This window comes from Kribbella sp. NPDC002412 (assembly GCF_053592935.1).
Genome location: NZ_JBSFBL010000016.1, coordinates 1 through 57,671 on the forward strand (window position 1 = coordinate 1; position 57,671 = coordinate 57,671).

Sequence of the window (57,671 nt, forward strand, 5' to 3'; positions counted from 1 at the left end):
TCGACCCGCCGTACTTGACGAGCGTCGACGTGACCGCGATCCCGGACTTCATCCCGAGCAGTTGGGTGACCGCCGCCGGCGACACCTTGCCGCTACGGTCCTTCACCCAAGCCGCAAAGGTGTACGTCGTGTTCTGCGCGAGCCCGGTGTTCTTCACCGCGGACGCCGTACCCGCGTACACCAGCGTCCCCGTCGTCAGCGTCGGCGCCTTGCTGCCGACGTTGCGCCGCACGATGATCTGGTCCAGGTCCGAAATCGGCGCGACCTTCCACACCAGGTTCGCCGCCAGGTAGGCGCCACTCGCGTCGAAGGCCGGCTTCTCGGGCGCCCAGTCGACCGTGGTGAACACGCTGCTGAACGGCGCCAGCGGCGCCCCACCGGCCTCCTGCACGCCGGCCACGACGATCCGGTACGTCGTGTTGTCGAGCAGGTTCGGCGGGATGATCGTGGCCCGCTTCGTGGTCTGGTCGTAGTCGATGGCCACCGGGACCGAGGCGCCGGTCTTGCCGTTGACCAGCTTGACGGTGCTCGCGGTCACGGTGGCGGCATCGACCGGCCGGGCGAACGTGACCGTCGGCTGCACGCCGGTGATCACTCCGGTCGACAGGTCACCCGGTACGGCGTCGAACACCGGGTACGGCGTCGTCGTGCCGGTGTTGACCGGGGTGCCGCGGTTCACGCTGATGCTGTACTGGCGGCTGTCGCGCGACCCGTTGTAGTTGCGGACCGCGATGTACGTCGTGCCGACCGGCAGCGCGACGTTGACCTCCGTGGTCAGCGGCTGCGGGACCTCCCAGCCGTCGCCGTCGACCGGCGGACGCGGCTTCTGGTTGAACCCGAGGACGTTGAGCGACTCGTCGTACACCGACACCACAGGCCCGAAGTTCTGCGCGTACCCGCTGGAGTCGTACAGCGGTCCGGTGACGATGGCTCGCAACGTGTCCGGCGTCGTGGAGCTGATCTTGTACCAGTCGACCTCGCCCTCGACGCCGATGTTGCCGAACGCCATGCCCCCCAGGCTGAGTGCGGTCGCGCGAGACGGCTGGTCGTTGGTGTCGCGGGCTCCGGCCGCGAAGTCCGTGGTCCACTTGCCGCCGAGGGCGTAGTACGCGTCGAGGATGCCGGCGCCGTAGTACGGGTCGGTGCCGCGCGGACCCGCGTCCCGGGCGGTGGCCTTCAGCCGCGACATCACCTGCGCCGGCGTGTACGACGGCCACTTGTTCCGCACCAGCGCCGCGACACCGGCGACGATCGGGGACGAGAACGACGTTCCCGACAGGCCGATCCAGTACGGCTCGTAGCCGGACGGGGTCTGCGCCCGGGGCGCCGTGCTGGTGATGTCGTAGCCCGGGGCGGCGATGTCGACGGTGTCGCCGTACGTGCTGAAGCCGGTCAGGTCGCCGTTCCGGTTCGTGGCGCCGACCGACAGCACCTCCGGGTACGCGGCCGGGTAGTTCAGCGCGTACGAGCCGCTGTTGCCGGCCGCGGCGACCAGGACGACGCCCTTCGCGACCGCGTTCTTGATCGCGGTGTGCAAGACCGGGTTGTCACCCTCGCCGCCGAGCGACATGTTGATCACCCGGGCGCCGTTCTTGACCGCCCAGTTGATGCCGTTGATCAGGTTCGAGTCGTTGCCGCTGCCCTGGTCGCTGAGCACCTTCACCGGCCGGACCTTCGCGTTCCAGGCCACGCCGGCGATCCCGATGCCGTTGCCGGTCCCGGCCGCGATGATGCCGGTCACCGCCGTACCGTGGCCTTCGCCGTCGTTGGGCGGCAGCGCCGTGTTGAACGTGTTGTACCCCGGCAGCAGGTGGCCGGCCAGATCCGGGTGACCGGCGTCGACCCCGGTGTCCAGCACGGCGACGACCTGGTTGCCGGCCGACTTGCTCAGATCCCAGCCCTGGTTGACCCGAACGGTCGGCAGGTACTTCTGGTAGTTCGTGTACAGCCAGTCGTTCGGGGTGGCGGACTTCCGCCGGATGTAGTTGAGCGAGGCAACTTCCACCGCGGGGTCGGCCTTGACCTTCTTCAGCAGGTCGGCCGCCGGCAGGTCGCCGGTCACGGTGACCACCTCGGAGGTCACGGACACGTCGGGCCTGCCCTTGACCTTGGCCAGGGCGGCCTTGCGGGCCGAAGTGGTTGCCTTCGGCTTGAACTTCAGCACCACGGACTTGGCGTCGTACTCGGGGCCGGTCGCGGCGTCGGGACGGAACTTGGCCTGGATCGGGCGGGGCTCGGCGGACACGTCGGCAGTGCCGGACGACCCGGTCACCGCCACCAGCGTCGCGGCGACCATCGCCGCCGGAAGGCCCAGGCGCACCAGCTGGGCAGGACGGACGGACAAGAGGACCCCCCCAGGGTCAAAGTGATAGTCGAGCGGAGTATGCCAGAGGTCTGGTCCAGAATGCGCCCGTCCGCAATGCCAAGAGCATCGCGCGGATGTGTGTGTGGCGAACGAGTTCCGGGCGTTCGCCGTCAGCGGGCGGCTGCGGCGGGATCCGGGGCTGTCCCGGCAGGAGCTCGAGGTCGTCAGGGAACGGACGCAGACGGGCGGTCTGTGCGGCCTGGGGCTGCGCTTCAGCCACGACCGGATGTCACCGGCCGAGCGGTTCACGACGTTGCGCGAGCAGCTCGGCGACGAGTTCGAGGTGATCGAGCTGGACAGCCGGCCGGGCGACCCGGACGGCTATCGCCGGATGGCGCACTCGGTGCTCACCAGCGACCCGCGCGAGGACCCGCCGAACTCGGCGCTGCAGGCCCGCGCCCGGACGGTCGAGTTCCTCCGGCGGCACCTGACTGCTACCGCGCGGTGACCGTAAGTGCGGAAATGTTAGAGCGGCGTTGAGGAATGCTCAGCGTGTGACTATGCGAACGCTGAGTGGGGAAGCTGCCCGGAGTCTGGGGCGGAATGTTGCGGTGTGCGAGGGAGGGGGCGCAGTGGGTGACGCTGGGTGATTTCCTCTGGTCGTGGGCACTGGAGACATGGCACGATCGGCCACCGGAGGCACATCAGGGGGCGCGCATGGCGAAGGCCAGGCACTTGACGAGTGAGGCTGTATGAACGGGCGGACAGCGCAGGAGAGCCGGCTCCCGGTGAACGGGACCGCGGCCGCGAACGGGACCAATGGTCACGGTCCGCAACCAGAGCCTCACGAAGGTCAGGCTGCACCGGCCGACCCGGGCGAGGAAAAGGCTCAGGAGGAGCCGACCGGCCAGCCGGCGAACGAGGCTCCGAAGACGCCCGCGTGGGTCGAGGAGTACGCCGCCCGCCGGGCCGGCCGGGTCGCCAACGGCACGGTCCGCGCCGAGTTCGAGACGCCCGTCCGGGTCGACGAGATCGCGCTGGCTGCCAAGACGCTGTCGGAGAACCTCCAGGCGGCCACCCGAGGTATGCCCGAATCGCCCGAGCTGCGGGCTTTGCGCCGTGACCTCGACCACGCCGCCAGCACGCTGGGCTCGGTTGCCGGCGCATTGGAGGCGACAGCCGGCAACCTGATCCGCTTGGCCGCGAACGAAGGCCAGGCGTGTGGCGTCGGCTGGGGTGTCTGTCCCGAGCACGGCCTCACGCTGATGAACGTCGGCGAGACGGTCACCTGCCACGTGCTCGGCTGCCACCGCGAGAACGAGGGCGCTGTCGAGCGCTGCGAGCACCCGGTCGCCTACCGCGTCGTCGACGCGGCCGGTCCGGCCCTGCTCACCTGCGCCGGCCACGCGATCGCTTGCCGCCTGTACCTCGACGACGCCGTCATCACCCTCGCCTCGGACAGCCTGGAACTGTTCTAGGTTCTAAACGATCCGGCAGGACGTCAGCTGATCGTTGGCGTTCGGGGACAGCGCGATGAAGTTCGGGGTGTCCGCGGTGCGGGTCCACGACTGCCCGCCGAAGTTGTCCTCGGCGAACATCGTCACCGACCACCCGGGCGGCACCCGCACCGACGACGCCCAGTTGTCCCGCACCCCCGCCGCCTGGAGCTGCGCTCGCGTGTAGTGACCCTTCCCGAGCGCCGCGCCGGCGGCGCCGCCGTAGTCGACGTGCTCGAAGAACACCACGCCGCCCGGGCCCTGCACCGGCATCGGCACGGTCGGCCGCACGGACGTGAGTGGCGCCTGGCCTTTGAACATCCGGCCGCCGTCGTTGGTCAACCGCAGGTAGTAGTCCGAGGAGCACGCCGTACCGTCCTCGTCCAGGGCGCGGATGCCCGAACCCGACGGCACCCAGCCCGCGGACTCGGCGGTCTTGGCGATCTGGTTGCCTTCGTTGTACTCGTCGAACATCGAGATGTACAGGCCCTGCACGCCGACCCGGGTGAGGTTGTAGAACTGGCGCCACATCAGGTCGCCGTGCCGCCGATGCCCGGACTGCAGGTCGCCCGGGATGACGCACGGCTGGTAGTCGATGCCATGGGAGTTGCAGTCGGCCTGATCCTGCTGGTTCACGTTGTTGTAGTAGTGGTCCGCGCCGGCGATGTCGCTGATCCGGCCGACCATCCACGGCGACAGCATGTTGAACGCGTGGTACACGTCCAGGTAGCCGGCCCGCGAGTCCTCCACCCCGCGCCGCCAGTGTGTCGGCACCCCGCCGATCACGTAGCACCCCTGGCCCTTGAACCAGTTCACGACGTCCAGGCACGCCGAGGCCGGCCAGGCCTTGTTGGCCTCGTCGAACCCGAACCCCCAGATGCACACCACCGGCTTCCCGTTCTGCCGCGCGTACGCCGGTGAGGCCGTGTAGGCGCTCATCTTCGACGTCCAGTCCGCCTTCATCTCCGACTGCATCGAGGCCCAGCCGGTCGCGTCGTACATGATGTAGAACTTGCGACCGTACTGTTCCGCGGCCTGCCGGACCTTCACGGCCATCGCGTCCCGGGTCGGTCCCTCGCCGCCGGTCGGGTTGAACCGCTGCAGCGCCGCGGTGTCGCAGCCGTTCTGCTGCATCCACTGGAAGTGCGTGTTCACGGTCTGCTGGTCGTACGACGAGAACAGCTTGGCCGGCTGCCCGTTGTTCAGGTTCGGGTACGCCGTCTGGTACGTCGAGGTGTAGTCGCGGACGTCCGGCCAGCTCACGATCGCGGTGTTGGTCGGCGACGGCGGCTGGCTCCAGTTGTGGCTCCAGTGCCACCAGCCGTTGATCGGGGCGCCGTCGCCGGTGCAGGCGAACCAGCCCTGGTACCCGACGGTGACCTTGCCGACGACGTCACCGGGCGGGCCGGCCGCGAACGCGGACGTGAGTTGAGTGCCGCCGACAGCGGTGGCGGCGGTGGCAGCGAGGAACGTACGACGGCTGAGAGTCATGGCAGCGGCTCCTGGTGGGGGCGAGCAGGAGAAGTGCCGCGAGAGTACAAACGCTTCAGTTTGCTCGCAAGAGTTGAACGAGCGGCGCGCAAGTTCCGGAACTAACCCGACCTCTGGCCAAAGAGAGCGTTTGCCCGCTAGCGTCGGCGAAAATCCTGACCGGGGTGGTCGGGTGGGGCCGAAATTACGCAGTGACAACGTCTTGACGGGGGTTCAGAATCGTACTTAGTTTGTTGGTTCAACAGACTAAGTCTGTGACTGGGCTCACAACGACCAAGGGGTGGGGTCGCATGACGTTGACCGGGGGCAGCCGTCCGGGCAGTCGCGTGGTCGCCGCCGACCACGTCTCGCTCCGGCGCAACAACCTCTCGGTCGTGCTGCGTCACGTCCGCGACAACGGCCCCCGGTCCCGGGCCCGGATCGCCGCCGACACCGGTCTCAACAAGGCGACCGTGAGCAGCCTGGTCGCCGAGCTGGTCGAGCGCGGCCTGCTCCGCGAGGGCCCGGCCGACTCCACCCGCGCCCTCGGCCGCCCCGGACAGCTCGTCGAGCTCGACGGCACCGGAGTCTGCGGCGTCGGCGCCGAGATCAACGTCGACTACCTCGCCGTCACCGCCCTCGACCTGGCCGGCGACACGGTCAGCGAACGCCGCGTCCCGCTGGACGTCGCCCACCTCGGCCCCGGTACGACGCTCAGCCGCCTGGCCGACCTGATTCGCGAGGCCGTGGCAGCTGTGGACGCTCGAAGTGGTCAGGTCGCCGGGGTGACCCTCGCCGTACCGGGTCTGGTGCAGGGCGACACCGGTGAGCTCAAGCTCGCGCCGAACCTGGGCTGGGGCGAGGTTCCTGTCGTTCGCGAGATGCACCAGCGGCTGGGCGAGCCGTCGTACCCGCTGCACGTGGACAACGAGGCGAACCTGGCGGCGCTGGCGGCGTACTCGGAGCTGCGCAAGACCGAGCCGGTGCAGGATCTCGTGCTGCTGACCGGTGCGGTCGGGGTCGGCGGTGGCGTGGTGTCGAACGGGCACCTGCTGCGCGGCGGGCACGGGTACAGCGGGGAGGTCGGGCACATGCCGGTCGCGCCGGCCGGCCGGACCTGCGGCTGCGGCCGGACCGGTTGCTGGGAGACCGTCGTCGGCCTGACCGCACTGTTGCATAAGGCAACGGACGCGGACGACCCGGTCCGCGACCCGGCGCTGGACGTGGACCGGCGGCTGGCCGAGATCACCGCGCGGGCCGAGGCGGGGGATCCGCGGACGCTGTCCGCGTTGACGGACGTCGGAACCTGGCTGGGGATTGGGGGAGCGATCCTGGTGAACATCCTGAATCCGGACGTGCTCGTGCTCGGCGGCTACTTCGCTGTGCTCGGGCCGTGGCTGGAACAACCACTGGAGACGGCGATCCGCGACCGCGTGATCGCCCCGGACGGCGGCGGCTGCCGGGTGGTCCGGTCGGACCTCGGCTTCACCGCCGCGGTGCGCGGCGGCGCCCAGATCTCGCTCGACCAGGTCTTCGTCGACCCGACCGTGATCGGCCGTTCGGAGACAGGGGTGGCGCAATGAGTGAACTGCTCACGATGACCGGCATCGTCAAGGAGTTCCCCGGGGTGCGGGCGCTCGACGGTGTCGACCTGGACGTCCGCGAGGGCGAGGTGCACTGCCTGCTCGGCCAGAACGGCGCGGGCAAGTCCACGCTGATCCGCGTGCTGACCGGCGCCCACCAGCCCGATGCCGGCACGATCCACATCCACGACGAACAGGTCCAGCTGAACACCCCGACCGCCGCGATCCAGCGCGGGATCGCCGCGATCTACCAGGAGCTCGACCTGGTGCCCGAGCTGACCGTTGCCGAGAACATCTTTCTCGGCCACGAGCCGGCCCGGTTCGGCTTCAGCCGGCGGCACGAGGCGACCACCCGGGCGCGCGAGATCCTGCGCGGACTCGGCCACGGCGAGATCCCGACGCACCGCACGGTCGGCTCACTGCCGGCGGCCGGGCAGCAGGTGGTCAGCATGGCCCGCGCGTTGTCGCGGGACGCCCGGCTGATCGTGATGGACGAGCCGTCCGCCGTACTCGACCCCGAAGAGGTCGCGAACCTGTTCCGGGTCATCCGCGGGCTCACCGCCCGCGGTGTCGCCGTGGTCTACATCTCGCACCGGCTCGAGGAGATCCGCCAGATCGGCGACCGGGTCACCGTGCTGAAGGACGGCGCCACCGTGGCCACCGGTCTGGACGCGCGCGCGACGCCGACCAAGGAACTGATCCGGCTGATGACCGGCCGCTCGATCGAGTACGTCTTCCCGCCCCGCCGCGAGATCCTCAGCACGGCGCCCGTCGTCCTGGAGGTGAACGACCTGACCCGGCCGGGTGAGTTCGCCGGAATCGGGTTCGAGGTCAGGGCCGGCGAGATCTTCGGCCTGGCCGGACTCGTCGGCTCCGGCCGTTCCGAAGTACTGGAGACCGTGTACGGCGCCCGCCGCGCGGCCACCGGGTCGGTACGGGTCGACGGCGTGACGCTGCGGCCCGGCCGGGTGCAGTCCGCGGTGAAGGCGGGTGTCGGGCTGGCGCCGGAGGAGCGGAAGAGCCAGGCGTTGCTGCTCGACGAGGCCGTCTACAAGAACATCACGGTCTCGACGATGCAGCGGTTCGCCAGCGGGGGATTCCTGAACGGCCGTGCCGAGCGGGACGCGGCGGCCGAACTGACCAAGGCGCTGGACGTCCGCCCGGCCGGCGTGGACCATCCGGTGCGCAACCTGTCCGGCGGCAACCAGCAGAAGGTCGTGCTGGCCCGCTGGCTGCTCCGGGACTGCCGCGTGCTGCTGCTGGACGAGCCGACGCGCGGTGTCGACGTGGGCGCGCGGTCCGAGATCTACGCGCTGATCCACAAGCTGGCCGCCAACGGGGTCGCGATCGTGCTGGTCTCCAGCGAGGTCGAGGAAGTGCTCGGTCTCGCCGACCGGGTCGTCGTACTGCGGGAGGGACGGGCCGTCTACAACGGGCCCGCGCAAGACATCGACGAGCACCAGGTCCTGGACCTGGTGATGGAAGGAAGTGCTGTCTCGTGAGTGACGACATCGCACGCCCCTCTGATCAGACCGCGTCGACGCAGGCGACGGTCACGCCGCCGACGGCGCCGAGGTCGACCGGCAACGTGCTGATGACAGGGATGGGACGCAACGTCGGCCTGGTGGTGGCGCTCGTCCTGCTCTGTCTGGTCGGCATCATCACCGCCGGCGACACGTTCGCGACCGGTGCCAACGTGCTGACCATCCTGCGCCTGGCCGCCGTCGTCGGTGTGGTCAGCATCGGCATGACGTTCGTCATCACCGGTGGCGGCATCGACCTGTCCGTCGGGGCGATGGTCGCACTGTCCTCGGTCTGGGCGACCACGCTGGCGACCCAGCAGCTGGCCGAGGACTTCCACTGGATCTTCATGGTCAGCACGGCGCTGCTGGTCGGCGCCGCGTGCGGCCTGGTCAACGGCCTGCTGGTCGCCTACGGCAAGATCGTGCCGTTCATCGCGACGCTGGCGATGCTGGCCGCCGCCCGCGGCCTGGCCGAGATCATCTCCGACCGCAAGACCCAGATCATCTCGGTGAACGGTTTCGTCGACTTCTTCGGCGGCTCGCTGATCGGCGTGCCGGTGCTGGTCTGGATCTTCCTGCTGGTCGCCGCGGCCGGCTGGGTGGTGCTGAACCGGACCACGTTCGGCCGCCGCACCTTCGCGGTCGGCGGCAACGCCGAGGCCGCCCGGCTGGCCGGTATCAAGGTGCAGCGGCACACCGTCGCCCTCTACGTGCTGGCCGGGCTGTGCTGCGGGATCGCCGCGGTCATGCTGATGGCCCGTACGACGACCGGCAGCTCGACCCACGGTCAGTTGTACGAGCTGGACGCGATCGCGGCCGTGGTGATCGGCGGCACGCTGCTGTCGGGTGGCCGCGGGACGATCGTCGGCACGGTGTTCGGCGTACTGATCTTCACCACCCTGAACAACGTCTTCACCCTGAACAACCTGAGCATCTCCGCCCAGTCGGTGGCGAAGGGCCTGATCATCGTGATCGCCGTCCTTCTCCAGCAGCGCCTCGCCGGAGGCGGTCGCTTCACCGCGACCGGCACCACCCGCCAATAGAAGGAGGACAATGATGTCCGCACGTTCCGTCCGCACTCTCATCGTCGCCGGCCTGAGCGTGGTTGCGCTGGCCGCCTGTACCAGCAACACCCCGGAGGCCGAGGAGAACACCAGCAACGCGCCCGCGAACGCCGGAGCCGCGGCCGGGAAGAACGACGAGCCGGGCCAGAAGGTCCGGATCGGGTTTTCCGCGCCGGCCGCCGACCACGGCTGGATGGGCGCCATCACCAAGGCCACCCAGGCGGAGGCGAAGAAGTACTCCGACGTCGAGCTGATCGTTGCCGAGGGCACCAACGATGTGAACCTGCAGATCAGCCAGGTGGAGACGTTCATCAACCAGAAGGTGGACGCGATCGTGCTGCTGCCGTTCGACGGCGCCGCGCTCACCCCGGTCGCGATCAAGGCGATGGAGGCCGGGATCACCGTGGTGAACGTGGACCGCGAGTTCGACAGCCCGTTCGCGGCCCGGACCACCATCCTCGGCGACAACTACGGGATGGGCCGCTCGGCCGGCACCTACGTCTGCCAGCAGCTGAAGGACAAGAAGGACTCGGTGGTCGCCGAGATCGCCGGGATCGACTCGCTGCCGCTGACCCAGGACCGCAGCCGCGGCTTCAAGGAGGCGCTGACCGACTGCGGCCTGAAGGTGAGCAACCGGGTGGCCGCCGAGTTCACCGTCGAGTCCGGTGAGAAGGCCGCCGCCAACCTTCTGCAGGCGGCGCCGAAGATCGACGCGATCTGGAACCACGACGACGACCAGGGCGTCGGCGTGATGGCGGCGATCAAGAACTCCGGCCGCAAGGAGTTCTTCGTGGTCGGCGGGGCCGGCTCGGCGAACGTGATGCGCGACATCAAGTCCGGCAACAGCCTGCTGAAGGCCACCGTCATCTACCCGTCCACCCAGGGCGCGGACGGCGTCCGGCTGGCCCGGCTGCTGGTGCAGAAGAAGGCCCTCACCGACCTGGTGGAGGTCGAGGTGCCGCGCACCATCCAGCTGTACGCGCCGGTGGTGACCAAGGACAACGTGGACCAGTACCTGCCCACAGCATTCGAAAGCTGACAGAGGAGAGTTATGACGAACCTGGGCATCGGCCTGATCGGCTACGCGTTCATGGGCGCGGCCCACTCGCAGGCCTGGCGGAGCGCCCCGCGCTTCTTCGACCTGCCGCTGAACCCCGCGATGAACGTGCTCTGCGGCCGCAACCCGGACGCGGTCGCGGCCGCGGCGACGAAGCTCGGCTGGAAGGAGACCGAGACCGACTGGCGCAAGCTGCTCGGCCGCGACGACATCCAGCTGGTCGACGTCTGCACGCCGGGGGACAGCCACGCCGAGATCGCGATCGCCGCACTGGAGGCCGGCAAGCACGTGCTGTGCGAGAAGCCGCTGGCCAACACGGTCGAGGAGGCCGAGGCGATGACGGCCGCGGCCGAGGCGGCGGCGGCCAAGGGGATCAGGTCGATGGTCGGGTTCACCTACCGCCGGGTGCCGGCGATCGGGCTGGCCCGCCAACTCGTCGCCGAGGGCAAGCTCGGGACGATCCGCCACGTCCGGGCGCAGTACCTGCAGGACTGGATCGCCGACCCCGAGGCGCCGTTGTCGTGGCGGCTGGACAAGGAGAAGGCGGGGTCCGGCGCGCTGGGTGACATCGGGGCGCACATCATCGACCTGACGCAGTACATCACCGGCGACAACATCGCCGAGGTGAGCGGTCAGCTGGAGACGTTCGTGAAGGAGCGCCCGGTCGCGGCCGAGCACTCCGGCCTGGCCGGTACGGCGGGCAGCGAACGCGGACCGGTGACGGTCGACGACGCGGCCGTGTTCCTGGCCCGGTTCGGGTCCGGCGCGCTCGGCGTCTTCGAGGCGACCCGGTTCGCCACCGGCCGGAAGAACGCGATCCGGATCGAGATCAACGGCAGCCTGGGCAGCCTGGCGTTCGACTTCGAGGACATGAACCTCCTGCACTTCTACGACGCGACCGAGGACGCGCGTACCGCCGGCTTCCGGCGGATCCTCGCCACCGAGTCCGCCCACCCGTACGTCGGAGCGTGGTGGCCGCCCGGCCACCTGCTCGGTTACGAGCACGGGTTCACCCATCAAGTCGTCGACCTGGTCACCGCGATCGCCGATGGAGCCGATCCGACACCGTCGTTCGCCGACGGGCTGCGGATCCAGCGTGTGCTGGCCGCGGTCGAGGCCAGTTCGAACTCCCGACAATGGCAGGAGATTCCTGAATGAACAGCTTTACCCCGACGAAGGACGACAAGTTCTCGTTCGGTCTCTGGACGGTCGGCTGGCAGGGCGTCGACGTCTTCGGCACCGCGGTCCGTCCGGCGATGGACCCGATTCACGCGGTGGAGAAGCTCGCCGAGCTCGGCGCGGCCGCGATCTCGTTCCATGACGACGACCTGGTGCCCGACGACGGCACCCGGCAGCAGGTGCTCGACCGCTTCACCAAGGCGCTGGCCGACACCGGCATCGTGGTCGAGATGGCCACCACCAACCTGTTCGCCCACCCGGTGTTCAAGGACGGCGGCCTGACCGCCAACGATCGTTCGGTCCGCCGGTACGCGCTGTCGAAGCTGCTGCGCAACCTCGACCTCGCGGCCGAGCTGGGCGCGTCGACGTACGTGCTCTGGGGCGGTCGCGAAGGTGCGGAGTCGGGCGGCTCGAAGGATGTCCGCGCGGCCCTGGACCGGTACAAGGAGTCGATGGACCTGCTCTGCGCGTACGTCCGGGAGCAGGGCTACGGCATCAGGTTCGCGCTCGAGCCGAAGCCGAACGAACCGCGCGGTGACATCCTGCTGCCGTCGATCGGCCATGCCCTTGCCTTCATCAACGACCTCGAGGATCCCGAGCTGGTCGGGCTGAACCCGGAGGTCGGGCACGAGGAGATGGCCGGGCTGAACTACGCGCACGGCATCGCGCAGGCGCTGTGGCACGGGAAGCTGTACCACATCGACCTCAACGGGCAGCACGGCCCGCGGTTCGACCAGGACCTGCGGTTCGGCGCCGGGAACCTGCGCGGCGCGTTCTGGACCGTCGACGTCCTGCAGGGCTCGGAGGGCCGGCCCGGCTACGACGGGTACGTCCACTTCGACTACAAGCCGCCGCGGACCGAGGACGAGGCCGGCGTGTGGGAGACCGCGCGGGCGTCGATGCGGAACTACCTGATCCTGCGCGAGAAGGTGCAGGCGTTCCGGGCCGATCCCGAGGTGGCCGAGGCGCTCGCCGCGGCCAAGGTCGCGGAGTTGTCCGAGCCCACCCTGGCCGAGGGTGAGAGCCTGGCCGACCTCCGCGGCGAGAAGCACGACCCGGACGCGCTGGCCGAGCGCGGTCTCGGGTTCGAGAAGCTGGACCAGCTGGCGATGGAGCACCTGCTCGGCGTCCGCTGACCAGTAGCAGTACCTCCCGCGCAGGGCAGAGCACGGGACTTGTGGTAGCTGGGGCTGGGGTTTTCCCGCCCCGGATTGATGGAGCGCGCGCCTTATCCGACCCATGAGGAGCTCCGCATGATCCAGCTACGCAGGCATGGCACGGTGATCCGTGCGCTCGTGCTCGCCCTGATCGCGGCGGTGCTGGTTCCGCTGCCGGCCAGGGCCCACCCGGGCCACGGTGACGAGACCTTCAACGCCCTGATCTTCAGCAAGACCGCCGGGTTCCGGCACGACTCGATCCCGGCCGGGATCCAGGCGATCAACGAGCTCGCGGCGGCGAACGACTTCACTGTCACCGCGACCGAGGACGCCTCGATGTTCAACGACACCGAGCTGGCCAAGTACGAGGTGGTCATCTGGCTGTCGACGACCGGCGACGTCCTGAACGCGGACCAGCAGGCCGCGTTCGAGCGCTACATCCGGGCCGGCGGCGGGTACGCCGGCATCCACGCCGCCTCGGACACCGAGTACGACTGGCCCTGGTACGGCGAGCTCGTCGGCAGCTACTTCGACAGCCACCCACCGGGCACGCCGGCCGGCACGGTCAAGGTGGAGGACCACGCGCACCCGTCCACCGCGCAGGCGCCGACGATCTGGCAGCGCACCGACGAGTGGTACAACTACCGCACCAACCCGCGCGACAAGGTCCACGTGCTCGCCTCACTCGACGAGTCGTCGTACACCGGCGGGAACATGGGTCCGGAGCACCCGATCACCTGGTGCCAGGACTACGACGGCGGCCGGGCCTGGTACACGGGCATGGGCCACACGATCGCGTCGTACGCCGAACCTGCCTTCCGGCAACTGCTGCTCGGCGGTCTCAGGACGGCGGCAGGCGTCGTACCCGCGGACTGTGGTGCGTCGCTGAGCGACAGCTACCAGAAGGTGACGCTGGACGACGACACGTCGAACCCGATGGAGCTCGCGGTCGCCGGTGACGGCCGGGTGTTCTACATCGACCGGAACGGCGCGGTGAAGATCATCAAGCCGGACGGCTCGGTCGTCACGGCCGGGACGCTGAACGTCTACACCGGTCAGGAGTTCGGCCTGCTCGGGATCGCGTTGGATCCCACGTTCGCGTCGAACGGGTTCGTCTACCTGTACTACTCGCCGGCTGGGACCGAACCCTTCGACCGGGTCTCGCGGTTCACGGTGACCGGTGACACCCTCGACCTGGCGAGTGAGAAGCAGGTCCTGCGGATCGACACCCAGCGGGACCAGTGCTGTCACGCGGGTGGCGCGCTCGAGTTCGATGGCCAGGGCAACCTTTTCGTCGCCACCGGCGACAACAGCAACCCCTTCGACTCCGACGGTTACACGCCGATCGACGAGCGGTCCGGGCGGTCCGCGTGGGATGCGCAGCGCAGTGCCGCCAACAGCAACAACCTGAACGGCAAGATCCTCCGCATCCACCCGTCGCCGGACGGCACCTACACGATTCCCGCGGGCAACATGTTCCCAGCGGGTACGGCGAAGACGCGGCCGGAGATCTACGCGATGGGCTTCCGGAACCCGTTCCGGATCGGTATCGACCCGACCACCAACCACCTGTTCGTCGCCGACTACGGGCCGGACGCGGGGGCGGTGTCGCCGACGCGTGGTCCGGACGGGCGGGTCGAGTGGGACATCCTCGACAAGCCCGGGTTCTACGGGTGGCCGTACTGCGTCGGCAACAACACGCCGTACAACGACCACGACTTCGCCACCGGTACGTCGGGTGCGGCGTTCAACTGCAACGCTCCGGTGAACGAGTCGCCGAACAACACCGGCATCACGCAACTCCCGGCGGCGATCCCCGCGACACTGTGGATGGGGAAGTCGACGACCGGCGTACCGGAGATCGGTGGCAGTGGCGCGCCGATGACGAGTGGCGCCTACCAGTACGACGCCGGCAGCACGTCGGACCGCAAGTGGCCGCAGTACTTCGACGGCAAGGCGGTGTGGGCGGACTGGAACGACAGCCGGCTGTTCTCGGTGCAGGTGAACGACGACCGGAACGGCGTGGTGGACGTGTCCCGGATGCTGCAGAAGCTGAGCTTCATCCGGCCGCATGCCTTGCAGTTCGGGCCGGACGGCGCGTTGTACGTGATCGAGTGGGGGAGCGGGTTCGGCGGCAACAACGCCGACTCGGGGATCTACCGGATCGACTACGTGCAAGGGAATCGGGCGCCGATCGCGCAGTTCAGCACGGACAAGACGTCCGGCCCGGCGCCGCTGACGGTCGCCTTCGACTCGACCGGGTCGCGCGATCCGGACGGGCAGCCGATCACGCTGGCCTGGGACTTCGACGGCAACGGTACGACGGACAGCACCGAGGCCAAGCCGTCGTACACCTATGCCACGGCCGGTGTCTTCACGGCCCGGCTGACGGTGTCCGACCCCGACGGCCGGACGGCGGTGTCGAACCGGACGATCACGTCCGGGAACACGGCGCCGGCGATCACCGTGCAGGCTCCGGTCGACGGCGGGTTCTTCGACTTCGGGGACACGATCCGGTACAAGGTGACCGTTACCGATCCCGAGGACGGCGTGGTCGACTGCAACGACGTGATCACCCAGCCGGCGCTCGGGCATGACGAGCACGCGCACGGGTACGAGCAGTACCGCGGGTGCGAGGGAACCTTCCCGCTGCCCGGCGACCAGGGGCATGTCGGCGCGAACATCTTCGGCATCGTCACCGTGACGTACACGGACAAGGGCGCGCCGGGGACGGGCACGATCACCACGCAGAAGGTCGTGCAACTGCAGCCGAAGACGCGGGAGGCCGAGTACTTCGACGAGACCGGGGGACCGGGGTCCGCGCCCGGCGTGCAGGTCGAAGACACCGGTGACGTCGCCGGTGGCGGGAAGAACATCGGCTGGATCGAGGACGGCGACTGGTGGGGCTGGAAGCCGACGAACCTCACTCAGATCGACCAGATTCAGTTGCGCGCCGCCTCGCCGGAGGCCGGCGCGACCGTGCAGGTCCGGCAGGGATCGCCGACCGACGGCCCGGTGGTGGCGACGATCCAGGTGTCGCCGACCGGTGGCTGGCAGACGTACGGCGACTTCACCGGCTCCGTGTCGGGGGCGTCGCTGGACAGCGGGCCCCTGTACTTCGTGAAGACAACCGGTCAGCTCAACGTCAACTGGGTGCGCTTCATCGGGAAGGGCGTCACGGAGAACCAGCGTCCGGCGGTCACCGCGTCGGCGTCGGTGACGCAGGGCAAGGCTCCGCTCGCGGTCGACTTCACCGCGGCGGCGACCGATCCCGAGGGCGATCTGCCGCTGTCCTACGCGTGGAGCTTCGGAGACGGTTCGACTGCGTCGGGTGCGTTGGTGAGCCACACCTACACGACGCCGGGAACGTTCTCGGCCACCGTGACGGTGACGGACGCGCGTGGTGCGGCCGGGGTGGCGAAGGTCCCGATCACCGTGGACTCGCCGTCGTTGCCGGCCTGCCTGACCGGGCGGTCCGACGGCTTCGACGGTACGGCGCTGGACACCGAACGCTGGTCCGCCGTCGTCCGGGGCAACCAGGAGCTCGCGGTTGCCGATGGCAAGTTGTCGATCCCGTTGACGGCGACCGACATCTACGGGACGGGCAACTCGGGCACGCCGAACGTCGTACTGCAGCCGTTGCCGTCCGGCCCGTGGCAGGCGACCACGAAGGTCACGCTGCCGGCCCGGCTCGCGTACCAGCAGGCCGGGTTGATCGTGTACGGCGACGACGACAACTACGCCAAGATGGTGATCCAGGGCCGGTCGACCGGGGCGCCGTCGGCGGCTGACCGGATCTTCCAGTTCATCCGCGAGGAAGGCGGTGCGCCGAACGAGGTCGCCGCGTCGAACACGGCCAACCTGGGAGCGGCGTACCCGGACACCGTCTGGGTGCGGTTCACCTCGGACGGGTCGTCGTTGAAGGCGGCCTACAGCGCCGACGGGGCGACGTTCACCGAGATGCCGGAGACCAAGCAGCTGGCCGGGATCTCGAACCCGCGGATCGGCGTGTTCGGGCTCACGAACCGGACCGAGGCGTTGCCGATCACGGCGGCGTTCGACTACTTCACCATCACGCCGGACGACTCCGCGGAGCAGCCGGCGCCGGACGACGAGTTCGCGGGTACGACGCTGGACGCGTGCCGGTGGTCGGCCGTCGTACGGCCTGATCCGGCGGCCTATCGGGTCGCGGGTGACGTGCTGGAGATCGACACCGGGAAGGGCGACATCTACCAGGGTGGCAACACGAACCCGGCCAACCTGATGCTGCAGCCGGCTCCGGACGGCGACTGGACGATCGAGACGAAGGTGGACGCGTCGGCGTTCGACGAGCGCTACCAGCAGGCCGGCCTGATGGTGTACGCCGACGATGCGAACTACGTGAAGCTCGACTACCTGACCACCAACGTGGCCGGGTCGCCCGTGACACGTGGTTTGGAGCTCCGGTCGGAGGTCGACGACGTGGTGCAGTCACCGCAGCCTGGTGCCGCGGCTGCCGGCGGCGTCTGGCATCTACGGATCGCCAAGACCGGGTCGACATTCACCGGCTCGTACAGCACTGACGGCCTGGCCTGGACAGCGCTGCCGTCCGTGACCAACGCTGCGCTGGGATCCGCGTCCTTCGGTGTCTATGCCTTCGGGGCGGATCAGGTCGCGTCGAAGACGGCTCGGTTCGAGTACTTCCGGCTGGTCCGGGACACGGTCGCTCCGTCCGTCACGTTGTCGTTGAACCCGTCGACGCCTTCGGGTCTCGCCGGTTGGTGGACCGGGCCGGTCGTCGCCACCGCGATGGCGACGGACGACCAGGGCGGGCAGGTGTACGTGGAGCAGAAGATCGGGGACGGCAACTGGTCCGAGTACACGGCGCCGGTGACGTTGTCGTCCGATGGTCCGCACACGGTGGCCGTTCGGGCCAGCGATACGGCGGGCAACGTGTCCGAGGCGTCGACGGCTTCCGTGCGGATCGACAGCACGGGCCCGACGGTCGCGGTCACTGGTCTGTCGCCCGGCGGATCACTCGGCGTGGCCTCTCTGATCCCAGTCAAGGCTACGGCTGCGGACGCGTTGTCGGGTCCGGGCGAGGTGGCGCTCGCGGTCGACGGTCGTCCGGTGACCGGCTCGTTGGACGGCATGCTGCTCGGCCTCGGGGCGCACACGCTGACGGCATCCGCGTCGGATGTGGCCGGCAACAAGTCGGTGACTACAGTGCCGTTCACCGTGGTCGCGTCGTACGCCGAGGGAGTCAAGCTGGTCGACCGGCTCCGGGCGGCCGGGAAGGTGCCGGCGGCAACTGCCACGGTGCTGAAAGTCCAGCTGGACTTGGCATCCGAGGCCGATCGCCGGGGCCGTGACAAGGTCGCCCAAGTTGCCCTCGACATCTACCTGGCCAAGGCCCGCACGGTGTCGGACCCCGCCGCCCGCACCTTGCTGCTCGCGGTGGGCAACGACCTGAAGTCCAGGCTGGGCTGATGACGTCCGCCGTGGGAGATCGCACGCGTCCGGCCGGACACCTGCCGCCGCCTCGGCTGGTTCGGCCCCAACCGGGTCCTCGGCAGCGCGCTCTCCCACGGCAGGCGGGGGACCGCCGGTCCCCGTCCCCGGTGCCGCCCCGCGCTCCGGGCAGCACCGGGGACACCACCCACCGACCACCAGCTCGCCCCGGCTGGCGCCGTACTGGAAGAAGCTCGACTAAGGAGTAGTGATGGCTCGACCGATTACCTTGTTCACCGGGCAGTGGGCTGACCTGCCGTTCGAGGAGGTGGCGCGGCTGGCGTCCGACTGGGGGTACGACGGGCTGGAGATCGCCTGCTGGGGTGACCACCTCGACGTCCGCCGGGCCGCCGAGGACGACTCGTACGTGCGCGACCGGCTCGACATCCTGGACAAGCACAACCTCAAGCTGTGGACGATCTCCAACCACCTGCTCGGCCAGGCGGTCTGCGACGACCCGATCGACCAGCGCCACCAGGCGATCCTGCCCGCGCACATCTGGGGCGACGGCGACCCCGAGGGTGTCCGGCAGCGCGCCGCGGAGGAGATGAAGACGACCGCCCGCGCCGCCCGGGCGCTCGGCGTCGACGTGGTCGTCGGCTTCACCGGTTCGTCGATCTGGAAGACGGTCGCGATGTTCCCGCCGGTCCCGCCGGCCATGATCGAGGCCGGCTACCAGGACTTCGCCGACCGCTGGAACCCGATCCTGGACGTGTTCGACGAGGTCGGGGTCCGGTTCGCGCACGAGGTGCACCCGTCCGAGATCGCGTACGACTACTGGTCCACCACCGCGACGCTCGAGGCGATCGGCCACCGCCCGGCGTTCGGGCTCAACTGGGACCCGTCGCACTTCGTCTGGCAGGATCTCGACCCGGTCGGCTTCCTGTGGGACTTCAAGGACCGGATCTACCACGTCGACTGCAAGGACGCGAAGCGCCAGGTCGGCAACGGCCGTAACGGCCGGATGGGCTCGCACCTGGCCTGGGGTGACCCGCGCCGCGGCTGGGACTTCGTGTCCACCGGCCACGGCGACGTACCGTGGGAAGCCTGCTTCCGGATGCTGAACACGATCGGGTACGACGGCCCGATCTCGGTCGAGTGGGAAGACGCCGGCATGGACCGCCTGGCCGGCGCCGCCGAAGCCCTCCAGTTCGTCCGCTCCCTGGCCTTCGACCCACCCACCGCCTCCTTCGACGCCGCCTTCTCCTCCTGAGCAGCCGGACAGCTGGGTGGGTCGGCCGGCCCACCCAGCTGTGTTTCGGGGCTACCCTCGATGGCATGACTGCTGGCAGGTACGTCGCCCGGATCGTCGAGGTGCCGGATCACGGGATCAAGCTCGCGCCGGAGGCCGGCGCGGTGGTTCCGGACCAGCCGGCCGAGGTGAATCTGCTCGGGATGGCGATCGCCTTTGCGCTCGGGTCCGCCGGGTACCGGCACCACGCCGAGCAGCGCGATCCGGAGCTGCAGACCCTCGCCACGCTGTTGACCGGCGACGCGGTGATGCCGTGGTTTGCGACCTCGGCCGGTGGTACGGCGTACGTCGTCTGCGAGCTGAACGACGGTCGCCCGACGTGCGAGGTCCGGCCGAGCGCCGACTGAGCTGGTGGACGCGATCTGGCCAGAGGCGCCTGGGCTCCGGGGACCACGGATCCTGCGGCAGTGGTGGCGGGATCTGACGTTTCTGCACTGGGCTGTGCAGCCGGCGGCGGTCGCGCATTTCTTCCCGCCGGGTGTCCGGCCGGACACCTTCGAGGGACACACGTACGTCGGCCTCGTGCCGTTCCGGATGACCGACACCGGGTTGGCTCGCGGTCCCGCCGTACCGTACTTCGGGAGTTTCCTGGAGACGAACATCCGGCTGTACTCCATCGACAGCACCGGCCGGCGCGGCGTCGTCTTCCTCAGCCTGGACGCCGACCGGCTGGCCGTCGTCGCGGCCGCCCGGACCGTCTTCGGCCTCCCGTACCGCTGGGCCCGGATGACTCGCGTTGCTGATGGCGACCACCATGCCTACACCTCGACCCTGCGCCGAACACGCGCCTCCGTCACGGTCGAAGTCCAAGTAGGCGAACCGGTGGAGCCCGGCCCGCTCGAGCATTTCCTCACCGCTCGCTGGGGCCTCCACACCCACCGAGCCGGCCAGACCTGGTACCTCCCCAACCATCACCCCGCCTGGTCCCTCCACGCCGCCGACCTGCTCCGCTTCGAGGACCGCGACCTCTTGGCCTCAGTCGGCCTCACCAACCTGAACCGCGAACCGGACCACATCCTCCACAGCCCCGGCGTCCCCGCCGAGTTCGGCCTACCGTTCCGCGCCTGAGGCTCAGGAGAGGCGGCGCCGTACGCGGTAGCCGGCCACGGCGATCAGGATCACGGTCAGGCCGAGGAAGATCCCGGTCTCGATCGTCTGGAACAGCCAGAACCGCCCGGCCGGCTGGTAGACCTGCAGGTCGCCAGGGCCTCCGCGACCTCCCGCATCCGCGGCAGCTGGTCGCCCGGGTTGATCAGGCCGAGCCGGAGCGACGCGATGTCAAGAATCCGCGGCCTGTTCCGACGTACCCGTGACAGCACCCGGACGGCGGGTGCCCGGATCCGGAGGACGGACCGATGGAACCCTTGAATTTGATGGTCTCGCTGAGCCACTTCGGCAACGCCAAGTCGCCCCTCCCGCCGAAGCGGAAGCGCCGCACGGGCAGCAAACCGCGCGGCACGACCACGCGCCGCGCCATCCGCTGGCTCCGTACGGCGACAGCCCGCTAGCGCGGTGGGCGGTACATCGCGTAGTGGATCGGACCGCGGTGCGGGAGCTCCAGTTCGGCGATGACGGTGAAACCCAGGGACTCGTAGAAGCCGAGGTTGCCGGGTTCCTGGGTTTCCAGGAAGGCGGCGGAGTGGTCGGCGTCGGCGGTGGCCAGTCCGGGCGCGATCACGGCCCGGCCGAGGCCCTGGCTCCGCCGGTCGGGATCGACGCCCACCAGGGCGAGGAACCACACGGGTTCGCGCGGGCGGAAGATGCCCATCGCCTGCTCGTACTCCGCCGCCAGCTCCGCCCGGGAGCCGGCCAGTTCCTTGAACGCGTCCGCGTGCGGAGCGAACGCGTTCGGGGGAGTGGCGGGCGTCGTCCAGACGGCCACCGCGCTCACGTCCGACGTGACCCAGACCCGCCCGTGCGGCAGGCCGATCTGGGTCAGGAAGAGTCGCTGGTACTGCGTGAGCCGGTCGAGGTAGTGGTCCGGATCGAGGCCCATCCGAGTCATCGGGTAGTCCTCGAACGCGCGGGCGAGGGTGCGGACCGCCGCGTCCACGTCGGTCTCACTTGCCCGCCGTACCTCCATGGTCCGAGCCTACGTTTTCAGCGTCCGCAGGATCAGGTCGGCGACGGCTCGCATACCGGCCGCGTTCGGGTGGTACGGCGCGCCGCCGAGCAACTTGAACCCGGTCGTCCAGGGCTCGGGCGACCCGATCGCGTGGTCCCGGCTCGCCGCCGAGGCCGTGATCAGGTCGGCGCCCGTGCCGGCGGCGGCCTTGGCGAAGGCGGCGGCGAGGCCGTCGGCCATCATCGCGACACTCGGAAGTTGCTCCTCGTTCAGCGGTACGTCGAGGCGCGGCCGCGTGCTCGGGCCGACCAAGGTGAGGTAGTCGACCAGCAGGATGCGCGCGGACGGAGCCTGGTCGCGGACGCGTTCGACGACGGTGACGAGTGAGTCGGTGACCGCCTGGTAGGAGGCGTCGTCCTTGAGGTAGCTGACCCGGGCGCGGATCCGGTTCGCGACCCGGCGGCCGAGGAGGGGCGCCGGCTTGGCCAGGGTGTTGAGCATGCTGCCCCGGATGAACGTCCCGACGTACTCGAGATCGTTGCCTCCGGCAGTGATCGTGACCAGGGCGGTGCCGGGGGTGACCGCTTCGAGCTGCGGAGGCGCCGCGTCCTGCGGGGTGTCGAGGAGGTTGGCGGTGGTCGCGCCGGAGTACGTGACGTCGACCAGGTCGAGGCCCAGCTCGGCCGCGACCAGGTGCGGATAGTTGTTGCCCGAGCGTCCCGCCGGCTTGTGCACGATCGGGTTGATTCCTGGGCCAGCGGCGAACGAGCTGCCGAGGGCGACGTACCGGCTGCCGGATGCAATCACCTGACCACGATAGCCGCGACGGGCGGGCACGCTTGGCATACTGCACGGCGTGACTGACGACGTGTTCGGCGTAGGCGGGATTCGGGAGCGGGTGCTGGCCGGGTGGCTGGCCGCGCCGGTGCGGTTTCGGGAGGACGCGAACGCCGAGGAGGAGCTCGCGCTCGGTGGGTACGTCGACCGGGTCGTCATCGAGTTGGCCCAGAACGCCGCGGACGCGGCGGCGCGGGCGGGCGTGCCGGGGCAGGTGCTGTTCGAGTTCCGCGACAACACGCTGGTCGTCGCCAACACGGGTGCGCCGTTGTCCGCGGCGGGGGTCGAGTCGCTGGCCACGCTGCGGGCGTCGGCGAAGCGGGACGAGGCTGCGGTCGGGCGGTTCGGCGTCGGGTTCTCCGCCGTACTCGCGGTGACGGACGAGCCGGTGGTGTTGTCGCGGACCGGGGGAGTGCGGTTCTCGAAAGCGGACACGGCAGCGACGATCGCGGGGCTCGGGTCGGCCGGGCTGGACACGGAGGTACGGCGACGTGGCGGCCAGGTGCCCGTACTGCGGCTGCCGTTCGAGGCGGCCGGTGAGCCGCCGGACGGCTACGACACCGCCGTCATCCTGCCGCTGCGCGACGAAGCCGCGGCCGCCCTCGTCCGCCGCCTGCTCGACGAGGCCGGCGACGCCCTCCTGCTCGCCCTCCCCGGCCTGGAACGCATCGAAATCGCAACGGCAGACGGCCGACGCGTCCTGGAGGACGTCGAATCCCGCTGGTACATTCACCGCGTAGCCGGCATCTTCACCGAACCAGAACGCGAGCAGTTGCTCGCCGACCGCCCCACCGAAGAACGGACCCGCCCCCGATGGTCGATCCTGTGGGCACTTCCAGCTGATGAGGCCGTAGAACTCCCCGGAGTCGTGCAGGCGCCGACCCCGACGGACGAGCCGCTCAGCCTGCAAGCGTTGCTTTTGGCAACATTTCCGCTCGATTCCACCAGACGGCACGTGGCGCCGGGGCCGCTGACTGATTGGCTGGTGCGGGAAGCGGCAAACGCTTATGCGGAGTTGTTGCGCAGGCGAGTCGAGGACGGGGGCGAGGTGCTTCATCTCGTGCCGACCGGGCTGGCGGCGGGGGCGGTGGATCGGGCGCTCCGGGAGGCGATTGTCGCCGTGCTGCCGGATACGCCGGTGCTCCGGGTGGTGGAGGACGGGACAGTGATCCGGCCTCGGGACGCGGTGGTGGTTGAAGGGGCGGATGAGGCGTTCACCGGGCGGCTTGGGGCTGTTGTGCCGGGCCTGGTCCGGTCGAGTTTGCAGTTTCGGGGTGCGCTGGATGCGTTGGGCGTGCGCCGGCTCGACCTGGCTGAGGTGGTTGATCAGTTGGGCGCTCAGCACGAGCCGGAGTGGTGGCGGGAGTTGTACGCGTCGCTGGCCGGCATGGTGGCGGATGCGCTTCTGCGCGAGTCCCTTGGCACCCTCCCGGTCCCGCTCGCCGACGGGCGACTCGTCCGTGGCGTCCGCGGACTGCTTCTGCCAGGGCCCGAGCTACCGGTCGACGCGCTCAAGGAGTTCGGCGAGTACGGCGTCCGCATCGTGCACCCCGACGCCGTCGACCCAGCGCTCGAACGGCTCGGCGCGCTCCCGGCGACCCCACGAACGCTGCTCGAGGACAGCGCCGTACGCACCGCCGTCGAGCACTCGCTGGAAGCCGACGACCCGGACGCGATCGCACATGCAGTCCTGAGCCTGGTCGCCGCCGACCCGGCACAGGCGGACGGCCTGTGGTGGCTCGCCGACCTGGCGCTCCGCGACGCCGACGGCGACCTGGTCCCCGCGAACGCCCTCGTCATCCCAGGATCCGAGGCCGAGTCGATCCTCGACGACGACGAGGTCGCGCCGGTCGACCGGGCGCTCCTCGACCGCCACGGCCTCCCCGCGCTGGAGGCGGTCGGCGTCCTCGCGACCCTCGGCGTCGTCACCGCCTCCGACGTCGCGCTCGACGAGCTGCCCGAATCGTTCACCGACCTCGACGGCATCGAGGACTGGGCGTACGACGTGGCCCCCGACGGCTCCCGGTACGGCGCGACGATCGGCGAGCTGACCGCGATCCGGGACCTCGACTGGATCACCGACGACGCCTGGCCGCGAGTCCTCGAACTGTTCGGCTCGTCACCCGACCTCCGCCGCGCCCTGGTCACTCAGGTACGCGTGGTCGGCCCCGACGACCGTCCGCTCGGCGTCCCGTCGTACGCGGCCTGGTGGATCCGCGAGCGGGTGCTGCTCGAGGACGGCGAACCCCTTGCCGGACGGGCCGATCCGGACGCCGACCCAATCCTCGCGAGCTTCCTCGACGAGGCGCCGGCGTGGACAGCCCGGCTCGACCCCGAGGTGCGTACGGCGGTCGGCCTGGTCCGCGAGGTGGGCGATCTCGACGCGGACGGCATCAGCCTGCTGCTCGAACGACTCGCGGATCCCAATCGCGAGGTCGAGGAGAGCGAGCTGCTGCGGCTGTGGAGCCGGCTGGGCACGTTGGCCGTCTTCCCGGGCGACGCGCCGGAGCAGGTCCGGGTCCTCGCGGACGACGGCCTGACCCGTGTCACCGTGGCCGGCAGTGCGGTGGTCGTCGACGGCCCGATGTGGTTGCAGCGCGAGGATCTGGGCGGTTTTGTGGTCGCCTCCGGCGCCGCGGCGGACGGGTTGAGCGACCTGCTCGACGTGCCGATGGCGCAGGAGGTTGCCCAGGGCAAGATCGACGGCGAGGGTACGGCGGCCGACGTGCCGGAGATCGTCCGTGAGCTGGTCCCCGAGGTCCCGCCGACGTGGTGGGAGCACGAGGAGCTCAGCGTCGACGGCGTCGAGGTGTCGTGGTGGGTGGACGAGGACGGCGCACCGCACGCTGCGACGTTCGACGGGCTGGCCAAGGCGCTGGCGTGGGCGAGCGGCCGCTGGGACCAGCGGCACGTGATCCGCGCGGTGCTCAACGAGCCGGACCGCAGCTCCGAGCTGCTGGTCGACGCGGCCTACGACTGAGCCAGCTGCCGCAGCGCCGGGTTGTCGATCTCGGCGCTGAGCGATCGCGCTGTCGCGGCCGCCCGCTGGTCGCCGAGCCGACCGAGGTGGAGCTGCGCGTGAACGAGCATCTCCCGCAGGTCGCAGCGTGCGGCGAGCGAGGAGAGGCTGCCGGCCAGGTGCTGCGCGCGTTCGCCGTCGGATCGCTCGATCGCGGTCCCGACCGCGGTGTCGAGGACGTGCGCGTGCACCCACTGGTACCGATCGGGCTCACGGCTCGCCCGCGTCAACGCGAGATCGAGCCACTCGCTCGCACCCGGGTAGTCGCCCCGGCTGGCATGCAGCATCGCCAGTCCACGACCTGCCATCCCCTCCCAGCACGGGTCGTTCAACTGGCAGCCCATCGCCCAGGCCTGCTCGAACCCCTCGGCCGACGTGTCGAGCTTGCCGGCGTACAGATCGAGCTCGGCGGCCAGAGCCTGCGGCCATGGCAGGAAGGCGATCCAGCGTTCCTGCCGGACGAGGTCGAGCGTCTCGGCCAGCGTCTTCGCAGCCTCGCCGTACTCCGACCGCAGCAGCTGCGCCCGCCCGACCAACGACAGGGACCAGGCCTGCTGCCGGTGATCGCCACACCGGGCAGCGAGCTCCACCGACTGACCCAACTGCTCGAACGCGGCAGGGTAGTCGGCCCGGTCGGACGAGTTCATCCCGCGCACGCCGAAGATCGCGGCGTACTCCGCGTCGGTCTCGGCGAGCGCCTGCGCCTTCGACAGCCACTCGTCTCCGGTCTGCCGCCGTCCGGCCTGGACCTCGATGAACCCGAGCTCGCGCAGGGCCAGCACCGTGGTCGCCCGTTCACCGGCTTCGTCGGCGACAGTCAACGCCTCGTGCAGGACGATCGCGCCCTCCTCGTCGTGCCCGCGGATCGCGTGCACGAGCGCACCACCGAGCGCCGCGAGAGCCCTTGCCTCCAACGTCTTGTCGCGGCACTCGACGGCAAGAGCCGCGGCCTGGCGCAGGCACTGCAACCCGGCGTCGACCGCACCGGCCACGATCGCCGCCCGGCCGGCCTGAAGCTGACTGACGGCGGCGGCCCGCCCGTGGAGCGGCGGTCCCGTGTGTGACTGGACCTGCGCTGCCTCCCGGAGCGACCCGGAGACCGCGATGCCGAGCTCACGCTGGAACAGGTCTTCGCAGATCGCGATCTGCCGTAGCGCGCGCACCCGATCACCGGAAGTTGCCAGGCTCCGGATCAGCAGCTCGTGGTTGCCTTGCTCAAGGGGATTGAGCTCAACCGCCTTGGCAGCGAAGGGAATCGCCTTGGCCGCCTGCCCGGCCGCGAGCAGGGCGATCGCGTTCTGCCGGAGCCGCGCCTCGATCGTGCCGGCGATCCGGCGCCGCTCCACCAGCAACCAGGACTCGAACTCCGGACAGGACTCCAGGTCGACGCCCTCGAGCAACTCACCGCCGAGCGCGAGCAGCGACTCCGGCTGGGCCGACGGCTCGGTCAGCTCGAGTACGTCGACCGTCGTCGAGCCGTCGAGCGTCGTCACCACCGGATCGCCGGACAGCAGGTCGGGTACTTCGAGAGCGCGACGCAGCTCGGCCAGCGTCCAGCGCAACGCGCCGAGCGGATCTTCGGCGTCACCGAAGAACAGCTCGGCGAGCTTGCGGCGGCTGGGCGGCCGCTCGGCCAGCAACAGGTAGCCGAGCAGCGCCCAGGCCTTCCGCCCGCGCGGTTGACGACCCGGCTCCCCGCCGTGCTCGATCACCGGCGGACCGAGCAACCGAATCGTCCCCATGGATTCCCCCTCACACTGGTGCCCCCTGAACACCAGTGTGACCCCTCAGCGGCGGATTCCCACTGCTTCCAGGTATTCCGCGCGGGCGGCGACGGTGCCGTCGTCCGCGTAGTCGAACGCTCGCGGAACGTCGGCGAGTTCGCGGGCGAACTCGTGCAGGTCCTCACCGTCCAGCGTTCCGGCCAGCCGGGTGATCGGGCCGTAGAAGTCCCGGAACCACTCCGAGAAGTGCTCCGGCGTGTGGTAGCGGAACACGTACTCGCGCCGGTTCAGCGCGATCCACTCGACCCGGTCGCCGAACAGCTCGAACAGGTGGTCCTCGGTGCCCCACAGCGTCGGCGGCCGCACCCCGGCCGGCGGCGGCGCCCACTTGGACACGGTCTTGAACATCTGCCCGATCATGCCGGACGGCGTCCAGCTGGCCAGCGCGATCTTCCCGCCCGGCGCGGTGACCCGGACGAGCTCGTCGGCCGTCTGCTGGTGGTTCGGCGCGAACATCACGCCGACCGTGCTGCAGACCAGGTCGAACGACGTGTCCGGAACCGGCAGGTGCTCGGCGTCACCCTCGGTGAAGGTGATCGGCAGGTGCTCGGCGGCGGCCCGCTCCCGGCCCTGCTCGAGCAGGTTCGGCGCGTAGTCGACACCGGTCGCCTCGGCGAACCGCCGGGCGGCCGCCATCGCCGCGTTGCCCTGGCCGCAGGCAACGTCGAGGACCCGTTGCCCGGCCCGTACGTCGGCGGCCTCGACCAGGAGCTCGGCGATGATCTGCAGCGTGTTGCCGACCCGCGGGTAGTCGCCGGTCTGCCAGGCAGCCCGCTGCTTGTCCTTGATCGCCTCGAAGTCCACGGTCGTGTTGGTCGTCATGTCTCCCCCTGGAGTAACGGTTCTGAAACGCGGCCGCGGTGCCGCGGCCGTCGTACCGATGGAAGACGGCCGCCGTGTGACGCGGCGTGTGACGAAACCCCTGCCGCCCCGCCTGAGCGTGGTCACGCAGAGCGAACCAACGTTGTCAAAGGTTGGTATATCGACTGACCTGCACGTTCGACGTCCTTGTTCCAACGTGGCAATGAACTCTTGCCAACGTTGTCAACGCTACTTATAGTCCGTCACACCTCTCGGTCGGTGATCGCCCTGTCCGCGCAACGAAAACGGAGGTGACTTTCGTCATGAACGAAGCGCCGCGCCCCCAGTACGAAGATGTCGCAGATGTCGTCCGCTACCAGCTGAGCCGGCGAAGCATGCTGGGAGGAGGTGCCGCGGCCGCGATGACCGCCTTCCTGGCGGCCTGTTCCGGCGATGGCGGCTCGTACTCCGACAAGCCCGCGAACGACAAACCCGTCGCGACCAAGTCCATCCAGATCGGCAAGGCGAACATCCCGGTCCCGCGGGACCAGTCGGTGATCGTCGGCCAGGTCGAGTACACCGTCTTCGACAGCTTCAACGGGATGATCCCGAACGGCTCGCCCGGCGGCGCCGGCGTCGAGCTCGCCACGGAGCCGTTGTTCTTCCTCAGCTTCGCCACCGGCAAGCTGACGCCGTGGCTGGCCACGGAGTACAAGTACAACGACGACCACACCGAGCTGACCATCAAGTTCGACCCGAAGGCCCACTGGAACGACGGCAAGCCGCTGGGCGCGAACGACTTCAAGTTCACCGTGATGATGCTGAAGGACCGCCCCGACCTGTTCGGCGGCGGTGGTGAGCTGAAGGAGTTCGTCAAGGACGTCGAGGTCCCGGACCCGCACACCGCGGTGGTCAAGCTGCTCAAGCCGACCCCGCGGCTGCACTACAACTTCATCGCCGCGATCGCCGGCGCTCCGAACAACATCATGCCCGAGCACATCTGGAAGTCGCAGGACCCGACGAAGTACAAGGACAACCCGCCGGTGCGGTCCGGCCCGTACAAGCTGAAGCAGGCGATCCGGAACCAGAAGATGTTCGTCTGGGAGAAGGACCCGAACTACTGGAACAAGGACAAGCTCGACGTCAAGCCGCAGTACGTCATCTTCCAGAGCACCTCGAAGCAGGCCGACCAGGCCTCGCTGTCGTTCGAGAAGGCGGAGTTCGACGTCGGCTCGATCGACGAGCAGCACGCCAAGCAACTGCGCAACACCGGCTACCCGGCGCTGCAGACCACGCAGTTCCACGACCCGAACCCGCGGGTGCTGTGGCTGAACTGCGACCCGGCCCGCGGCGTGATCTCGGAGCCGAAGATGCGCCAGGCGATCAACTACTGCCTGGACCGGGAGAAGATCGGCAAGTCGGTCTGGCAGGTCGAGGTGCCGCCGGCGATCTACCCGTGGGCGGACTACCCGACCAACGACAAGTGGAAGAACGACGAGCTCGCGAACAAGTACAAGTTCGAGTACAACCTGGACAAGGCGACCCAGCTGCTCGACGAGATCGCCCCGAAGAACGCCGCCGGCAAGCGGACGTACAAGGGCAAGGAGATCAACCTCGAGATCATCACGCCCGCGCCGGTCGACAAGGACGAGTACGCGATCGCCAACGTGCTGAAGGTCGACCTGGCCAAGGTCGGGGTGCCGGCCACGCTGCGCAGCCTGTCCGGCAGCGTGCACGACCAGAAGTTCCAGCGCGGCGAGTACGACATCGATTCCAGCTGGGCCGGTTTCGCCATCGACCCCGAGCAGCTCTACACCGACTGGGAGAGCAGCAAGGCCCAGCCGATCGGCAAGAATGCCGCCGGCCGGAACAAGATGCGGTTCCGGGACCCGCAGTTCGACGAGATCTCCCAGAAGCTGGCCGGGATGGACCCGAACAGCGAGGAGGCCAAACCGCTGCTCGAGCAGGCGCTGGAGATCTACTTCCAGAAGCTGCCGCTGCTGCCGGTGATCCAGACCGGGTACCCGCAGTTCTTCAACACCGCGTTCTGGTCCGGCTGGCCGACCGACGACGACCTCTACGAGGTGCCGCTGAACTGGTGGCCGCACTTCATCTTCGTGCTCGCCAGGATCAAGGCCACCGGGCAGAAGGGACCGGCGTGACGGCGGAAGCGCCGCCGGTGGCCACGGTCGACAAGAGCCAGGCCTCCGCACCCGCGTCGCCGGTGCGGGCCTGGCTGTCGCGGCATCCGCTGGCGGCGTACGCGCTGCGCCGGTTCGGGCTGTACCTGGTGGAGCTGTGGGGCGCGCTCACCATCGCGTTCTTCTTCTTCCGGCTGATGCCGGGTGACCCGATCCAGACGCTGATCCAGACCCTGCAGCAGAACTACATCTACAACCAGCAGGCCAGTGCCGAGCTCATCGCGCGGTACCAGCACGAGTTCGGGCTCGACGGCAACCTGTTCTCCCAGTACGTCAAGTACATGGAGAAGCTGGTCCTGCACGGCGACATGGGGCCGTCGCTGATCAACTACCCGACGCCGGCGCAGACCGTCATCCTCAGGTCGTTGCCGTGGACCATCGGCCTGCTCGGCATCTCCGCCGTGCTGTCCTGGATCTTCGGCGTCGTGATCGGGGCGATCGCGGGCTGGCGGCGCGGCAAGCTCGGGTCGCGGATCGCCACCAACCTGTCGATCGCGCTGTCGCACGTGCCGTACTTCTTCGTCGCGCTGATCCTGGTGTACATCTTCGCGTACTCCCTGGGCATGCTGCCGGCCAGATCGGCGTACGACTCGAGTATCAACCCGGGCATCACGCCGGAGTTCATCGGCAGCGTGCTCAAGTACGGCTTCCTGCCGGCGTTCTCGATCGTGCTGATCGGGACGTTCAGCTGGATCCTGTCCACCCGGATGCTGATGATCCCGATCCTCGGCGAGGACTACCTGGTGTACGCCGAGGCCAAGGGCCTGAAGGGTTCGCGGATCCTGACCCGGTACGCGCTGCGGAACTGCTACCTGCCGCAGATCACCGCGTTCGGCATCTCGCTCGGCTTCATCTTCAACGGCAACGTGCTGGTCGAGCAGCTGTTCAACTACCCGGGCCTCGGGACCACGCTGGTCACCGCGATCCAGCAGCTCGACTTCAACACGATCCTTGGAGTGACCAACATAGCGATCTTCTCCGTGCTGACCGCCGTCCTGATCCTCGACCTCCTGCTCCCGCTGCTGGACCCGCGGGTCAAGTACTGGAAGTGATCGCGATGAGACTACTGACTGCGGTGCTGCGGACGATCCGGGGCAGCCGGCGCCTGGCGATCGGACTGGCGATCCTCGGCGCGATGGTGCTGCTGGCGTTGTGCAGCCCCTTGATCACCAAGGCCATCGGTGGTGGCCAGGACCCGATCGAGGTGGCGGCGTACGAGAAGTGGCTGGTGCCGTCCGCGGACCACTGGCTCGGCACCGACCAGTTCGGCCGGGACGTGTTCGCGATGGTGATCAAGGCACTGTCGGTGTCGCTGCAGATCGGGGCGATCGCGGGTGTCATCTCGACCGTCGCCGGCGTGATCGTCGCGTTCGTCGCCGGGTACAAGGGCGGCTGGATCGACGGCGTGCTGTCGACGTTCACCGGGATCCTGCTGGTGATCCCGACGTTCCCGCTGCTGATCGCGCTGTCGGCGTACGCGAAGAACGTCACCCTGTTCCAGGTCGGCGTGATGATCTCGATCTTCTCGTGGCCGTTCGCGGCCAAGACGATCCGGTCGCAGGTGCTGAGCCTGCGGACCCGGCCGTACGTCGACCTGGCCCGGGTGAGCAAGGCCCGCGACCTGGAGATCATCGTCACCGAGCTGCTGCCGAACCTGCTGCCGTTCATCGGCGTCGGGTTCGCGTCCTCGGCGCTCGGCGCGATCTTCGGTCTGGTCGGGCTGGAGGTGATCGGGCTCGGGCCCGGTGGCGTGGTCGACCTCGGGCAGATCATCTTCAACGCGATCACCACCGGCGCGCTGACCCTGGGCGCGTGGCCGATGTTCGCGGTGCCGATCATCTTGCTGACGTTGCTGTTCGCGGCGCTGAACATGGTCAACATCGGGTTGGAAGAGGTCTACAACCCGCGGCTGAGGGGAGTGACCGGTGAGTGACACGGTCTTGGAGATCAAGGGTCTCGAGGTCACGTACCTGTCGACGCGGGGCAACGTGACGGCGGTCCGCGGCGTGGACCTGGACGTCCGTCGCGGCGAGATCCTCGGGATCGCGGGCGAGTCGGGCAGCGGGAAGAGCACCCTCGCGGTCGCGCTGCTCCGGCTGCTGAAGCCGCCGGGCAAGGTGACCGGCGGGTCGGTGATGTTCCATCCGGCCAAGCGCTCACCGGTCGACCTGCTGAAGGTGAACGGCGAGGCGCTGCGGGTACTGCGCTGGTCGGCGCTGTCGTACCTGCCGCAGGGGTCGATGAGCTCGCTGAACCCGGTGATGCGGGTGCAGGACCAGTTCAAGGACGTGATCCTGGAGCACGCGCCCGGCCGGAAGGACTCGCTGGGGGAGCTGATTCCCCGGCTGCTCGGTCAGGTCGGGCTGGAGCCGCGGGTCGCGCGGATGTACCCGCACGAGTTGTCCGGCGGGATGAAGCAGCGGGTGCTGATGGCGATCGCGGTCGCGCTCGAACCGGACCTGGTGATCGCGGACGAGCCGACCACCGCGCTCGACGTGACCATCCAGCGGGTGATCCTGCAGTCGCTGGCCGACCTGCGCACCGACTTCGGCGTGACGCTGGTGGTGATCTCGCACGACATGGGTGTGCACGCCCAACTGGCCGACCGGGTCGCGGTGATGTACGAAGGCCGGCTGGTCGAGGTCGGCGACGTACGGCAAGTGTTCAAGGACCCCAAGGATCCCTACACCCGGCAGCTGATCGAGTCGATCCCGCAGGTGGGACGGAGGGCATCGTGAAGTCCGAACTCGAACTTCGTGGCGTGCAGCAACGGTTCCACGCCCGTGGGGTGGCCGGCGGCTACCTGACCGCGGTGGACGACGTCAGCTTCACGCTCGCGGCGCAGCCGCCGCAGGTGGTGAGCCTGGTCGGCCAGAGCGGCAGCGGGAAGAGCACGATCGCCCGCAACGTGCTCGGCCTGCAGAAGCCGACCGCCGGGTCCGTGCTGTACGGCGGCAAGGACATCTTCAAGCTGAGTCGCGCCGAGTACGACGAGTACCGGCGCGACGTCCAGCCGGTGTTCCAGGACCCGTACGCGATCTTCAACCCGTTCTACCGCGTCGATCGGGCGCTGTGGAAGGCGGTGAAGAAGTTCGGGCTGACAACCAGCCGGTCGAAGGGCCTCGAGCTGATCGAGGAGTCGCTGCGGGCGGTCCGGCTCGAACCGGAGAACGTGCTCGGCCGGTACCCGCACCAGCTGTCCGGCGGCCAGCGCCAACGCATCATGCTGGCCCGCGTGCACATGCTGCGGCCGTCGTTCATCATCGCCGACGAGCCGGTGTCGATGCTGGACGCCCAGGTGCGCAAGCACTTCCTGGACATCCTGCTCGACTTCCAGCGCGAGCACGGGATGACGACGCTGTTCATCACCCACGACCTGTCCACCGTGTACTACCTGGGCGGCGAGGTCATGGTGATCACCAAGGGCCAGATCGTCGAACGCGGCCCGGTCACCACGGTCATGCACGAGCCGTCCCACCCGTACACCAAGCTCCTCCTCGACTCGATCCCGCAGCCCGACCCCGACAAACGCTGGACCAGCCGGATCAACGTCGACGAGCTCGACGAGGACGAGAAGGCGGAAGCCGACGCCACCAGCGGCCCCGAGACCCCGGTGATCTAGGGCCGGCGGCCGCTGGTGACGAGGACCTCGTGGTGTCAGGCGGTGCGGATGGCGGGGTCGCTGAGGCCTGGGGTGCCGGTTTCCACGTGGCCGGCGAGGCGGCGGAGGTACGTCGTGTCGGTGGTTGTGGTGACGGAGACGTCGTACCAGCGGTTGGTGGTGGTGATGGTGTACGTGCGGGTGCCGGGGCTGAGGTCGAGGCGCTTGGGGGAACCGCCGTACGCGTTGGTGATGGTGACGCGGCGGGCGACGTCGGTGGTGAAGGTGAGGTCGAGGTCGCCGGTGCGGGCGTTCTCGCGGGCGGTGACCTCGAGGCCGGTCGCGGGCTTGCCCTTGAACGTGCGCAGGAACCCGTTCGGCCCGTGCACGGTCAGGTCGTAGACACCGTTGGAGTAGATGGTGTTCCAGCTGTCCGCGATGCTCTTGCCGGCCTCGGTCGTGTACGTCCACGGGCCGTCGGTCCGGTTCGCGGACGTGATCAGGAACTGCGCCCCGGCCTTCGGCCCGGACCTGAAGGTCAGCGTGTACTTGCCACCGGCAACCGATCCGTCGACGATCGAGGCGTAGGGCAACGGCCTGGTACGGCGACGGCCGCGCTCCTGGGCCGGGATGCTGCCGACCGCGGGCGGGGTCGGCCGGTAGTCCGGGTGCCGGTCGTTGTCCGGCGGCTCGTACGCCGAGGTGTCGGGCAGGTCGGCGGGCTGGGTGGTCTTGGTGCCGAAGTCGAACGCGGACGTCAGGTCGCCGCAGATCGCCCGCCGCCACGGCGAGATGTTCGGCTCGTGCACGCCGAACCGCTTCTCCATGAACCGGATGATCGACGTGTGGTCGAACACCTCCGAGCACGAGTAGCCACCGGTGCTCCAGGGCGACACCACGAACATCGGCACCCGCGGCCCGAGTCCGTAGGGCCCGGCGACGTACTTGCTGCTGCCCGGGTAGTTGTCCAGCGTGGTGTCGACGGTCGACAGCCCCTGCGCTGCCGAGGCCGGCGGGAACGGCGGCACGATGTGGTCGAAGAAACCGTCGTTCTCGTCGTACGTGATGAACAGCGCGGTCTTGCTCCAGACCTCCGGGTTCGCGGTGAGCGCGTCGAGGACCTGCGAGATGTACCAGGCGCCGTAGTTGGTCGGCCAGTTCGAGTGCTCGCTGAACGCTTCCGGCGCGGCGATCCAGGAGATCTGCGGCAGCCGGTTCGCCTGCACGTCCGCGGCCAGCCGGGCGAACAGGCTCTCGCCGGCCTTGGCGTTGGTGCCGGTGCGGGCCTTCTCGTAGAGGGCGTCGCCCGGCTCGGCGTTGCGGTAGGTGTTGAAGTACAGCAGCGAGTTGTCGCCGTAGTTGCCGCGGTACGCGTCGTCGATCCAGCCCCAGTGACCGGCGGCGTCCAGGCCGTCGCCGATGTCCTGGTAGATCCGCCACGACACTCCGGCCTGCTCGAGCCGTTCCGGGTACGTCGTCCAGCCGTAGCCGAGCTCGTCGTTGCCCATCACCGGGCCGCCGCCGGTGCCGTCGTTGCCGGTGTGGCCGGTCCACAGGTAGTAGCGGTTCGGGTCGGTCGCGCCGATGAACGAGCAGTGGTACGCGTCGCAGATGGTGAACTTGTCCGCGAGCGCGAAGTGGAACGGGATGTCCTCGCGGGTCAGGTAGGCCATCGTGACCGCGGACTTGGCCGCGATCCACTGGTTGTACTTGCCCTTGTTGATCGCCTGCTGCCCGTCCGGCCAGCTGTGCGGCAGGCCCTGCAGGAACTGCAGGCCGAGGTCGTCGGCCTCCGGGTGGAACGGCAGCGTCTCCTGGCCGGAACTGCTGGTCTGGTGCCAGACCGGCTTGCCGCTCGGCAGCGTCACCGGCCGCGGGTCGCCGAACCCGCGAACGCCCTTCAGCGTGCCGAAGTAGTGGTCGAACGAACGGTTCTCCTGCATCAGCACGACGATGTGCTCGACGTCCTCGATGCTGCCGTGCAGGCGGTGGGCCGGGATCGCGGCGGCCTGCTCGATGCTGTTCGCCATCGCGCTGAACGCGGCGGTGGCGCCGGCGAGCTGCAGGAACCTGCGACGATTGATGTCTGGCATGCGTGGTCTCCTTGGGCGGTGGGGCGGATGGAGTCTGGAACACCAGCACTGCGTCGGACGCACCCTAACCTGAACGATTAACCGACGGAAGGTGAACTCTGCTGTTTGTAACAGCCGACTTCCGAACTATTCTGAGCGGTGTGGTCCGCGTCTGGTACGTCGCCTACGGGTCCAACCTGTCCCTCGACAGGTTCCGCTGCTACCTCGCCGGCGGCCGCCCGGCCGGCGCGCGCGGGTCTACCCGGGCTGCCGCGACACCCGCGACCCTTCGCGGATCGCGGCCGTGGAGGTCCCGGGCGGCCTGGTGTTCGCGGGGGAGTCCCGGGTGTGGGGTGGCGGGTCGGCGTTCTACAACCCGGCCGCGCCGGGGGTGGTGGCAGCGCGGGCCTACCTGGTGACGCCGGACCAGTTGGGCGATGTCGCCGCCCAGGAGATGCGCCGCGACCCGGGAGGCGAGTTCGCTCGCGACCTGGCCGCCGTACTCCCGGATGTCGATGCCGTCCACGCGATGGGTTCGGGGCGGTACGAGACCGTGGCCCGGCTGGGCGAACAGGACGGCGTACCGATGTTCACCGTGACCCACGGAACCGTCGCCGACCTCGAACCGAACGCGCCGACCCTTCCGTACCTGCGCTGGATCGCCGCGGGCCTCACCGAGGCGCACGGGTGGGCCGCCCGCCGGGTCGCGGAGTATCTCTACTCCGCGACCGGCGTCAGTCGCGCGTGGACGCTGGACGGGCTCGCGTCAGCGCTTGACGGCGATGCAGGTGGCGGTGGCTCGCTTGGTGGGGTCGCTCTCTGAGGTTGCGGTCAGGGTGATCTTGGCCAGCGGTGCGGTGCCGGACTTCGTGTAGACCGGGACCGTCGTGTGCTGGCCGGCGTTCGTGGTGGCGAGCGCGTTCGGCAGGGACATCGACCAGCCACTGCCGTCGATCTTGGCGCTCACGCGGTAGACGTCGCCCTTGAGGTACGGCGTGACGTCCTCGGGGTGCTGTGATCCGGCCCCCGCCTGACCCGTATTGGTCAGCTGGAAGCTGCACGTCTGCACGCCGTTCTGCTGCGGCTTCGCCACGGTCGGCAGAACCTGGACGCCGCGCTTCTGAGCTCCGGCGCCGTCGAGCGACCGGATCGCGACCGTGTAGGACAGCACGCCCTGGCGGTCCCGCTTCACGTTGGTGATGTAGAAGTGCAGGCGGTTGGCGGAGTCGGTGTACTCGTACTCGCTGCCCGAGTTGGTGCCGGCGTGGAAGAGCGCGTCGGACAGCTGGCGGTAGTCGCCGATCGTGATGGGGACCTGGGTGCCGTCGGGCAGCACGTAGTCGGTCATGCCGATGTCCTGCGGATTGGCGTCGATGACCCACTCGAACGGCGCCCGGTCCTCGTTCTTCGTCTTCGCCAGCAAGACGCCGGCGTCGGGCGTGAACGAGTCCGTGCCCATCCGGTCGACGACCTCGACCGTGTAGTTCTGGTACCCGCGGCCGTCGCACATCGGGTCCGTGGTGATGTTGCAGGGCGGGGCGAGATCGCCCGCGCCGCCGAGCTGGATGTTCACGCCGGACAAGCCCTTCGGGCCGGGCTGGACCGTGCGTGCGGTGACGTCGGCGATCACGACACCGGACGTTGCGAGTGCCTCGCGGGACAGCCGCAGGACGTTCTTCTCGTCGACCATCTGCAGCTTGATCTTGTTCCGGAGCATGTGCTGTGCGCCCATCGAGCCGCCACCGGTCGCCGGGATCATCCAGCGGCTGTGCGGGCCACCCGGTCCGTTGAAGCTGCCGCGGCTGAGCATCTCCCAGATGCCGGTGTACGCGCGCCGCGGCGGTACGCCGTACGGGTTGTTGTAGTTGTCGCCGATGCCCAGGATGTGGCTGAGCTCGTGCGCGTAGACACCCATGCCGGAGCTCTCGGCCTGGGTCGACGAGCCGCCGCCTGCGTTCGGCCAGATGGACGCGCCGGCGGCCCACGAGGTCCAGTCGACGTACCGGGTGTCGGACCAGTTCGGCAGCGCCGGGTCCGGCGGGCCGAACTCGTCGGTGACGTCCTCCTTGGTCGGGAACTTCATCATCCCGAACTCCTGCCAGGTGGACGACTCGTCCTGCCCGGCGCTCAGGAAGAACACGAAGTCGAACCCGGCCGGCACCTCCGGTCCCTGGTCGGCGACCCAGGCGGCGCGGGCGTCGGTGCGGATGTTCTTGGTGCAGTTGTCACCGGCCGGGCAGGCGGTGCCGCCCTGGAACTCCATCGCGTACTCGTGCGACTTGCCGGGCATCCGGTACGGGCCGAACGCGGTCAGGTCGACGCCGTACCGGCCGCCGGAGTCCTCCATCCAGTACTCGTGGATGGTGTGGCCGCGGTTCAGCGTGCCGGGGGTGTTGAGGAAGTTCTTGTAGAACTCGGCGACCTGGTCGCGCGGCACGCCGTTCGCCTCCGCACTCGGGTTCCCGAACGGCGTCGACCCCTTCGCCTTGGTGACGACGAAGTCCTGGTTCGGGTAGTCGACCAGCACCAGCGCACCCTTGAACGTCCGCGTCGACCCCTTCACGTCCGGGTCGGCCCAGTTGGTTCCTGGCGGCTTGCGGTAGTCAGCCCAGGTCATGTGATCCGGGTTCACCCAGTTCTGCGGATCAATAGCCCCCGGCAATCCGTCACCGGTGGTCGAAGCGATGCGCTTCTGCTCACCGGACTCCTGCCAAGGCTGCTTCTGCGGCCAATGCGGAAACTGCCAGGAATTGGCCGGATCAGGGGGAGCGGTCGCGCTCGGCGCGGCCACTGCCATCGAGGGCACCGAAACGGCGGCGAGTACGGCGACCAGCTTCAGGACAAGACGAAACTTCCGTTGCTCAGACACGGGCGGGCATCCGATCGACTAGGGCGGGACAACGGGCTGCCATGAGCTTGCCCTGTCGACACCCCTGACCACAACAGATGAGATCACTGTATACAGTATGGAATGAAGTCGCTAACCTGGGCGCTTGCGTCGGTTGTGGATGGAGGAACCATGTACGTGGTGACGAACCCGGCGACGGGTGTGGTGGTGGAGGAAGTGGCCAACTCGACCGAGGAAGAGGTTCGGGCCGCGGTCGGGCGGGTGGCCGGTGGGTATCCGGGGTGGCGGGCGCGGTCGGTGCGGGAGCGGGCCGCGATCGTGGCGCGGGCGGCGGACCTGTTCGAGGGGCGGGCCGAGGAGCTGGCCGCGATCATGACGCTGGAGATGGGCAAGCGGATCAACGAGGGCCGCGGCGAGGTCGGGATCGTGGTCGACATCTTCCGGTACTACGCCGAGCACGGGCCGGCGTTGCTGGCCGACGAGCCGCTGGACATCAAGGGCGGCAAGGCCGTCATCACCAAGGGCCCGATCGGGCCGCTGCTCGGCATCATGCCGTGGAACTTCCCGTGCTACCAGGTGGCCCGGTTCGTCGCGCCGAACCTGGTGCTCGGCAACACCATCCTGCTCAAGCACGCGTCGATCTGCCCGCGCTCGGCCCGCGCGATCGAGCAGATCCTGCACGACGCCGGCGTACCGGACGACGTGTACGTCAACACCTTCGCCTCGAGCCGGCAGATCCCGGCGATCCTGGCCGACCCGCGGATCCAGGGCGTCTCGCTGACCGGCAGCGAACAGGCCGGCGTGTCGGTCGCGGCCGAGGCCGGGCGGCACCTGAAGAAGACCGTGCTCGAGCTCGGCGGCTCCGACCCGCTGATCGTGCTCGACACCGACGACATGGACGAGACGGTCAACGCCACCGCGACCGCGCGGATGCGGAACTGCGGTCAGTCGTGCAACGCGCCGAAGCGGATGATCGTGCTCGCCGACATCTACGACGAGTACGTCGACCGGCTGACCAAGCGGGTCGCGGAGTACTACCAGCCCGGCGACCCGAGCGACCCGGAGACGAAGCTTCCGCCGCTGGCGTCGGTCGCCGCGGCGGACGAGGTCGCGGGCCAGGTGGCGAAGGCGGTCGAGCAGGGTGCGACGCTGCGCGCCGGCGGCCACCGGATCGAGCCCGGTGCTTTTCTCGAAGCGACCGTGCTCACCGACGTCACGCCTGCGATGGACGCGTACTACGAGGAGATCTTCGGGCCGGTGGTGATCGTGTTCCGGGCCGAGGACGAGGACGACGCGGTCCGGCTGGCCAACGACACCCCGTTCGGTCTCGGCGCCAGCGTCTGGGGGACCGACCCCGACCGGCTGCGCCGCGTCGCCGAGCGGATCGACGCCGGCATGGTCTACCTGAACCGGGCCGGCGGCTCCCAGGCCGATCTGCCGTTCGGTGGCATCAAGCGCTCCGGCATCGGCCGCGAGCTCGGCCCGGCCGGCATCGAGGAGTTCATGAACAAGAAGTCGATCAGGCTGTAAAGGGTTTTGCGGCGGGCGTTCAGCGCATAGGGTGGCGCACCTGAAGTGACGGGCCGGTGACTGTGCGGAACCGGTCCGGCCGGATTCTGTTCCGTGAGGACGGCCGGTGTGCTCCACCGGCCGGGAAAGAGTGGCAGCAGATGATGCGATTCCGCCCCCTTCGTTCCGTCCTGCTCGCAACCACCTGTGCTGTCGGCCTCGTCGTACCGCTCGCCGGTACGGCGTCCGCGGGCAGCCCCTCGACGGTCCACGAGGCCGCGACGACCAAGGCCGAGCAGGCCAAGGTCGCCGGCTTCTGGACCGCCGAGCGGATGCGGTCCGCCGTACCGCTCGAACAGCTTCTGAAACCGAAGCAGCGGGTGGCTGCCGCGCCGGCGGCCGGCAAGCCCACCACCGTCGCGCCGACCGCGTTCCCGAACGGCGGCAGTCAGTGGACCGGCGGCGGCAAGATCGTCAGCACCGAGGGCCGGGTGTTCTTCACCTACCAGGGCCGTACGGCGTCCTGCAGCGGGACGGCCGTGACCTCGACGAACAAGAGCACCGTGATCACCGCCGGCCACTGCGTGAAGCTGGACGGCGCGTTCCACACCAACTGGGCGTTCGTCCCGGCGTACAACAACGGCAGCACGCCGTACGGGACCTGGACCGCGAAGAAGACCTATGCGACGCCGCAGTGGGTGGCCAGTGAGGACATCAACTACGACGTCGGCGCCGCGGTGGTGAACCCGCTCAACGGCCAGAACCTCACCGACGTGGTCGGCGGCCAGGGCATCGCGTTCAACCAGGCGCGCGGCCAGAACATGTACGCCTTCGGGTACCCGGCCGCGGCGCCGTACGACGGCTCGAAGCTGATCTACTGCAGCGGCACCACGTTCAACGCGCTCATCTCGAACGGGATCGGGATGACCTGCAACATGACCGGCGGGTCGAGTGGTGGCGGCTGGTTCCTGCAGTTCAGCGAGTCGACCGGCGCCGGCATCGTGAACTCGGTGAACAGCTACAAGATCAACTTCATCCCGACCTGGATGTTCGGCCCGTACTTCGGCACCGACGCCCAGAACGTGTACAACACGGCCCAGGCCGGCTGACCCGACACGCGGCGGGCCGCACGCGCTGCCGTGCGGCCCGCCGCGGCGCATACTGCGAGTAACAGGGGGAGTTTCGTTCCTAGGGGGCCGACATGGCTGAGCCCGCTGGTTACTCGATCAAGACCTACCGCTACCTGCGGATGGCGATGGTGGCGATGGTGGTGCTGCTCGCCGCTTCGCTGGTGATCGAGTGGTCGAAGACGAGTCCGCGCTGTCTGCAGACGTCGATCAGCGCCTACTACTACACGCCGGTGCAGGCGATCTTCGTCGGCGGCCTGATCGCCATCGGTGTCTGCATGGTGGTGCTCAAGGGCAACACCGAGCGGGAGGACATCCTGCTCAACGTCGCCGGGATCCTCGCGCCCGTCGTGGCGCTGGTGCCGACACCGGGTCCGGGGAGGTGCCGGTCGGTGCCGATGGTGCTGGGTGACACGGCCGCGAACATCGCCAACAACATGCTCGCGCTGTTCGTCGTCGGCGTGCCGTGCCTGGTGGTCACCGCGGTGTTCGTGCTGCGGGCGCGGCTGTCCCGCGCGGACCGGAATCCCATGTACCTGGTCGGTTTCGGCGTCGCGCTCGCACTGTTCGGCGGTGGCGTGGCGTGGTTCTTCGCCGACCGGGCCGGGTTCATCCGCAACGCGCACTACACGGCGGCGGTGGTGTTGTTCCTCTGCATCATCCTGGTGGTGCTGCTGAACGCGCAGCAGTTCCGCCGCAAGGAGCACCCGGCGCACGCGAAGGCGCCGGCGGCCAACCGCTACACCGCGCTGGCGATCGCGATGGTCGTCGTACCGCTCGCGCTGCTGGCCTGGAAGTGGCTGTTCGGCTGGGAGCATGCGGTGCTCTGGATCGAGGGCGCGGTGATCACGCTGTTCGCGACCTTCTGGATCGTGCAGACCCAGGAACTGTGGGACGAAGGACTGCGGGCCGGCGGTCAGGAGTTGCCGCGGTCGCAGGCCGTTCCGTCACCGTTGTTGTCGAGCTCCTCGGAGTAGCCCGGGTCGCCACGGTGCAGGGGCGCCTTGCCGGCGGCGCGGACCTCGGCGCAGTTGCGGTAGACGACCGTCACGTTGGTCGTGGTGGGCGTCTTGCTCGGCGTCGGGGTCGTCTTCGGCGTGGACGGCTCCGGCTCCGTCGGGGTGTCGCTCGGGGCCGAGGGAGTCGGCGTCGGCTCCGCCGTCGGCTCGGTCGTGGCTGCCTTCGGCGTCGGATGCGCCGTCGTCGGCGTCTCGGTTCCCGGTGCGGTCGGCATGCTCTCCGGCGCGGCGGAGCTCTCCACCTCAGCCGTCGGGGCGGCGGTGGGAGTCGAGTCGTCGCCGCCGCCGGTGAACGGGTTGAACAGCACCAGGCCGATCAGCGCGAGGACGACGAGTGCCGCCGACCCGAGCTTGACGACGCTCGGACCGCCGTACCGGCCGATCGGCCCGCGCACCGGGCGGCCCTCCTCGTCGACCCAGAACCTCCAGCCGTCGGGCGCAGGTGGCCACGACGGCGCGGGACCCCAGCGCTTGGGCGGTCTCCACCTGGCGTTCGGCGGGTCGGGCCAGCCGGGTGGCGTGTTGAACTGCCTCACTCAACCTCCTGCTCCAGTCGAGGTCGCGAGCAGCCTACCCAGAGTGGTGTCAGTAATGTGCTCCGGGGCCCGAAACCCTTTATTTCATACGTTTGACCGCCGCCGCCGAGCCCCTGGGCCCGGTCGCGGTACGGCGTCGCGCGGTGACTCGACGGTGTGGCCGGCGGCGCAGTGAACCTCGGTGTGGACGTCGGCGCCACAGTCGCGGTGGGTGATGCTCAACGGCGAGCCTTCGGGTCCGGCCAGGTACTTGTCACCCCAGTCGCGGATCGCGATCAGCAGCGGGTAGAGGTCGAACCCCTTCTCGGTCAGCCGGTACTCGTCGCGCTGCCGGGACCCGGGCTCGCGGTACGGCACCCGGCGCAGGATGCCGTGGTCGACGAGCTTGGCCAGCCGGTTGGACAGCACCTGCCGGGGGATGTCGGTGCGGATCCGCAGCTCGTCGAACCGGCGGATGCCGTTGAACACCTCGCGCAGCACCACCACGGTCCACCGCTCGCCGAGAATCTCCATCGCCCGCCCGATCGGGCAGTTGTCCACCGACCAGTCCAAGGCGTCGTACGTTGCGGTCATAGGGCTCATGCTAGTGAGGGCTAGGTCTCGTTGACAGACCCAGCGGGGGATGTGAGGCTCGGTTCATGACTGAGACCCAGCAGGCGACCCGCAGCCGTACCTTCACCTGGTCCGACCCGGCGCTGACGGCGGCGTCGCTCGGCGCGATCTCCGGCCTGGAGATGCTGCAGGCCATGCGGGACGGCAAGGTCCCGCCGCCGCCGATCCTGCAGCTGGTCGGCGGGACCGGGTTCGAGGTCGAGGAGGGCCGGGTCGCGGTGCTGATGCCGGCCGCCGAGTTCCACTACAACCCGCTCGGCACGGTGCACGGCGGCATCATCGCGACGCTGCTCGACACCGCCGCCGGCTGCACGGTCCATTCGACGCTTCCGGCCGGCGTGGGCTACACCTCGCTCGACCTGATGACCCGCTTCATCAAGCCGGTCACGGTCTCCTCCGGCCTGCTCCGCTGCGAGGGCGCGATGATCAGCCGCGGCCGCCGTACCGCTGCCGCCGAGTCCCGCCTGTTCGACGAGCGCGGGACCCTGCTGGCGCACGCCACCTCGACCTGTCTGCTCTTCGACATTCCCTGACCGTCACTCCGGCGCACGCAACGCGCCCGGCGCCGAGCCGGTCGCGGCCTTGACCTGGCGGCTGAGGTGGCTGACCGAGTCGTAGCCGGTCAGCTCCGCGATCGCCTGCAGTGTCAACGTGGAGTTGCGGATGTGGCCGAGCGCGTGCCGCAGCCGCACGTGGTGCAGCGCCGCGCGCGGACTCGTGCCACGCAGCCGTGCGAAGGCGGCCCGTAGCCCGGACGGCGAGATGCCGAGCTCGGCGGCGACCTCGGCGATCCGGATCCCGGAGGCGAAGCGTTCCTCGAAGATCCGCTCAGCCTGCGCGACCAGCTGTTCCGCCGCTGTCACCGGCGAGGCGGCGGCCGCGCGGCGCAGCAGGAGGTCGAGCTCGTCGAGCAGCAGCGAGCACATCCGGTCGCTCTCGTCGCCGGGCTGCGCGCTCTCGCGGACGATGGCGTCGAAGACGCGGCCGAGGCTGCGCTCGCCGTCGTCGAAGCAGACCCGCGGCCACGGCCGTCCAGCCGCGGCGTCGACCTGCAAGAAACGGTTGGCGTAGCCGGTGCGGCTCAGCTCGGCGTGGAACGTCCGCGGCGGTGTGAGCAGGACGGTGCCCGGCGTGGCGGCGTACGTCTCGTCGCCGATCGGGCACGTGATCCGGCCGCGCACGTAGTAGACCAGCTCCCACGAGGTGTGCGCATGCAACGGGTAGTCCTTGCCCGGACCGGCCGCGTGTACGCCGGCGCCGAGCAGCTGAAGCGATTTGTGCATAGTCGCTGTCGCCTCCTGCATTGTTTCGCATGCACGTCTGCTCGATGCTGACATCGATTCGTGCAACCTGTGAAGGAGTGCTTATGGATATGGCAACCGCACTGCACGACCTCGGCGTCACCGACGACGTGCTCACCCAGGCCGAGAAGGACCGGCTCGACCGCGACGGCTTCCTCCCGCTCGAGGGAATCCTCACCGCGGAGGAGGTGTCCGGCCTCAACAAACGGATGGCCGAGCTCACCGCCGCCGAGGGCGACCGAGCGGGTCTCGAGGTGCACCAGGAGAAGGGCACCGACCGGCTCGCCGACCTGGTCAACAAGGACCCGCGGTTCGAGGTGTGCTTCAGCCACCCGCGCGTGCTGGCCGCGATGAAGCATGTGCTCGGCGAGTTCCGGCTGTCGTCGCTGAACAGCCGCGCAGCCCTGCCGGGGCAGGGGCTTCAGGCCCTGCACGCCGACTTCGGCCATCCGGTCGAGCCCGGCGCGTACGAGGTGTGCAACTCGATCTGGCTGCTCGACGACTTCACTCCGGAGAACGGCGCGACCCGCGTGGTGCCCGGCTCGCACCGGCGCGGCACCATGCCCGGTGACGAGATGACGAATCCGGGCGACGAGCACCCGGATCAGGTTCTGCTGACCGGCAAGGCCGGCACTGTCGTCGTCTTCAACAGCCACCTCTGGCACGGCGGCACCCAGAACCGCACCGACCGACCGCGCCGGGCGATGCACTCCTACTTCGCCCTACGTCACCTCCCGCAGCAACTGGATCAGCAGGCCTACCTCCGCGTCGAGACGTACAACCGTCTGACCCCGGCCCAGCGCTACATCCTCGATGTCACTGGCACCAACTAGCCGGCCGCCTGCTGCTCGGCGCCGACGAGGCGGATGCAGGTCGCGAGACCGGAGATGGCTGCCTCGACTTCGGGCAGCTCGGGGTAGGTCGGGGCGATGCGGATAGTGCGGTCGCCCGGGTCGTCGCCGTACGGGTGGCTGGCACCCGCCGGGGTCAGGGCGATGCCGGCGGCCTTCGCCTTCGCGACGACCGCGCGGGCGCAGCCCTTCGGGACCTGGAGGGAGATGAAGTAGCCACCCGCGGGGCTGGTCCAGGAGGCCAGGTCGGTGCCGCCGAGCTCGGTGGTGAGGATCTTGTCGACGGCCTCGAACTTGGGCCGGATCAGCTCCGCCAGGTTCCGCATGTGTGCCCGCAGCCCGTCGGCGTCGCGCAGGAACTGCACGTGCCGGAGCTGGTTGATCTTGTCCGGGCCGATGCTGCGCTTCGAGGTGTGGCTCAGCCACCAGGCGACGTTGGCGGGGGAGGACCCGAAGAAGGCGACCCCGGACCCGGCGAAGGTGATCTTCGAGCTGGACCCGAACACGAACGCCCGGTCCGGGTGCCCGTGCTCGGCGCACAACGCCAGCACGTCGGCGATCTCGGTCTCGGTGTCGGTCAGGTGGTGAACGGCGTACGCGTTGTCCCAGAAGATCCGGAAGTCCGGTGCCGCGGTCTCCATCGCCGCCAGCCGCCGCACCGTCTCGTCCGAGTACACCGTGCCGTCGGGGTTGCTGTACTTGGGCACGCACCAGATGCCCTTCACCTGCGGGTCGGCCGCGACCAGCCGCTCGACGACGTCCAGGTCCGGACCGTCCGGCGTCATCGGCACCGGGACCATCTTGATGCCGAACCGCTCGCACACCGAGAAGTGCCGGTCGTACCCAGGCACCGGGCACAGGAACGTGATCTCCGGCTCGTCGACCCACCGCCGCTCAGCACCTGGTACGACGCCCAGCAGCGAGAACACCACGGCGTCGTGCATCAGCTCCAGGCTGGAGTTGCCGACCGCAAGCAGCTGGTCGACCGGCACCTGCAACGCGCCGGCGAAGATCTCCCGCAGCTCCGGCAGACCCTCCAGGCCGCCGTAGTTGCGCAGGTCCACCCCGGCGGCCGACACCGGCGCGACGGGTTGGTCGAGCATCGCGTCCGCCAGGTCGAGTTGTCGTGGTGACGGCTTGCCCCGCGTGAGGTCGAGCTTCAGCCCTCGCGCGACAAGGTCGTCGTACTCCTGGCGGGCGCGCTGCAGCTCATCGACGGTCACTGGCTTTCCCTTCAGCTTGGCTCGAACGGCCGGTTGAACGGCCATAGCCTAGTGACTCACCACACCGGCGTGCCGAAGATATCCACAGACCGGTCAGCGACCGCGCCGGCAGTTGGGGTACTTCGGGTCCCACGGCGGGCAGGTCGGGAAGCCCGGCGGCTTGATCGTCGGTGGTGTCATCGGCGGCGTGGGCGGTGTCACCGGCGGCGTCGGCGGCTGCGCCTTGCTGCCGTTGGACAGGTGCAACGTCACGATCGCACCGGCCGGCGCGCCGTCCTCCTGCCGCGGGGTGGTGAAGGCGACCATGCCCGCCTGCGCGTCCGAGTCCACCGGCTCCGGCGCGACCTGCGCCTTGAAGCCCAGCTGCGCCAGCTTGGCGATCGCCTCGGCCGGCGGCATCCCCTTCAGGTACGGCAGATCCTTCACGTCGCCACGGATCGTCTTGTCGTCCGGCTTCACGAACTTGCTCGTCGGCAGGCCCTGCAGCGCGGCCTGCATCGCGGACTCCCAGATCGGTCCCGCCGTGCCGGAACCCGACGCGTCGCGCATCTTCTTCCCGTTCAGCGTCTGTCCGATCAGGTTCTCGGCCGGCGGATCGGCGTCGGCCACGACCGACGCGGCGGCCAGCTTGGTCGAGTAGCCCGCGAACCAGACCGCCTTGTTGTCGTCCGTCGTACCGGTCTTGCCGGCCAGGTCGCTCTTGCCGAACTTCAGCTTGGAGCCGGTGCCGCCAGGTCCCATCACCTGCTGCAGCACGTAGCTGACGCCGTCGGCGACCGTCGGCGACAGGGCGCGCTTGCAGCTCGGGCCCGGGGTGGGAATGGACTTGCCCCGGCTGCTGGTGATCGCGGTGACCACCTGCGGCTTGCAGTACATGCCGCGGGCCGCGAACGTCGCGTACGCGTTGGCGACCATCAGCGGGCTGACCAGACCCGGCCCGAGGGTGTACGAGACGACCTGCTTCAGCGGTTCCATCGTCTGGGCGTCGTACATGCCGAGCTTCTGCGCGATGGTCGCGATCGGGCACAGGCCGATCTGCTTGGACAGCTGCAGGAAGTAGGTGTTCGTCGAGGCCTTGGCGGCGTCCAGCATCGACGGGTCCGCGACCGTCTTGGTCGAGTTCTTCGGGTGGTACGTCGGGTCCGACGTGGGGCCGTTGCAGGTGCTGAACCGCACGCCGCGCAGGTCGAGCGTCTGCGGCGAGGCGATCCGGTACGTCATCGGGACGCCCTTGCCGATCGCGGCCGCGATCGTGAACGCCTTCATCGTCGAGCCGTTCTGGAAGCCGCCGAACCCGCCGGCGTAGGACTTCTCGACGTTGTAGTTGTACGACGTCTGGCCCTTCTTGCTGCCGTACGTCCGGCTCTGCGCCATCGCCTTCACCAGGCCGGTGCCGGGCTCGACCAGAGTGATCGCGGCGACCGCGGAGTCGGTCGGCTTCGAGTGCTTCTTGATCGAGGCCTCGGCCGCCTTCTGCATCTTCGGGTCCAGCGCGGTCCGCACGATCAGGCCGGAGGTCTCGATGTAGTTCTCGGCGTCCTCCGGGGTCTTGCCGAAGACGCGGTTCGCCTTCAGCTGCGCCACGACGTAGTCGCAGTAGAACGGGTACTTCGAGTTCGCGCAGCCGCTCGGCACGTTGCGGACCTTGGCCGGGTCGATCACCGGCGTCTTGATCGCGTCCCGGGCCTCCTTGGCCGAGATGACGTTCAGCTCCTGCATCCGGCGCAGCACCACGTCGCGGCGCTCCTTGGCCCGCTTCGGGTTGTTGGTCGGGTTGTAGCCGGTCGGGTTCTTCACCAGGCCGGCCAGCAGCGCGGCCTGCGGCAGGTTGAGCTTGGCCGCGTGCACCCCGAAGTAGTGCATCGCCGCCGCCTCGACGCCGTACGAGCGGTCGCCGAAGAAGGCCAGGTTCAGGTAGCGGTTGAGGATCTCGTCCTTGGAGTACTGCTTCTCGACCGCGATCGCGTAGCGGAGCTCGGCGACCTTGCGCTCGTAGGTCTCCGCGGTGGCGGCCTGGATCTCCTCCGGCGTGCGCGCCTTGGCGACCAGGCTGAGCTTCACGTACTGCTGGGTGATGCTGGAGCCGCCCTGCTGGACCGATCCCTGCGACTGGTTGCGCAGCAGGGCGCGCAGCGTGCCCTTGGCGTCCAGCGCCCCGTGCTGGTAGAAGCGGTCGTCCTCGATCGCGATGATCGCCTTCAGCATCACCGGGCTGATCTGCTTCAGCGTGACCGGGGTGCGGTTCTCCTGGTACAGCGTGGCGATCAGCGAGCCGTCGGCGGCCAGGATCTGGCTCTTCTGGGCCAGCGGCGCCGTCTGCAGGTCCTGCGGAAGGTACTGCACAGTGTCGTGCGCCTTCTCCGTGGTGACGCCGGCCAGACCGGCGAACGGAAGGGCCAAGCCGGCGACGAGTGCGCCGCAGAGACCGCTGACCAGCAGGAACAGGATCACCGATTGCGCAACGTTGGGCCGGGCGGGCTCGCCTCTGTGCATGGTCCGGCAGATTACGTGAGGACCGGGCTTTCCGGGAGCCTTTTCGTTACGGACTTTACTCAATTGCCCAAAGATCTCACCCACCGTGACGGCTCACTCCCGAGCGGTGATCGCGCCGCTGGTCAACGCAGCGCCGGTGGGAGCGGACCCGGGGTGAGGATGGTGAGTCGTTTGGTGGCTCGGGTGATCGCTACGTAGAGGTCGGACAGGCCGCGGGTGGAGTCGGTGATGATGGTGGCGGGGTCGGCGATCAGCACGGCGTCGAACTCGAGGCCTTTGGACTGGGCCACGTCGAGCAGCGCGGCGCCGGCGTCGAGGACGGACGGGTCGTGGCCGTGGGCAACGTCCGGGAGTACGGCGGCCAACTCGTCGTACCGCGAGGTCGGGACGATGACCGCAAGCCTGCCGTCGTCGATCGCCTGGCGCTCGAACCTGATCGTGGTGACGAGCGCGTCCACGAACGCGTCCGCGGGCACCGAGTCGAGCCACGGCTGGGTCCCGGTCTCGCGGACCGAGGCCGGTGGGCTGAGCGCCGGATCGATCGCGGCCAGCACGTTCGCGGCGACGGCCATGATCTCGGTGGGCGTGCGGTAGTTCACCGTCAGCTCCGCGCTCCGCCACCGCCGCGGCGCGTACTTGTCCAGAACGTCCGCCCACGAGGCGATCCCGGCCGCCGAGCCGGTCTGCGCGACGTCACCGACCAGCGTCATCGAGCGCCGTGGGCACCGGCGCATCAGCATCCGCCAGTCCATCGCGGACAGCTCCTGCGCTTCGTCCACGATGACGTGCCCGAACACCCAGGTGCGATCCGACGCGGCCCGTTCGGCCACTGTGCCGGGGTTCTCGATCAGCTGCGTCCGGTGGTGGACGAGCGCGGCGAACTCCTCGATCTCCCACGGCTCGATGGTGATCCGGTCGGCGGTGAGCTCGATGTCGATCACGCCCCGGGCGTACTCCCAATGGGACTGTTCGGCGGCCGCGTCGTCCGCCTCCTTTCGGTTGCGCGCGGCAACAGTTCCGTCGGTGTCGCCGAGCAGCTCGGCCGCCTCGTCGAGGAGCGCGACGTCGGACTGCGTCCACTCGGCGTCGACCGGCCGCCGTACCGCTGCCAGCTCGTCCTCGGTCAGGTGCGGCGCCGCGGCCCTGAGCCGCTCCGGCGACGACAGCAGCACGGACACCAGGATCTGCGGCGTGAGCTCGGGCCAGAGCCGGACCAGCAGCGCCTGAACCTTGTCGTCCTCGGTCAGCTCCTTGCGGATGTCCTCGATGTCCTCGGTCCCGAGATACTGCCGCCCGAGCCGATCGGCGATCTGGTTGGTCAACGCCGTCAGGATCGCGCGCACGAAGACGAGCCGAGCCCGGTTGTGCGGCCGGTCCGTGGCCCGCGCCCGCTCCCGAGCCTTCCGTACGACGCTCGGCCGCAGCACCAGCTCGTGCTGGTCCACCTTCAGCTCGATCGGGGCCGTCGGCACCAACTGGAAGTCACGCACGGCCCGCGCGAGTACGTCGGCCATCGCCTCGTCACCCTTGACCCGGGCAGCCGTCCGGGACTCCGCCCCGGTCGCGTCCACGCCCGGGTAGAGCTCGCCGACCGTCGCCAGCACGACATCGGTCTCCCCGAGCGAGGGGAGGACCTGATCGATATAGTGCAGGAAGGTCGCGTTCGGCCCGACGACCAGTACGCCGCTCCGCGACAACTGCTCGCGATACGTGTAGAGCAGGTACGCCGCGCGGTGCAGCGCGACCACGGTCTTGCCGGTGCCCGGACCGCCCTGGACCACCAGGACGCCGGGCAGGCCGGACCGGATGATCTCGTCCTGCTCGGACTGGATCGTCGCGACGATCTCGTTCATCCGGCCGGTGCGGCTGGCGTCGAGCGACGCCATCAGCGCGGCCTCGCCGATCAGCGTCTGGCGCTCGGTGTCGCCGAGTGCCTCGAGGTCCAGCACGTCGTCGTCGACACCGATCACCGTGCGGCCGTGCAGCCGGATGTGCCGGCGCCGGGTGACGCCGAGCGGGTCGGCCGGAGTCGCGCGGTAGAACACCTGCGCGACGGGTGTCCGCCAGTCGATCAGGAGTGGGTCGTAGTCCTCGTCGAACAGCCCGATGCGGCCGACGTGGAAGCGGGCGCCGTCGCCGGTGTCGATCCGGCCGAAACACAACCCGCGTTCCACCGACGACAATTGCGAGAACCGCCCGGCGAACAGATCGGTGAATGAGTCGCGTTCGGCCCAGGCCTGCTCGGTCTGCGTCGTCTCCTCCAGCTGAACCCGCGCCAATTCCCCACGGGCCCGCTCGCGGAGAACGTCGAGCCGGTCGTACATCCTCGTCACATCGCCTTGTTCTGCGGCGATCTCGCGCACCAGCACCTCGTCCGTCACACTGCCCCCAATTGGTGTTTGCACAGAGCGGAATTTCCTGCTAATCTGGTATTAGATGCCCCACCTGGGCATCTTTTTTTATGTCTCCGCACAAACACACAACGGTACGCCGAATCGGCGGACCAGGCAATCTTTTCAGCGCGACAGCACCCGGCCGACCACGTCCCCGACCATGGCCGGGGGGATGGGGCGGTGGGCAACGAACCGCCGGTAGAAGAACGGGCTGGTGAGCAGGTCCGTGGTCAGCTCGGGGTCGGTGTCCGCGGGAAGCTCGCTGCGCTCGCGGGCACGCTCCAGCACCGCGAGCAGGGGCTCCCGGCGGCGGTGCGTCAGCTCGGCGTGCAGCCGGGCCAGCGCCGGATCCCGCTCGGCGGCATCGATGAAGGCGGCCAGCAGCCGGGGGAACGGAGTGTGCTCGAGCATGGTGACGAACGCGGTCAGCAGCTCCGCGACGTCGGACTCGACCCGGCCGGTGTCCGGGACCGGGAACGGCCGGAACGTGGCGTCCATCGCGTCGATCAGCAGCGCTCCGGTGGTCGGCCAGCGCCGGTAGAGCGTCGCTTTGCTCGCCCCGGCCCGGCGGGCGACGGCCTCCATCGTGAAGCCGGCCAGCCCGGCCTCGTCCAGGACCTCCAGCGCAGCAGTCAGCATCCGCTGCCGCGCACCGTCGCCGCGGGAGACTCCGGCCATTGATCCACCTCCATCGAAACGCTATCGTACCGATAGATAAGAGTACGGACCCGTACCGATGGCAGGTGAGTCGTGATGCGCAACCGGACCTACTGGATCGTGACAGCGATCGTCACCGGCGAGTGCGCCGTCGGCGGCACGATGGACCTGTTCCGGATGGCGCCCTTCTACCCGATGCTCCGTGACCTCGGCTACCCGAGCTACCTGGCCACCATCCTCGGTACGGCGAAGGTCGCGGCCGCGGTCGTGCTGCTGTCTCCGAGGCTGCCGCGGCTGAAGGAGTGGGCGTACGCCGGAGTCGTCATCAACATGACCGGGGCGGCGGCATCGAACCTCGCCGCGCACCACCCGGGCGGCATGGTCGCGCCGACCGCGTTCGGCCTCCTCGCCCTCGCGTCGTGGAGGACTAGGCCGGCTGATCGGCGGCTCTAGGCCGCGGGTAGTGGTTGGGGGCGGCTGACGACCTGATGATGAGGGAGGTGGCCAGCTCCACGTGGTGGGAGTCGACCTTCTCGCCGGCGGCCAGTTGCAGGGCGGTGCGCAGGGCCACGGCGCCCATCTCGCGCAGCGGTTGCTTCACCGTGGTGAGTGGGGGAGAGGCGAGCCGGGCGACCTCGGTGTCGTCGAAGCCGACCACGCTGAGGTCCTCCGGGACGCGCAGGCCGCGGGCACGCGCCGCCTCCAGGATGCCGAGCGCGACCTCGTCGCTGCCGGCGAAGATCGCGGTCGGCCGGTCCGGCAGGTCGAGCATGGCGGCGCCACCGGCCAGGCCGTCGTCGTACAGGAAGTCCCGCAGCCAGATGTAGTCCGGCGGGACCGGCGCGCCGACGGCCTCCATAGCACTGCGGAACCCACTCATCCGGGCCTGGTTGCAGCCTGAGGTCGGCGGACCGCCGACGTACGCGATCCGGTGGTGGCCGAGGGAGAGCAGGTGCTGGGTGGCCGCCATCCCGCCGGCGAAGTTGGTCGAGCCGACGCTTGTCACGTCCGGCTGCGGGATGTTGGCCGGGTCGACGACCACCAGCGGCAGCCGCGCCCGGGACAACGCGGCCAGGTCGGCATCCGCCAGCTCGCTGGTGATGCCGATCGCGGCGCGCCGCCCGTTGCCGATCAGCTCACGGATCCACCGCGCCGCGCGGCCACTGCTCGAGGTCTGCGGGTGCGGGGGATGGGCGTTCAGTACGACGTCCACGCCGGCGACCTGCCCGGCCTCGACGACCCCCTGGATCACCTCGACCGAGTACGCGTTCACCACACCCTGGTAGAAGAGCTCGACGGTGTCGCGCTCCACAGGCTCCGGCCGGCGGCCGACGTACCCGTGCTTCTCGAGGATGTCCTGGACCCGGGCCCGGGTGGCCGGCGAGACGTCGCTGCGCCCGTTGAGCACCTTGGAGACCGTGGCGACCGATACGCCGGCCGTGCCGGCCACGGTGGCCAGGGTGACGCGACCCTTCAACCGCGGCATCCCATCACCCTCCTCCTGCTCCCTCGGTCACCACCGGCGTCAGCTCGACCGGGGTGGTCAGCACGCGATCGTGTCCCACCACCCTCACATCCCCGGTAACCCGGACAAAAGTCCGACACGGCAGGTCCAGCGACGACGTGCCGATCATCACCTCGACGTCACCCGGCTCGACGATCCGTCGCAGGTCCGGCCCTGTGTACGCGGTGCGATCCGCGTGGACACGGAAGGTGACATCGGTGGCGTCGCCCGGCTCCAGCGACACCCGGGCGAACCCGGTCAGCTGCTTCAGCGGCCGGGCGATCCGGGCCACCAGATCGTGCAGGTACAGCTGGACGACCTCATCGCCGGCCCGGGCGCCGGTGTTGCGGACCCGGACGGTCGCGGTGAACTCACCGTCGTTCCCGATCTCTGTCGCGCTGACTCGCAGGTCGCCGACCTCGAAGCTGGTGTACGACGACCCGTACCCGAACGGGAACAGCGGCCGCGCCTCCAGCCCACTGATCCCGGCGCTCTCGACACTGCCGAGCGCGGGCTGCAGGTACGTGCCCGGCTGCCCACCGACGTGCCGCGGGATCTGCACCGGCAGCTTGCCGCTCGGCATGATCCGCCCAGTCAGTACGCCGGCGATCGCGGCCGCACCCTCCTGGCCGGGAAGGAACGCCTGGACCAGCCCGGCGACCCGGTCCGCGTAGTCGCCGAGTGCGTACGGCCGGCCGGAGACGACCACCACGACGACCGGCGTACCGGTGTCGAGCAGCTGGTCGAGCAGCTCACCCTGTACGCCGGGCAGCCGCAGGTCCTCGGCGTCACAGCCTTCGCCGGACGTGCCGTGTCCGAACAGTCCGGAGCGATCCCCGACGTACGCGATGCACAGCTCGGCCTCCCGCGCCGCCGCGACCGCGGCCTCGAAACCGGACCGGTCGTCGCCGGTGACCTCACAACCCTTGGCGTGCACGAGCTCCACCGCGCCGATCTCGTTGCGCAGGGCATCGATCGGGCTGAGCACGTCGATCCCGAAACCGCGGTCTGGGTAGCGGGGGAGCACATGGTTCGGGAAGGCGTAGCAGCCCATCAGCGTGCGCTGGTCGCCCGCGCAGGGCCCGACCACCGCGAGCTTGCGCAGGTCGGTCGTCAGCGGCAACGCCGTACCCGCGTCGAGGAGGATGACCGAGCGTTCGGCGAGCTGCCGGGCGATCTCCCGGTTCTCGGCCGAGTCGAGGTCGACGCCGCCCGCGCGCACCGAACCCTCCGGGGTCCAGTCGGGATCGAGCAGGCCGAGCTCGACCTTCTGCAGCAGCAACCGCCGGGCCGCGCGATCGATCAGTTCCTCGGAGATCACGCCCGACTGCACCTTGTCGAGCAGGCCGGCGAACCCGATGGTGTCCGGCAGTTCGACATCGGTGCCGGCCGTCAGCGCGACCACGCCGGCGTCCGCGTTGTCGGCCGCGACCCGATGCATCGAGGAGAGGAACGGCACCGCCCAGTAGTCCGAGACGACCGTGCCGCCGAAACCCCACTCCGTGCGCAGTACGTCGGTGAACAGCCACGGATCCGCACTCGCCGGCAGTCCGTCGATGTCGGAGTACGAGCTCATCACCGAGCCCGCGCCGGCCGTCGCGATCGCGGTCTCGAACGTCGGCAGGATGAAGTCGAGCAGCTCACGACGCCCCATCGACACCGGACCGTGGTTGCGCCCGGCCCTGGACGCCGAGTACCCGGCGAAGTGCTTCAGGGTCGCGATCACGCCGGCGCTCTGCAACCCGCGGACGTACGCCGACCCGAGCATCGCAACCAGGTACGGATCCTCACCGATCGTCTCCTCGACGCGGCCCCAGCGATAGTCGCGTACGACGTCCAGCACCGGCGACAGGCCTTGGTGGACACCGACCGCGGCCATGTCGCGCCCGATCGCCGCGGCCATCCGCTCGACCAGCTCGGGGTCGAACGTGGCGCCCCAGGCGATCGACGCCGGGTACACGGTCGCGCCGTACGTCGTGAAGCCGGTGAGGCACTCCTCGTGCACCAGGGCCGGGACGCCGAGCCGGGATCCCTCCAGCACAACCTGGTGCTGGCGGATCAGCTCCTCGACACCGTGCTCCACCGACTGCGGGACGCTGCCCCAGACCCGGGTCAGGTGGCCGAGGCCGTGCCGGCTCGCCTCCGCCAGCGACAGTGAACCGCCGGCCGCGAACACGTCCTCCATCGGCGCGACGTTGATCGTCTCCTCTTCGGGGAGCTCGTGGTCGGCCATGTCGTTGCCGGCCCACCGGCTGCCGAGCTGCGCGACCTTCTCGGCCAGCGTCATCGCCTGCAGGAGCAGCTCGGCGCGCTTCTCGGGCGCCAGCGCGGTGTCGAGCCAGGGACGGTCCGGCGAGGTGGAGGAGGTCGGCGTGGACAAGAAATTCTCCCTTAACCTGGGCTCTTTGCCGTGACAAAGTATCGAAAACTTTTCGATGTTTCGGAGGCGGTTCGCCGCTCTCGTCACGATGCTCTGGAAGTCTGTGGATCGCCTGTGACAACAGGGAATCCGTGACCTCACTGTGACCCCAAACTGACGGTAGTTCAAGTCTTGACAGCGAAACTCTCGAAATCTACGTTACGAAACATAGTCTTAATCGGGGGGCGTTGAGCGCCCCGACAGCCACGCGCCGTGGAGCGGGTCCGCGGCCTGGAGTACGGAGATCACTGTGGATCCCATGACGACATCTCGGCGTTCCTTTCTCGGCTTGGTCGGCGGCGGCGCGCTCGCGGCCGGCCTTGCTGCCTGCGGTACTTCCGGCCCACAGAGCTCCGGCAGCTCCACGGGTGGTGCGGCGGCCGGCAGCGGCGCGACGTACTGGTTCCTGACCGGCCAGCCGCAGCAGGCGATCCGGGAGGCGCAGGTCAAGCGGTTCAACGACGCGAACTCGGGCACGCAGATCAAGTTCACCGAGTTCCAGAACGACGCGTTCAAGCAGAAGATCAAGACCGCGATCGGGGCCGGCCAGGGGCCGACGCTGATCTGGGGCTGGGGCGGCGGTGGCCTGAAGAGCTACGTCGACGCCAACCAGGTCGAGGACCTGACGTCCTGGTTCGAGGAGCAGTCGGAGCTGAAGAAGTCGATCTTCCCGTCCGCCTTCGGCGCCGCGACGGTCGGCGGCAAGATCTACGCGATGCCGGTCGAGACCACGACGCCGATCGTGCTGTTCTACGACAAGCGGTCCTTCGAGAAGGTCGGCGCCGAGCCGCCCAAGTCCTGGAACGACATCATGGACCTGGTGCCGAAGTTCAACAACGCCGGCATCGCGCCGTTCTCGCTCGGCGGCCAGTCGCGCTGGACCAACATGATGTGGCTGGAGTTCCTGTTCGACCGGATCGGCGGCGCCGAGGTGTTCCAGAACATCTTCGACGGCAAGCCGAACAGCTGGTCGGACCCGTCGGCGCTGAAGGCGCTGGAGGAGATGCAGAAGCTGATCAAGGCCAACGGCTTCATCAAGGGCTTCTCCTCGATCACCGCCGACTCCAACGCCGACCAGGCCCTGCTGTTCACCGGCAAGGCCGCGATGATGCTGCACGGCGCCTGGACCTACGGCAACATGAAGGCGTCCGGCGGCGACTTCGTCACCGGCGGGCACCTCGGCTACATGAACTTCCCGCCGGTCGACGGCGGCAAGGGCGACC

Annotated in this window: 44 protein-coding genes (1 of these 44 running past the window's edge); 27 read left to right on the forward strand and 17 right to left on the reverse strand. The window is 69.2% G+C overall.

The features are described 5' to 3' along the window. Nucleotides 1–2,344: S8 family serine peptidase (locus ACWCOV_RS15305; RefSeq protein WP_449829863.1), on the reverse strand; the 2,344-nt coding region annotated here is incomplete at its 3' end. Nucleotides 2,345–2,447: 103 nt separating this feature from the next. On the opposite strand from ACWCOV_RS15305, the gene ACWCOV_RS15310 reads away from it, so the two are divergent. After that, complete coding sequence (locus ACWCOV_RS15310) at nt 2,448–2,813, forward strand: hypothetical protein (RefSeq protein ID WP_449829864.1); 366 nt, start codon at nt 2,448–2,450, stop codon at nt 2,811–2,813. A gap of 244 nt (nt 2,814–3,057) precedes the next feature. Continuing rightward, entirely contained in the window at nt 3,058–3,783 is a 726-nt protein-coding gene (locus tag ACWCOV_RS15315) for a hypothetical protein (RefSeq protein WP_449829865.1), read from the forward strand. 3 nt (nt 3,784–3,786) lie between these two features. Here ACWCOV_RS15315 and ACWCOV_RS15320 read toward each other — a convergent pair whose 3' ends face one another. Beyond that, nucleotides 3,787–5,292 carry a lectin gene (locus ACWCOV_RS15320; protein ID WP_449829866.1) on the reverse strand — a complete coding sequence of 502 codons (1,506 nt, stop codon included), beginning with the start codon at nt 5,290–5,292 and terminating at the stop codon, nt 3,787–3,789. 290 nt (nt 5,293–5,582) lie between these two features. Here ACWCOV_RS15320 and ACWCOV_RS15325 point away from each other — a divergent pair, with 290 nt between their 5' ends. The 11 genes from ACWCOV_RS15325 (at nt 5,583) to ACWCOV_RS15375 (ending at nt 21,084) form a co-directional block, all read left to right on the forward strand. Further along, nucleotides 5,583–6,854, forward strand: a complete 1,272-nt coding sequence (locus tag ACWCOV_RS15325; protein WP_449829867.1) for an ROK family transcriptional regulator — start codon at nt 5,583–5,585, stop codon at nt 6,852–6,854. After that, entirely contained in the window at nt 6,851–8,356 is a 1,506-nt protein-coding gene (locus ACWCOV_RS15330) for a sugar ABC transporter ATP-binding protein (RefSeq protein ID WP_449829868.1), read from the forward strand. Before ACWCOV_RS15325 ends, ACWCOV_RS15330 begins: the two co-directional genes overlap by 4 nt. Continuing rightward, nucleotides 8,353–9,420: an ABC transporter permease gene (locus tag ACWCOV_RS15335; RefSeq protein WP_449829869.1), complete on the forward strand. Its 1,068-nt coding sequence runs from the start codon at nt 8,353–8,355 to the stop codon at nt 9,418–9,420. Before ACWCOV_RS15330 ends, ACWCOV_RS15335 begins: the two co-directional genes overlap by 4 nt. Before the next feature lie 13 nt (nt 9,421–9,433). After that, a complete protein-coding gene (locus tag ACWCOV_RS15340; protein WP_449829870.1) occupies nt 9,434–10,480 on the forward strand; it encodes a substrate-binding domain-containing protein in 1,047 nt (348 codons plus the stop codon). A gap of 12 nt (nt 10,481–10,492) precedes the next feature. Beyond that, the gene (locus tag ACWCOV_RS15345) at nt 10,493–11,656 is read left to right on the forward strand and encodes a Gfo/Idh/MocA family protein (protein WP_449829871.1); all 1,164 of its coding nucleotides are present in this window, start codon (nt 10,493–10,495) and stop codon (nt 11,654–11,656) included. Next, a complete protein-coding gene (xylA, locus tag ACWCOV_RS15350; RefSeq protein ID WP_449829872.1) occupies nt 11,653–12,813 on the forward strand; it encodes a xylose isomerase in 1,161 nt (386 codons plus the stop codon). The genes ACWCOV_RS15345 and xylA overlap by 4 nt, the downstream gene beginning before the upstream one ends. Nucleotides 12,814–12,930: 117 nt before the next feature. After that, nucleotides 12,931–18,303 carry a ThuA domain-containing protein gene (locus ACWCOV_RS15355; protein ID WP_449829873.1) on the forward strand — a complete coding sequence of 1,791 codons (5,373 nt, stop codon included), beginning with the start codon at nt 12,931–12,933 and terminating at the stop codon, nt 18,301–18,303. 232 nt (nt 18,304–18,535) lie between these two features. Next, nucleotides 18,536–19,537: a sugar phosphate isomerase/epimerase family protein gene (locus ACWCOV_RS15360; RefSeq protein WP_449829874.1), complete on the forward strand. Its 1,002-nt coding sequence runs from the start codon at nt 18,536–18,538 to the stop codon at nt 19,535–19,537. Nucleotides 19,538–19,602: 65 nt separating this feature from the next. Next, complete coding sequence (locus ACWCOV_RS15365) at nt 19,603–19,923, forward strand: hypothetical protein (RefSeq protein ID WP_449829875.1); 321 nt, start codon at nt 19,603–19,605, stop codon at nt 19,921–19,923. Between the two features lie 4 nt (nt 19,924–19,927). Continuing rightward, on the forward strand, nt 19,928–20,644 hold the full coding sequence (locus tag ACWCOV_RS15370) for a YqjF family protein (RefSeq protein ID WP_449829876.1): 717 nt from the start codon (nt 19,928–19,930) through the stop codon (nt 20,642–20,644). A gap of 287 nt (nt 20,645–20,931) precedes the next feature. Further along, complete coding sequence (locus tag ACWCOV_RS15375; protein WP_449829877.1) at nt 20,932–21,084, forward strand: hypothetical protein; 153 nt, start codon at nt 20,932–20,934, stop codon at nt 21,082–21,084. On the opposite strand, the gene ACWCOV_RS15380 is transcribed toward ACWCOV_RS15375, so the two are convergent. Both ACWCOV_RS15380 and ACWCOV_RS15385 read right to left on the reverse strand, forming a co-directional pair. Continuing rightward, nucleotides 21,081–21,659, reverse strand: coding sequence for a GNAT family N-acetyltransferase (locus tag ACWCOV_RS15380; RefSeq protein ID WP_449829878.1), 579 nt, complete (start codon nt 21,657–21,659; stop codon nt 21,081–21,083). The two genes, ACWCOV_RS15375 and ACWCOV_RS15380, sit on opposite strands and share 4 nt — an antisense overlap. A 9-nt stretch (nt 21,660–21,668) precedes the next feature. Further along, on the reverse strand, nt 21,669–22,448 hold the full coding sequence (locus tag ACWCOV_RS15385) for an SGNH/GDSL hydrolase family protein (protein WP_449829879.1): 780 nt from the start codon (nt 22,446–22,448) through the stop codon (nt 21,669–21,671). A 49-nt stretch (nt 22,449–22,497) separates the two neighbouring features. On the opposite strand from ACWCOV_RS15385, the gene ACWCOV_RS15390 reads away from it, so the two are divergent. Next, nucleotides 22,498–25,458: a sacsin N-terminal ATP-binding-like domain-containing protein gene (locus ACWCOV_RS15390; RefSeq protein ID WP_449829880.1), complete on the forward strand. Its 2,961-nt coding sequence runs from the start codon at nt 22,498–22,500 to the stop codon at nt 25,456–25,458. Here ACWCOV_RS15390 and ACWCOV_RS15395 read toward each other — a convergent pair. Together ACWCOV_RS15395 and ACWCOV_RS15400 are read right to left on the reverse strand one after the other, a co-directional pair. Further along, the gene (locus ACWCOV_RS15395) at nt 25,449–27,239 is read right to left on the reverse strand and encodes a BTAD domain-containing putative transcriptional regulator (protein WP_449829881.1); all 1,791 of its coding nucleotides are present in this window, start codon (nt 27,237–27,239) and stop codon (nt 25,449–25,451) included. The two genes, ACWCOV_RS15390 and ACWCOV_RS15395, sit on opposite strands and share 10 nt — an antisense overlap. 45 nt (nt 27,240–27,284) lie before the next feature. Beyond that, nucleotides 27,285–28,103, reverse strand: a complete 819-nt coding sequence (locus ACWCOV_RS15400) for a class I SAM-dependent methyltransferase (RefSeq protein WP_449829882.1) — start codon at nt 28,101–28,103, stop codon at nt 27,285–27,287. A gap of 302 nt (nt 28,104–28,405) precedes the next feature. Here ACWCOV_RS15400 and ACWCOV_RS15405 point away from each other — a divergent pair, with 302 nt between their 5' ends. From ACWCOV_RS15405 to ACWCOV_RS15425, 5 genes are read left to right on the forward strand one after another with little or no spacing between them, the layout of a single operon-like run. Then, a complete protein-coding gene (locus ACWCOV_RS15405) occupies nt 28,406–30,244 on the forward strand; it encodes an ABC transporter substrate-binding protein (RefSeq protein WP_449829883.1) in 1,839 nt (612 codons plus the stop codon). Beyond that, entirely contained in the window at nt 30,241–31,335 is a 1,095-nt protein-coding gene (locus tag ACWCOV_RS15410; RefSeq protein ID WP_449829884.1) for an ABC transporter permease, read from the forward strand. The genes ACWCOV_RS15405 and ACWCOV_RS15410 overlap by 4 nt, the downstream gene beginning before the upstream one ends. Before the next feature lie 5 nt (nt 31,336–31,340). Next, entirely contained in the window at nt 31,341–32,216 is an 876-nt protein-coding gene (locus ACWCOV_RS15415) for an ABC transporter permease (RefSeq protein ID WP_449829885.1), read from the forward strand. Continuing rightward, nucleotides 32,209–33,021, forward strand: coding sequence for an ABC transporter ATP-binding protein (locus ACWCOV_RS15420; protein ID WP_449829886.1), 813 nt, complete (start codon nt 32,209–32,211; stop codon nt 33,019–33,021). The genes ACWCOV_RS15415 and ACWCOV_RS15420 overlap by 8 nt, the downstream gene beginning before the upstream one ends. Continuing rightward, nucleotides 33,018–33,905: an ABC transporter ATP-binding protein gene (locus tag ACWCOV_RS15425; RefSeq protein WP_449829887.1), complete on the forward strand. Its 888-nt coding sequence runs from the start codon at nt 33,018–33,020 to the stop codon at nt 33,903–33,905. Before ACWCOV_RS15420 ends, ACWCOV_RS15425 begins: the two co-directional genes overlap by 4 nt. Before the next feature lie 35 nt (nt 33,906–33,940). On the opposite strand, the gene ACWCOV_RS15430 is transcribed toward ACWCOV_RS15425, so the two are convergent. Continuing rightward, entirely contained in the window at nt 33,941–35,977 is a 2,037-nt protein-coding gene (locus tag ACWCOV_RS15430; protein WP_449829888.1) for a phosphocholine-specific phospholipase C, read from the reverse strand. Nucleotides 35,978–36,260: 283 nt separating this feature from the next. Here ACWCOV_RS15430 and ACWCOV_RS15435 point away from each other — a divergent pair, with 283 nt between their 5' ends. Beyond that, nucleotides 36,261–36,779, forward strand: a complete 519-nt coding sequence (locus ACWCOV_RS15435) for a hypothetical protein (protein WP_449829889.1) — start codon at nt 36,261–36,263, stop codon at nt 36,777–36,779. Here ACWCOV_RS15435 and ACWCOV_RS15440 read toward each other — a convergent pair. Continuing rightward, a complete protein-coding gene (locus tag ACWCOV_RS15440; RefSeq protein ID WP_449829890.1) occupies nt 36,723–38,825 on the reverse strand; it encodes a M6 family metalloprotease domain-containing protein in 2,103 nt (700 codons plus the stop codon). The genes ACWCOV_RS15435 and ACWCOV_RS15440 overlap by 57 nt on opposite strands. A 150-nt stretch (nt 38,826–38,975) precedes the next feature. Between ACWCOV_RS15440 and ACWCOV_RS15445 the strand changes: the two genes are divergently transcribed. The 3 genes from ACWCOV_RS15445 (at nt 38,976) to ACWCOV_RS15455 (ending at nt 42,417) form a co-directional block, all read left to right on the forward strand. Further along, nucleotides 38,976–40,334: an NAD-dependent succinate-semialdehyde dehydrogenase gene (locus tag ACWCOV_RS15445; protein WP_449829891.1), complete on the forward strand. Its 1,359-nt coding sequence runs from the start codon at nt 38,976–38,978 to the stop codon at nt 40,332–40,334. A gap of 140 nt (nt 40,335–40,474) precedes the next feature. After that, complete coding sequence (locus ACWCOV_RS15450) at nt 40,475–41,422, forward strand: trypsin-like serine peptidase (RefSeq protein WP_449829892.1); 948 nt, start codon at nt 40,475–40,477, stop codon at nt 41,420–41,422. Nucleotides 41,423–41,514: 92 nt separating this feature from the next. Then, nucleotides 41,515–42,417: a hypothetical protein gene (locus tag ACWCOV_RS15455; protein WP_449829893.1), complete on the forward strand. Its 903-nt coding sequence runs from the start codon at nt 41,515–41,517 to the stop codon at nt 42,415–42,417. Here the strand turns inward: ACWCOV_RS15455 and ACWCOV_RS15460 are convergent. Continuing rightward, nucleotides 42,357–42,995 (reverse strand): excalibur calcium-binding domain-containing protein, encoded by a 639-nt coding sequence (locus ACWCOV_RS15460; RefSeq protein ID WP_449829894.1) that lies wholly within the window; start codon nt 42,993–42,995, stop codon nt 42,357–42,359. The genes ACWCOV_RS15455 and ACWCOV_RS15460 overlap by 61 nt on opposite strands. Nucleotides 42,996–43,079: 84 nt before the next feature. Beyond that, nucleotides 43,080–43,568, reverse strand: coding sequence for a winged helix-turn-helix transcriptional regulator (locus tag ACWCOV_RS15465; protein ID WP_449829895.1), 489 nt, complete (start codon nt 43,566–43,568; stop codon nt 43,080–43,082). Between the two features lie 65 nt (nt 43,569–43,633). On the opposite strand from ACWCOV_RS15465, the gene ACWCOV_RS15470 reads away from it, so the two are divergent. Beyond that, a complete protein-coding gene (locus tag ACWCOV_RS15470) occupies nt 43,634–44,140 on the forward strand; it encodes a PaaI family thioesterase (RefSeq protein WP_449829896.1) in 507 nt (168 codons plus the stop codon). A gap of 3 nt (nt 44,141–44,143) precedes the next feature. On the opposite strand, the gene ACWCOV_RS15475 is transcribed toward ACWCOV_RS15470, so the two are convergent. Beyond that, on the reverse strand, nt 44,144–44,890 hold the full coding sequence (locus ACWCOV_RS15475; RefSeq protein ID WP_449829897.1) for an AraC family transcriptional regulator: 747 nt from the start codon (nt 44,888–44,890) through the stop codon (nt 44,144–44,146). Nucleotides 44,891–44,979: 89 nt separating this feature from the next. Here ACWCOV_RS15475 and ACWCOV_RS15480 point away from each other — a divergent pair, with 89 nt between their 5' ends. Continuing rightward, on the forward strand, nt 44,980–45,741 hold the full coding sequence (locus ACWCOV_RS15480) for a phytanoyl-CoA dioxygenase family protein (protein ID WP_449829898.1): 762 nt from the start codon (nt 44,980–44,982) through the stop codon (nt 45,739–45,741). Here ACWCOV_RS15480 and ACWCOV_RS15485 read toward each other — a convergent pair. The 4 genes from ACWCOV_RS15485 to ACWCOV_RS15500 form a co-directional block, all read right to left on the reverse strand. Continuing rightward, nucleotides 45,738–46,982 carry an aminotransferase class I/II-fold pyridoxal phosphate-dependent enzyme gene (locus ACWCOV_RS15485; protein WP_449829899.1) on the reverse strand — a complete coding sequence of 415 codons (1,245 nt, stop codon included), beginning with the start codon at nt 46,980–46,982 and terminating at the stop codon, nt 45,738–45,740. The genes ACWCOV_RS15480 and ACWCOV_RS15485 overlap by 4 nt on opposite strands. Nucleotides 46,983–47,075: 93 nt before the next feature. Further along, nucleotides 47,076–49,475: a penicillin-binding protein gene (locus tag ACWCOV_RS15490; protein ID WP_449829900.1), complete on the reverse strand. Its 2,400-nt coding sequence runs from the start codon at nt 49,473–49,475 to the stop codon at nt 47,076–47,078. A 122-nt stretch (nt 49,476–49,597) separates the two neighbouring features. After that, nucleotides 49,598–51,856, reverse strand: a complete 2,259-nt coding sequence (locus tag ACWCOV_RS15495; protein WP_449829901.1) for a HelD family protein — start codon at nt 51,854–51,856, stop codon at nt 49,598–49,600. 135 nt (nt 51,857–51,991) lie between these two features. Beyond that, complete coding sequence (locus tag ACWCOV_RS15500; RefSeq protein ID WP_449829902.1) at nt 51,992–52,546, reverse strand: TetR/AcrR family transcriptional regulator; 555 nt, start codon at nt 52,544–52,546, stop codon at nt 51,992–51,994. A 75-nt stretch (nt 52,547–52,621) separates the two neighbouring features. Here ACWCOV_RS15500 and ACWCOV_RS15505 point away from each other — a divergent pair, with 75 nt between their 5' ends. Further along, nucleotides 52,622–52,978 carry a DoxX family protein gene (locus ACWCOV_RS15505; RefSeq protein ID WP_449829903.1) on the forward strand — a complete coding sequence of 119 codons (357 nt, stop codon included), beginning with the start codon at nt 52,622–52,624 and terminating at the stop codon, nt 52,976–52,978. Here ACWCOV_RS15505 and ACWCOV_RS15510 read toward each other — a convergent pair. Then, nucleotides 52,953–54,011 carry a LacI family DNA-binding transcriptional regulator gene (locus ACWCOV_RS15510; protein WP_449829904.1) on the reverse strand — a complete coding sequence of 353 codons (1,059 nt, stop codon included), beginning with the start codon at nt 54,009–54,011 and terminating at the stop codon, nt 52,953–52,955. The two genes, ACWCOV_RS15505 and ACWCOV_RS15510, sit on opposite strands and share 26 nt — an antisense overlap. Before the next feature lie 4 nt (nt 54,012–54,015). Next, the gene (locus ACWCOV_RS15515; protein WP_449829905.1) at nt 54,016–56,409 is read right to left on the reverse strand and encodes a glycoside hydrolase family 3 N-terminal domain-containing protein; all 2,394 of its coding nucleotides are present in this window, start codon (nt 56,407–56,409) and stop codon (nt 54,016–54,018) included. Nucleotides 56,410–56,707: 298 nt separating this feature from the next. Between ACWCOV_RS15515 and ACWCOV_RS15520 the strand changes: the two genes are divergently transcribed. Then, nucleotides 56,708–57,671: the 5' portion of an extracellular solute-binding protein gene (locus tag ACWCOV_RS15520; RefSeq protein WP_449829906.1), read on the forward strand. The gene runs 383 nt beyond the window's last position; only the first 964 of its 1,347 coding nucleotides appear in the window; it begins with the start codon at nt 56,708–56,710; its stop codon lies beyond the right edge, outside the window.

Coding starts and splice junctions, on each gene's coding strand:
- ACWCOV_RS15315 (WP_449829865.1), top strand. CDS start 3,058: ATGAACGGGCGGACAGCGCAGGAGAGCCGGCTCCCGGTGAACGGGACC.
- ACWCOV_RS15320 (WP_449829866.1), bottom strand. CDS start 5,292: ATGACTCTCAGCCGTCGTACGTTCCTCGCTGCCACCGCCGCCACCGCT.
- ACWCOV_RS15325 (WP_449829867.1), top strand. CDS start 5,583: ATGACGTTGACCGGGGGCAGCCGTCCGGGCAGTCGCGTGGTCGCCGCC.
- ACWCOV_RS15330 (WP_449829868.1), top strand. CDS start 6,851: ATGAGTGAACTGCTCACGATGACCGGCATCGTCAAGGAGTTCCCCGGG.
- ACWCOV_RS15340 (WP_449829870.1), top strand. CDS start 9,434: ATGTCCGCACGTTCCGTCCGCACTCTCATCGTCGCCGGCCTGAGCGTG.
- ACWCOV_RS15345 (WP_449829871.1), top strand. CDS start 10,493: ATGACGAACCTGGGCATCGGCCTGATCGGCTACGCGTTCATGGGCGCG.
- xylA (WP_449829872.1), top strand. CDS start 11,653: ATGAACAGCTTTACCCCGACGAAGGACGACAAGTTCTCGTTCGGTCTC.
- ACWCOV_RS15355 (WP_449829873.1), top strand. CDS start 12,931: ATGATCCAGCTACGCAGGCATGGCACGGTGATCCGTGCGCTCGTGCTC.
- ACWCOV_RS15360 (WP_449829874.1), top strand. CDS start 18,536: ATGGCTCGACCGATTACCTTGTTCACCGGGCAGTGGGCTGACCTGCCG.
- ACWCOV_RS15365 (WP_449829875.1), top strand. CDS start 19,603: ATGACTGCTGGCAGGTACGTCGCCCGGATCGTCGAGGTGCCGGATCAC.
- ACWCOV_RS15375 (WP_449829877.1), top strand. CDS start 20,932: ATGGAACCCTTGAATTTGATGGTCTCGCTGAGCCACTTCGGCAACGCC.
- ACWCOV_RS15380 (WP_449829878.1), bottom strand. CDS start 21,659: ATGGAGGTACGGCGGGCAAGTGAGACCGACGTGGACGCGGCGGTCCGC.
- ACWCOV_RS15395 (WP_449829881.1), bottom strand. CDS start 27,239: ATGGGGACGATTCGGTTGCTCGGTCCGCCGGTGATCGAGCACGGCGGG.
- ACWCOV_RS15400 (WP_449829882.1), bottom strand. CDS start 28,103: ATGACGACCAACACGACCGTGGACTTCGAGGCGATCAAGGACAAGCAG.
- ACWCOV_RS15405 (WP_449829883.1), top strand. CDS start 28,406: ATGAACGAAGCGCCGCGCCCCCAGTACGAAGATGTCGCAGATGTCGTC.
- ACWCOV_RS15415 (WP_449829885.1), top strand. CDS start 31,341: ATGAGACTACTGACTGCGGTGCTGCGGACGATCCGGGGCAGCCGGCGC.
- ACWCOV_RS15430 (WP_449829888.1), bottom strand. CDS start 35,977: ATGCCAGACATCAATCGTCGCAGGTTCCTGCAGCTCGCCGGCGCCACC.
- ACWCOV_RS15445 (WP_449829891.1), top strand. CDS start 38,976: ATGTACGTGGTGACGAACCCGGCGACGGGTGTGGTGGTGGAGGAAGTG.
- ACWCOV_RS15450 (WP_449829892.1), top strand. CDS start 40,475: ATGATGCGATTCCGCCCCCTTCGTTCCGTCCTGCTCGCAACCACCTGT.
- ACWCOV_RS15455 (WP_449829893.1), top strand. CDS start 41,515: ATGGCTGAGCCCGCTGGTTACTCGATCAAGACCTACCGCTACCTGCGG.
- ACWCOV_RS15465 (WP_449829895.1), bottom strand. CDS start 43,568: ATGACCGCAACGTACGACGCCTTGGACTGGTCGGTGGACAACTGCCCG.
- ACWCOV_RS15470 (WP_449829896.1), top strand. CDS start 43,634: ATGACTGAGACCCAGCAGGCGACCCGCAGCCGTACCTTCACCTGGTCC.
- ACWCOV_RS15475 (WP_449829897.1), bottom strand. CDS start 44,890: ATGCACAAATCGCTTCAGCTGCTCGGCGCCGGCGTACACGCGGCCGGT.
- ACWCOV_RS15480 (WP_449829898.1), top strand. CDS start 44,980: ATGGCAACCGCACTGCACGACCTCGGCGTCACCGACGACGTGCTCACC.
- ACWCOV_RS15490 (WP_449829900.1), bottom strand. CDS start 49,475: ATGCACAGAGGCGAGCCCGCCCGGCCCAACGTTGCGCAATCGGTGATC.
- ACWCOV_RS15500 (WP_449829902.1), bottom strand. CDS start 52,546: ATGGCCGGAGTCTCCCGCGGCGACGGTGCGCGGCAGCGGATGCTGACT.
- ACWCOV_RS15505 (WP_449829903.1), top strand. CDS start 52,622: ATGCGCAACCGGACCTACTGGATCGTGACAGCGATCGTCACCGGCGAG.
- ACWCOV_RS15510 (WP_449829904.1), bottom strand. CDS start 54,011: ATGCCGCGGTTGAAGGGTCGCGTCACCCTGGCCACCGTGGCCGGCACG.